The sequence below is a fragment of the Deltaproteobacteria bacterium genome, assembly GCA_016874755.1.
GTDB lineage: Bacteria > Desulfobacterota > Binatia > UBA9968 > UBA9968 > DP-20.
This window is the reverse complement of record VGTH01000032.1, coordinates 1-57,671: the sequence shown is the minus strand read 5'-3', so window position 1 is coordinate 57,671 and position 57,671 is coordinate 1. Positions and strand designations below refer to the sequence as shown.

General features: G+C 57.8%; 51 protein-coding genes and 2 tRNA genes (1 of these 53 running past the window's edge). 30 read left to right on the top strand and 23 right to left on the bottom strand.

Going from position 1 to position 57,671, the window contains the following annotated elements; genetic code table 11:
* A protein-coding gene (locus FJ145_18415; protein ID MBM4263391.1) for an amidohydrolase crosses the window boundary here: on the bottom strand, positions 1–1,015 show its 5' portion. 239 nt of this gene lie to the left of the window's left edge; only the first 1,015 of its 1,254 coding nucleotides appear in the window; its start codon is at positions 1,013–1,015; its stop codon lies off the left edge, out of view.
* A gap of 145 nt (positions 1,016–1,160) precedes the next feature.
* On the opposite strand from FJ145_18415, the gene FJ145_18410 reads away from it, so the two are divergent.
* The 5 genes from FJ145_18410 to FJ145_18390 all read left to right on the top strand — a co-directional run bounded on the left by FJ145_18410 (position 1,161) and on the right by FJ145_18390 (position 5,069).
* The gene (locus tag FJ145_18410; protein MBM4263390.1) at positions 1,161–2,399 is read left to right on the top strand and encodes a M20/M25/M40 family metallo-hydrolase; all 1,239 of its coding nucleotides are present in this window, start codon (positions 1,161–1,163) and stop codon (positions 2,397–2,399) included.
* 783 nt (positions 2,400–3,182) lie between these two features.
* A complete protein-coding gene (locus FJ145_18405) occupies positions 3,183–3,617 on the top strand; it encodes a (deoxy)nucleoside triphosphate pyrophosphohydrolase (GenBank protein ID MBM4263389.1) in 435 nt (144 codons plus the stop codon).
* A 105-nt stretch (positions 3,618–3,722) separates the two neighbouring features.
* Complete coding sequence (locus FJ145_18400) at positions 3,723–4,346, top strand: lytic transglycosylase domain-containing protein (protein MBM4263388.1); 624 nt, start codon at positions 3,723–3,725, stop codon at positions 4,344–4,346.
* A 34-nt stretch (positions 4,347–4,380) separates the two neighbouring features.
* Positions 4,381–4,947 (top strand): CDP-diacylglycerol--glycerol-3-phosphate 3-phosphatidyltransferase, encoded by a 567-nt coding sequence (pgsA, locus tag FJ145_18395; protein ID MBM4263387.1) that lies wholly within the window; start codon positions 4,381–4,383, stop codon positions 4,945–4,947.
* 45 nt (positions 4,948–4,992) lie between these two features.
* Positions 4,993–5,069, top strand: a tRNA-Gly gene (locus FJ145_18390).
* A gap of 111 nt (positions 5,070–5,180) precedes the next feature.
* On the opposite strand, the gene FJ145_18385 is transcribed toward FJ145_18390, so the two are convergent.
* From FJ145_18385 to FJ145_18365, 5 genes are all read right to left on the bottom strand, one after another.
* Positions 5,181–6,050, bottom strand: coding sequence for a phosphoribosylaminoimidazolesuccinocarboxamide synthase (locus FJ145_18385; protein MBM4263386.1), 870 nt, complete (start codon positions 6,048–6,050; stop codon positions 5,181–5,183).
* 38 nt (positions 6,051–6,088) lie between these two features.
* Positions 6,089–6,370 (bottom strand): hypothetical protein, encoded by a 282-nt coding sequence (locus FJ145_18380; protein ID MBM4263385.1) that lies wholly within the window; start codon positions 6,368–6,370, stop codon positions 6,089–6,091.
* Positions 6,371–6,544: 174 nt separating this feature from the next.
* The gene (locus FJ145_18375) at positions 6,545–7,927 is read right to left on the bottom strand and encodes a UbiD family decarboxylase (GenBank protein MBM4263384.1); all 1,383 of its coding nucleotides are present in this window, start codon (positions 7,925–7,927) and stop codon (positions 6,545–6,547) included.
* Positions 7,928–8,026: 99 nt separating this feature from the next.
* Entirely contained in the window at positions 8,027–9,544 is a 1,518-nt protein-coding gene (locus tag FJ145_18370) for an aldehyde dehydrogenase family protein (GenBank protein ID MBM4263383.1), read from the bottom strand.
* Positions 9,545–9,563: 19 nt separating this feature from the next.
* A complete protein-coding gene (locus FJ145_18365; GenBank protein MBM4263382.1) occupies positions 9,564–10,334 on the bottom strand; it encodes an SDR family oxidoreductase in 771 nt (256 codons plus the stop codon).
* 139 nt (positions 10,335–10,473) lie between these two features.
* Between FJ145_18365 and FJ145_18360 the strand changes: the two genes are divergently transcribed.
* The gene (locus FJ145_18360; GenBank protein MBM4263381.1) at positions 10,474–11,550 is read left to right on the top strand and encodes a type IV pilus twitching motility protein PilT; all 1,077 of its coding nucleotides are present in this window, start codon (positions 10,474–10,476) and stop codon (positions 11,548–11,550) included.
* A gap of 34 nt (positions 11,551–11,584) precedes the next feature.
* Entirely contained in the window at positions 11,585–12,727 is a 1,143-nt protein-coding gene (locus tag FJ145_18355) for a PilT/PilU family type 4a pilus ATPase (protein ID MBM4263380.1), read from the top strand.
* A gap of 117 nt (positions 12,728–12,844) precedes the next feature.
* Here the strand turns inward: FJ145_18355 and FJ145_18350 are convergent, their stop codons facing one another.
* Genes FJ145_18350 through FJ145_18340 form a run of 3 tightly spaced genes read right to left on the bottom strand, consistent with a single transcriptional unit; the run spans position 12,845 to position 16,175 of the window.
* Positions 12,845–13,600: a succinate dehydrogenase/fumarate reductase iron-sulfur subunit gene (locus FJ145_18350; GenBank protein MBM4263379.1), complete on the bottom strand. Its 756-nt coding sequence runs from the start codon at positions 13,598–13,600 to the stop codon at positions 12,845–12,847.
* On the bottom strand, positions 13,600–15,396 hold the full coding sequence (locus FJ145_18345; GenBank protein ID MBM4263378.1) for a fumarate reductase/succinate dehydrogenase flavoprotein subunit: 1,797 nt from the start codon (positions 15,394–15,396) through the stop codon (positions 13,600–13,602). Before FJ145_18345 ends, FJ145_18350 begins: the two co-directional genes overlap by 1 nt.
* Entirely contained in the window at positions 15,396–16,175 is a 780-nt protein-coding gene (locus FJ145_18340; GenBank protein ID MBM4263377.1) for a hypothetical protein, read from the bottom strand. Before FJ145_18340 ends, FJ145_18345 begins: the two co-directional genes overlap by 1 nt.
* A 628-nt stretch (positions 16,176–16,803) precedes the next feature.
* Here FJ145_18340 and FJ145_18335 point away from each other — a divergent pair.
* The 3 genes from FJ145_18335 to FJ145_18325 all read left to right on the top strand — a co-directional run bounded on the left by FJ145_18335 (position 16,804) and on the right by FJ145_18325 (position 21,291).
* A complete protein-coding gene (locus FJ145_18335) occupies positions 16,804–17,490 on the top strand; it encodes a uracil-DNA glycosylase (GenBank protein MBM4263376.1) in 687 nt (228 codons plus the stop codon).
* A gap of 4 nt (positions 17,491–17,494) precedes the next feature.
* On the top strand, positions 17,495–18,370 hold the full coding sequence (locus FJ145_18330) for a DMT family transporter (protein ID MBM4263375.1): 876 nt from the start codon (positions 17,495–17,497) through the stop codon (positions 18,368–18,370).
* A 62-nt stretch (positions 18,371–18,432) separates the two neighbouring features.
* Positions 18,433–21,291, top strand: a complete 2,859-nt coding sequence (locus FJ145_18325; GenBank protein ID MBM4263374.1) for an FAD-binding protein — start codon at positions 18,433–18,435, stop codon at positions 21,289–21,291.
* Positions 21,292–21,372: 81 nt separating this feature from the next.
* Here the strand turns inward: FJ145_18325 and FJ145_18320 are convergent, their stop codons facing one another.
* The 10 genes from FJ145_18320 to FJ145_18275 form a co-directional block, all read right to left on the bottom strand.
* The gene (locus tag FJ145_18320) at positions 21,373–22,086 is read right to left on the bottom strand and encodes an ABC transporter ATP-binding protein (protein MBM4263373.1); all 714 of its coding nucleotides are present in this window, start codon (positions 22,084–22,086) and stop codon (positions 21,373–21,375) included.
* Between the two features lie 3 nt (positions 22,087–22,089).
* A complete protein-coding gene (locus FJ145_18315) occupies positions 22,090–23,304 on the bottom strand; it encodes an ABC transporter permease (GenBank protein ID MBM4263372.1) in 1,215 nt (404 codons plus the stop codon).
* A gap of 218 nt (positions 23,305–23,522) precedes the next feature.
* Complete coding sequence (locus FJ145_18310) at positions 23,523–24,182, bottom strand: efflux RND transporter periplasmic adaptor subunit (GenBank protein ID MBM4263371.1); 660 nt, start codon at positions 24,180–24,182, stop codon at positions 23,523–23,525.
* Positions 24,183–24,305: 123 nt separating this feature from the next.
* On the bottom strand, positions 24,306–24,770 hold the full coding sequence (locus FJ145_18305; protein MBM4263370.1) for a biotin/lipoyl-binding protein: 465 nt from the start codon (positions 24,768–24,770) through the stop codon (positions 24,306–24,308).
* An 8-nt stretch (positions 24,771–24,778) separates the two neighbouring features.
* Complete coding sequence (locus FJ145_18300) at positions 24,779–25,414, bottom strand: TetR/AcrR family transcriptional regulator (protein MBM4263369.1); 636 nt, start codon at positions 25,412–25,414, stop codon at positions 24,779–24,781.
* Between the two features lie 78 nt (positions 25,415–25,492).
* The gene (locus FJ145_18295; GenBank protein ID MBM4263368.1) at positions 25,493–27,772 is read right to left on the bottom strand and encodes a tetratricopeptide repeat protein; all 2,280 of its coding nucleotides are present in this window, start codon (positions 27,770–27,772) and stop codon (positions 25,493–25,495) included.
* Between the two features lie 7 nt (positions 27,773–27,779).
* Entirely contained in the window at positions 27,780–29,039 is a 1,260-nt protein-coding gene (locus FJ145_18290) for a TIR domain-containing protein (GenBank protein MBM4263367.1), read from the bottom strand.
* A gap of 129 nt (positions 29,040–29,168) precedes the next feature.
* Entirely contained in the window at positions 29,169–29,750 is a 582-nt protein-coding gene (locus FJ145_18285; protein ID MBM4263366.1) for a hypothetical protein, read from the bottom strand.
* A gap of 103 nt (positions 29,751–29,853) precedes the next feature.
* Positions 29,854–31,149 (bottom strand): 7,8-didemethyl-8-hydroxy-5-deazariboflavin synthase subunit CofH, encoded by a 1,296-nt coding sequence (cofH, locus tag FJ145_18280; protein ID MBM4263365.1) that lies wholly within the window; start codon positions 31,147–31,149, stop codon positions 29,854–29,856.
* A gap of 41 nt (positions 31,150–31,190) precedes the next feature.
* Complete coding sequence (locus FJ145_18275; GenBank protein ID MBM4263364.1) at positions 31,191–31,721, bottom strand: peptide deformylase; 531 nt, start codon at positions 31,719–31,721, stop codon at positions 31,191–31,193.
* 119 nt (positions 31,722–31,840) lie between these two features.
* Here FJ145_18275 and FJ145_18270 point away from each other — a divergent pair, with 119 nt between their 5' ends.
* Entirely contained in the window at positions 31,841–33,880 is a 2,040-nt protein-coding gene (locus FJ145_18270; protein MBM4263363.1) for a hypothetical protein, read from the top strand.
* A 168-nt stretch (positions 33,881–34,048) separates the two neighbouring features.
* Complete coding sequence (locus FJ145_18265; GenBank protein ID MBM4263362.1) at positions 34,049–35,140, top strand: HAMP domain-containing protein; 1,092 nt, start codon at positions 34,049–34,051, stop codon at positions 35,138–35,140.
* A gap of 4 nt (positions 35,141–35,144) precedes the next feature.
* On the opposite strand, the gene FJ145_18260 is transcribed toward FJ145_18265, so the two are convergent.
* Complete coding sequence (locus tag FJ145_18260; protein ID MBM4263361.1) at positions 35,145–35,699, bottom strand: hypothetical protein; 555 nt, start codon at positions 35,697–35,699, stop codon at positions 35,145–35,147.
* Positions 35,700–35,840: 141 nt separating this feature from the next.
* On the opposite strand from FJ145_18260, the gene FJ145_18255 reads away from it, so the two are divergent.
* From FJ145_18255 to FJ145_18245, 3 genes are all read left to right on the top strand, one after another.
* Positions 35,841–37,082 carry a mechanosensitive ion channel gene (locus FJ145_18255; GenBank protein ID MBM4263360.1) on the top strand — a complete coding sequence of 414 codons (1,242 nt, stop codon included), beginning with the start codon at positions 35,841–35,843 and terminating at the stop codon, positions 37,080–37,082.
* A 75-nt stretch (positions 37,083–37,157) separates the two neighbouring features.
* A complete protein-coding gene (locus tag FJ145_18250) occupies positions 37,158–38,231 on the top strand; it encodes a hypothetical protein (GenBank protein MBM4263359.1) in 1,074 nt (357 codons plus the stop codon).
* Between the two features lie 260 nt (positions 38,232–38,491).
* On the top strand, positions 38,492–39,160 hold the full coding sequence (locus FJ145_18245; protein ID MBM4263358.1) for a tetratricopeptide repeat protein: 669 nt from the start codon (positions 38,492–38,494) through the stop codon (positions 39,158–39,160).
* A 259-nt stretch (positions 39,161–39,419) separates the two neighbouring features.
* On the opposite strand, the gene FJ145_18240 is transcribed toward FJ145_18245, so the two are convergent.
* A tRNA-Leu gene (locus FJ145_18240) sits at positions 39,420–39,506 on the bottom strand.
* A gap of 86 nt (positions 39,507–39,592) precedes the next feature.
* Between FJ145_18240 and FJ145_18235 the strand changes: the two genes are divergently transcribed.
* From FJ145_18235 to FJ145_18175, 13 genes are all read left to right on the top strand, one after another.
* Positions 39,593–40,090 (top strand): hypothetical protein, encoded by a 498-nt coding sequence (locus FJ145_18235; GenBank protein MBM4263357.1) that lies wholly within the window; start codon positions 39,593–39,595, stop codon positions 40,088–40,090.
* Between the two features lie 30 nt (positions 40,091–40,120).
* The gene (locus tag FJ145_18230) at positions 40,121–42,868 is read left to right on the top strand and encodes a valine--tRNA ligase (GenBank protein MBM4263356.1); all 2,748 of its coding nucleotides are present in this window, start codon (positions 40,121–40,123) and stop codon (positions 42,866–42,868) included.
* Between the two features lie 5 nt (positions 42,869–42,873).
* Positions 42,874–43,722: a carboxylating nicotinate-nucleotide diphosphorylase gene (nadC, locus tag FJ145_18225; GenBank protein MBM4263355.1), complete on the top strand. Its 849-nt coding sequence runs from the start codon at positions 42,874–42,876 to the stop codon at positions 43,720–43,722.
* Positions 43,723–43,822: 100 nt separating this feature from the next.
* Positions 43,823–44,623: a biotin--[acetyl-CoA-carboxylase] ligase gene (locus FJ145_18220; GenBank protein MBM4263354.1), complete on the top strand. Its 801-nt coding sequence runs from the start codon at positions 43,823–43,825 to the stop codon at positions 44,621–44,623.
* A 5-nt stretch (positions 44,624–44,628) separates the two neighbouring features.
* Entirely contained in the window at positions 44,629–45,423 is a 795-nt protein-coding gene (locus tag FJ145_18215; protein MBM4263353.1) for a type III pantothenate kinase, read from the top strand.
* A gap of 29 nt (positions 45,424–45,452) precedes the next feature.
* On the top strand, positions 45,453–47,540 hold the full coding sequence (gene fusA, locus FJ145_18210) for an elongation factor G (GenBank protein ID MBM4263352.1): 2,088 nt from the start codon (positions 45,453–45,455) through the stop codon (positions 47,538–47,540).
* A gap of 320 nt (positions 47,541–47,860) precedes the next feature.
* A complete protein-coding gene (locus tag FJ145_18205) occupies positions 47,861–48,892 on the top strand; it encodes an amidohydrolase (protein MBM4263351.1) in 1,032 nt (343 codons plus the stop codon).
* 127 nt (positions 48,893–49,019) lie between these two features.
* On the top strand, positions 49,020–50,045 hold the full coding sequence (locus FJ145_18200) for an amidohydrolase (protein MBM4263350.1): 1,026 nt from the start codon (positions 49,020–49,022) through the stop codon (positions 50,043–50,045).
* Entirely contained in the window at positions 50,042–51,646 is a 1,605-nt protein-coding gene (gene ggt / locus FJ145_18195) for a gamma-glutamyltransferase (protein MBM4263349.1), read from the top strand. Before FJ145_18200 ends, ggt begins: the two co-directional genes overlap by 4 nt.
* Before the next feature lie 76 nt (positions 51,647–51,722).
* Entirely contained in the window at positions 51,723–52,247 is a 525-nt protein-coding gene (locus FJ145_18190) for a hypothetical protein (GenBank protein MBM4263348.1), read from the top strand.
* A gap of 5 nt (positions 52,248–52,252) precedes the next feature.
* The gene (locus FJ145_18185; protein MBM4263347.1) at positions 52,253–53,329 is read left to right on the top strand and encodes an LLM class flavin-dependent oxidoreductase; all 1,077 of its coding nucleotides are present in this window, start codon (positions 52,253–52,255) and stop codon (positions 53,327–53,329) included.
* 90 nt (positions 53,330–53,419) lie between these two features.
* Positions 53,420–53,767, top strand: coding sequence for a 4a-hydroxytetrahydrobiopterin dehydratase (locus FJ145_18180; protein ID MBM4263346.1), 348 nt, complete (start codon positions 53,420–53,422; stop codon positions 53,765–53,767).
* A gap of 430 nt (positions 53,768–54,197) precedes the next feature.
* Positions 54,198–54,665 (top strand): hypothetical protein, encoded by a 468-nt coding sequence (locus tag FJ145_18175; protein ID MBM4263345.1) that lies wholly within the window; start codon positions 54,198–54,200, stop codon positions 54,663–54,665.
* Here the strand turns inward: FJ145_18175 and FJ145_18170 are convergent.
* Complete coding sequence (locus FJ145_18170) at positions 54,662–55,417, bottom strand: ribonuclease Z (GenBank protein MBM4263344.1); 756 nt, start codon at positions 55,415–55,417, stop codon at positions 54,662–54,664. The two genes, FJ145_18175 and FJ145_18170, sit on opposite strands and share 4 nt — an antisense overlap.
* Before the next feature lie 199 nt (positions 55,418–55,616).
* Here FJ145_18170 and FJ145_18165 point away from each other — a divergent pair, with 199 nt between their 5' ends.
* Positions 55,617–55,796: a hypothetical protein gene (locus tag FJ145_18165; GenBank protein ID MBM4263343.1), complete on the top strand. Its 180-nt coding sequence runs from the start codon at positions 55,617–55,619 to the stop codon at positions 55,794–55,796.
* 39 nt (positions 55,797–55,835) lie between these two features.
* Positions 55,836–56,858 (top strand): hypothetical protein, encoded by a 1,023-nt coding sequence (locus FJ145_18160; protein MBM4263342.1) that lies wholly within the window; start codon positions 55,836–55,838, stop codon positions 56,856–56,858.
* 7 nt (positions 56,859–56,865) lie between these two features.
* On the opposite strand, the gene FJ145_18155 is transcribed toward FJ145_18160, so the two are convergent.
* A partial coding sequence (locus FJ145_18155; GenBank protein ID MBM4263341.1) for a glutathionylspermidine synthase family protein occupies positions 56,866–57,671 on the bottom strand: 806 nt, incomplete at its 5' end.

Below are 57,671 nucleotides of genomic sequence, written 5' to 3'. Positions count from 1 at the left end.
CCGGTGCCAGTTTTTGAATCGGCGCGGTGCGTGAAACAATATTCGAGAGATTTGTCCCAGAGTGTTGAAAGCGATGATGCAGCCGCTCGAGGATAAAGTGCACCCACAGACAGCCCGCTTCGAGATAGACCACCCGCAGATTTGGAAACTTGTCGAAGATGCCGCCGCTCATCATCGACACCATGCCCATCAACACGGGCATCAAGAATGGAATGACACCTGAGGGGTAGATGTGCGTGTAAAGATTGTTCAGCGATGGGCAGGCCCAACCGACATGGACAGCCAGAGGCAAGTTCTCTGCCTCGACGACTTCGTAAAAGGGCAGCAGGCCGCGATCGTCGAGCAGTCGATCGCCGGCTGTGCCAAGGATCATCATGCCGACGGCGCCGAGCTTCTTCGCCTCTTTGACTTGGTTCAGCGCAGCAGGGATATCGTCGAGGTTCGCCACACCGACCCACTTGAGGCGCTCATGGCGGCCCAGTACGTCGCCCAACCAACGGTTGTAAGCGTCGCACATGGCTGAGACATAGGCGGGGTTGCTGCTGAGCGGGTACGCCAGAAAAAGCGTCGGGTACATCACTTGTATCGCGATATTTTCCTCGTCCAATATCTGCAGGCGCTCGTCGAGGTTGGTGAGCTCCATACTGCCGAGCGTGTCCGGTTTGCGCTGCGCGTGGCGCACCGGTTTACCGTTGTAGCTGGTTGGCGTGCCTAGATTGTTACAGCCGCGGCCGACGCGGCGCGGCAAAAGCTGCTCGTCGATCATCCAATAGGCGAGGCCCTCTTCGGTGCCGGGTACTACCTGAGGCTTGAACGGACGGAACTCTGGGGCAAAATATTTGTCGCTAAAAGTAATCGGATTTTCTTCGACGTGGCCGTCAGCATCGATGACGCGCATGGTAAAGTCCCCCCCCCCCACAAAAAAAATTCTGTACCAGCAATATAACCGTTGGAGGTAACGAAATTCAACCAATCCCCGCCCCATACTATGGGCAGGGAGCAAGGAGCCAGACAAATCAAACCTCGGACTCGCCGTGCGCAAGTATTTACTTGTCAAGTCAGACTCTGCGTAGGTAAGGCGAGCCTGTTGAGGTCATCTGTAACGGCGTGATAGACATAGAAAGATAATTTTGAAAATCCGGGTATGAAAGGGGGCTTTGATGGAAGCAGAAGTGTTGGAACAGGTCGATCGTGAGCGGATTGTTGAGTTGGCGTGCAACCTCGCCAACACCGTCAGCATCACCGGCAGCGAAGAGAACGTCGCGCGTTATTTGGGCGGTGAATTCGAAAAGCTGGGCATGGATGTTGAGTATCAGTATGTCGAAGACGGGCGCCCCAACGTAATCGGCCGGCTCAAAGGCAAAGGTGGCGGCGCAACGTTGATGTTCAACGCTCATATGGATCACTTCGACGCGCCGCAGGAGACGGTAGTCGATGAGGATCGCATTTACGGCCGCGGCCTGGTCAATATGAAGGCGGCCTTTCCCTGTTACATTGAAGCCGTTTCGGCTCTACAGAAAGCCGGAGTGAGACTCAAAGGCGATCTGATTATCTCCGGCGTGGTCGGTGAAATCGAAAAGGCCCAGATCGGCCGCTTTCATGGTAAAGAGTATCGCGGCGCCGGCGTGGGCGCGCGCTACTTGATGGACCACGGCGTCATGGCCGACATGTGCATCATCGGCGAGCCGACCGGCCTGCAGCTGCAAATCGGCAACTCGGGCCTGCTCTGGGCGCGCGTCAGCGTCGATGGCAAAGCAACCAAGTTCGTCCTCGCCGCGTGCAAAGTCGCGCAGGCGATTCAGGAATGGGAGAAGGAGTATCAACGCAAGAACCCGCACAAGTTCATGCTGCCCACCGTGCAAATAGGGGCTATTGACGGCGGCAACGCATTTAAACCAGGCACGCGGCCAACCACCGACATTTTCGTGATTGTGAAAATGCTGCCAGGCGCGGTGCCGCTGGCGATCAAGCGCGATATCGAAGCCGTGGTCGAGAAAGTCGCCAAGCGTGAAAGCGATATTCTAGGCTATCGCGTCGAGCTTTATCTGACGACCCCCGGTTACGAGATTTCCAAGAGCGAGCCCTTGGTCAAAATTATGGAGAGTTCGCACAAAAAAGTCTTTGGCGCCCCGGTGCCCTACGCCAAGCCGATCCGCTACGGTATCACCAGCGATGGCTCGCGCATCGCGCAATACGGTGTTCCGGCGATCACCTACGGCCCCGGTTTCGGTACCCACCTGGTCGATCCGACGGAAACCAAGGCGGGCGCAGAGTGGGATTCGCCGACCGGCGTGCGCCGCGGTGTCGGCATCACCAACATGGTCAACTGCACCAAGGTCTACGCCATGGCGGCGTTAAATGTTTGCAATCGCAGGAAAGAAGAAGTGGCGAAAAGATGAGAATGAATAGCCCTGCGTCGAGCTGAGGAGTATCGAATCCAACGGCTTTGGCAAATTCCAAGCGCAGCGCCGTATCGGCATTGTAAATGAACTTTTCTATGCGCGGAGCTTTATCGCGGGACCCGGCTAGAGGCCAATCCCTTATCTGCTCGATGAGAACATCCACCGTCGCGCGGTTGGCCCGAACCTGAGAACGCTTGGGATGCGCGCGAACGGTTCTTTGGAGCGCCGCTCGGCAGGAATCCGAGCGAGCGGTGCCGTCGATCCCGAAGTCGGCAGCATCCGGCTCTTGAGTTACCTATCAGCCGCCGACGTCGGTCGTGCCATGCATCCGCTTAGATGTTACGGGCCGGATTAAGGCTCGGTTGTGTTCGGCATCGGCAACTGGTGCCCGCCATTGCCGCAGCCTTACGCCAAGCTTGGGTGCTGTAGCGCAGGCGTTGCCAATGATCCCGGAACGCGTCTTTCGGCTGATGAAATAGAGAGCCTCGATTCCAGATTGGCACTTGAAAACTAATGCTTTGCAAAAGATGCTTGACGCGGTACGGCCCTTGCGTAGTTTTGCTTGTGTACCGGAGGCGGTGAGAAGTATCAGATTTGGCGCCTTAGATTTGTTTCCATTCATGTTTCCAAAATAGCCGAAAACAGCAGCAAACCAGATGGAAATAGCGTTGGATTATTGACGTAAGTCGTTGAATAATTTACACCTTGGTTGCTGCCGCTCGGGGGCGACGTGAACTTCGGATCTGAGGGCTGGGGGTTCGAATCCCTCCGGGCGCGCTCATGCAATCAATGGAAATGAGCCCGCTGAAAAAAATTCACGTCGTCGCGGGGTTGATCTCTAAGGATGATTGCGTGCTGGTCTGCCAGCGCAGCGCCAAGGGGCGGTTTCCGCTCAAGTGGGAGTTCCCGGGTGGCAAGGTGGAGCTAGCCGAAGAACCCTACGCGGCACTGTCGCGGGAGCTCAAAGAAGAGCTCGGTATTGAGATCGACGGTGCCAATGAAATGTACAGTTATAATCACGTCTACGCGGAGATCGTCGAAGTGCAGTTGCGTTTTTTTGCAGTCAGCGGATTTAGGGGTGAGATCGCAAATCTCGCCTTTGAACAGATTACATGGGCGAAGTTTAGCGAGCTGAATAGCTATGATTTTCTCGACGGTGACTTGGCATTAGTAAGCAAGCTCGCCAGCGCTAATGGGCTGGTCTATCAGCGTTAGTAGAGGCCTGAAAAGGCCGTAAAGCAGGGGCTTCCGAACGCCGATTTGTTGATTGACAGAGGAAACTTGGGCGTTTATCCTGAGCGAGATTTTTGAGTGGTTCCGATGAAAACGCGCACGTCAATTTTGGTAGCATTCCTGGCTTTTGCGGTCCTTCTGGCGCCAACAAGGGCTCGGGCGGATGTGTACATGTACCAGGACAAAGATGGCATTGTTCATTTTACCAACGCGCCGACCCATGCCGGCTTTCGTCGCGTCATCCGCGAAACCAGCACGACTTATGGGCCGAGTTCTGCCATCGTCAATTCGGGCAGCAACTATGAAGATCTCATTCAAAACGCCTCCGGCCGGCACAGCTTGGATGCCGACTTGATTCGCGCGGTGATCAGAGCGGAATCGGGCTTCAATTCCAACGCTCGGTCGCACAAAGGCGCAATGGGGCTCATGCAGCTCATGCCCGACACGGCGCGGTTGTTGAATGTTTTCGAGCCCTACGATCCTTACCACAACGTGGATGGCGGCGTGCGCTATCTCAAAATGTTACTGGCCCGCCACCAAGGCCATGTATCGCTGTCACTGGCGGCGTACAATGCCGGTAGCGGCGCGGTCGATAAGCATGGCGGCATTCCACCTTACGCCGAGACGCGCGAATATGTCCGCCGCGTCCTACAATATTGGGATCAATACCGGACTCGCGGCTGGCAACTGCTCCAAAAAGCACAGCGGTAGCGCGGTTTCTCGCCAAGATAATTGCAGCAAGTCCATGGTCTGGACGCTCCCCAATTTTCTTAGCCTGGTTAGAATTCTGATTATCCCGGTCCTGGTTTATCTGCTGACCTTCAGCGATCGGACGTCAGGTCTACTTGCTGCCGTGCTCTTTATCCTGGGGTCGATCACCGATTACCTAGATGGCTATCTGGCGCGGCGCAACCGCAGCGTTTCAGACGTTGGCAAGATCCTTGATCCCTTGGCAGACAAATTGATGGTGGCCTCCGCGCTGGTCATGCTTGCCGCGATGGATCGCCCCAATGAGCCCAGCGTGCCAGCGTGGCTTGTGGTGATAATTCTAGCCCGAGAAACCGCCGTGACTGTGGTCCGCGGCATTGCACTGACGGAAGGAATTGTCATGCAAGCGGAGACTCTCGGCAAATACAAATTCATCTTGCAAGCATTCGCTGTCGTCGGATTCTTGGTTCACTATGAATATTGGGGTTTTGATTTTTTCGTCGCGGGACTCTACTTCTGCATCTTGTCCGCCATCTTGGCCGTCTGGTCCGGCATCGGCTATCATGTGCAATTTTTTCGTCTGCGCCTGGCGCGGGCACGCTGAACTAAATTGACAAAACGCTCCGCTTCAGGTACCTCTTATTGACATGCGGGTGTAGCTCAGTTGGCTAGAGCGTATGCTTGCCAAGCATAAGGTCGTCGGTTCGACCCCGATCACCCGCTCCACTTAAAACCCCTTGAGAAATCAAGGGGTTTTCGCTTTCTGGGGACTTTGATTCGCTTCCGCCGTTGTGAAAATTCTTGAGAGTCAGCGGGTTTACGGAAGCTAGTAGCTAGTCAAGTCGTCAGCCGGCGCAGCGCTTCGGCGTATTTGTCTTGGGTCTTCTTGACGACTTCCGGCGGCAACGCCGGCGGGGGGGATTTCATGTCCCAGGGAAGCTTTAAGAGATAATCGCGCACGTATTGTTTGTCGAAGCTGTCGGGGGTTTGGCCGGGTTTGTAGCCATCCATGGGCCAGAAGCGCGACGAGTCGGGGGTGAGGACCTCGTCGATTAGCATGATGTCATCGCCCTCCATGCCGAACTCGAATTTGGTGTCGGCGATGACGATGCCTTTTTTTTCGGCCATTGCTCGCGCGCGGCTATAGATCGCGATCGTGGCGTCGCGCAACTTGGTGGCTAGTTTGTTGCCGATCTTCGCTGCCATTTCATCAAAGCTGATGTTGATGTCGTGCTCACCGATCGGGGCTTTGGTCGATGGCGTGAAGATAGGTTGGTCCAAGCGCGCGGCTTCGACCAGCCCCTTGGGCAATTCGATGCCACACACCGCACCGGTTTTCTGGTAGTCCTTCCAGCCCGAGCCGACTAGATAGCCGCGCACGACGCATTCCACCGGCGCCGGGTGGCTTTTCTTGACCAGCATGGTGCGGCCTTCGAGTTTGGCGCGGTGCGGCTGGCAGGCGGCGGGGAAATCGTCGACGTTGGCGCTGATCAGATGATGCGGCACGATGTCTTGCATCACGCCGAACCAATAGAGCGAAAGCTGCGTGAGAATTTTGCCTTTGTCCGGAATCAGCGTCGGCAGAATCACGTCGAAGGCCGAGATGCGATCGCTGGCGACGAGCAGTAATTTGTCGCCGAGATCGTAAATGTCGCGGACTTTGCCGCGGTTGAATAATTTCAGCCCTGAAAGTGTTTCTTCTGCCATCGAAAACTGTTTCTCACAAATCCGCTGGACCCAAGCGTCTATAGCAATTCTTTCACTTCAGCTTCGTTGAAGCCGGTCAGTTTTCTCTTGCCTTTGATAATCACCGGCCGTTTGAGCAGGTTCGGATCCTTCAGCATGAGCTTGATCGCTTCGTCTTTTGACGGCGGCTTCAGCTTCATGTTCTTTTCTTTGTAGAGCGGCGTGCGCGTGCTGAGAAACGGCCCAATGGGATCGTCGCCGATGATTTCGCGCAGCTCTTTTTCAGTGAATGGATTTTTGCCGTATTCTCTTTCTTCAAAATCCACTTTTTTCGCTTGCAAGAAACTTCTTGCTTTTCGGCAAGTGGTTCAAGTGGCTTTGTAGATGAAGCGGATCTTTTCGGCCATGGCACCTCCGGAATTGGGGCATTGGAGTGGTGGAGCAATGGAGCGATGGGTCCGGAGGCTTAGCCAGCACCCCAGTATTCCAATACCCCCATCACTCCAATCCTTTTTCTATTTGAAGAACTTTGCCATCCGCTCGAACGCCGCAGGTTCGACTTCATTGCGGATCGGCCACTCTTTTTTCATACGCAGTGGGATCGTCGCGTCGATGATCGCCACCGTGTCGCCCAACCAGCCGCGGAAGCTTTGCACTTCGCGGATGATCTCGATGTCCTTGTCCCAGTGGACACGGGTTGCCACCGCCCACATCACTTCGCGCTCGTTGAACACGTCAATATCTTCGTCGACGACGACAGCCAGTTTCAAATTGGGCATTTCGACAAAGGCCTGCATGCCGGCTTTGTTGGGCTCGTTCTCGAATTCCTTCTTGATCGAGATGTAGCAGATGCAGCGGCCGCAGCCCGAGGCAGCGAGATGGATGCCGGTGATGCCCGGGACGTTTTTCTTGATCACATTGTAGGTGCTGCCTTCTTTCGGCACGCTGCCCAAATTCCAATGATCCATGTGGCCGGGCCAGAAGTCTTCAACGATGCCGCCGCGGCGATGCGTGATTGCCGTGACTTCGATGACCGGCACGTCCATTTTGGGTTGAGCGTAGCCCAGGATCTCGCCAAAGGGGTTCTGCTCCTTGCGCACGCCGGGGAGAATCTCGCCTTCGATGATAACCTCGGCGTCGGCCGGCACCATGAACTTCTCGCCCCACGTAGTCGACGGCGTCAGGCGCAGCGGTTCTTTTAAGAATGCCGAGGCCGTCATGTAGTCGTTGTTGCCCATGGCGGTCATGGCGCAGGACGACAGATAAAACGCTGGGTGGTGGCCCAAGATGACGATCACCGGAGCGCGCAGATTTTTCTCTTCATATTCGCAGGCCATCGCTTCCAGGTGATGGTGCTTGTGCGCCGAGAAGCTCATGTGTTTTGGGTCATGGTATTTGTTCTTGGTGAAGGTGATGTCGTAGAAGTCGGCGTTCAGTCCCTTCATCGCACAGGTCATTGTATGGTAGGGCCCGGAGTCGCCTTTCTGATGCATCGGCATGGGCAGGACGCGCAGGTCGGCTTTGTCGCCGGTCAGGACCACCTGCTTCACCGGCGCTTTGTCGGCGGGGATGATTTCCAGCTTGCCCTGCTGCTGCTCGAGCTTGGCGACTTCAAGGCTTACTTCCATGGGCGATTTGATGTCGCCCATGTCGAGGGAGTCGGCGATGTACTGGCGCGAAACCCACGGGTTGTAGAACATCGGAAAATCCGACTTCTGGCCGTTGAGCGCGGGCAGGTTCTCGAACAGCACCATCTTGGGTTCGTTGCGCACGTCGAGATGCTTTAAGTAAGCGACGGTCTCGTAATTGTTCGCGTCGATGAAATTCTTCTCGCGAATGACCGAACCTTCGCGGTTAGCGCCTTCCTTCGCGATAAAACTGGGTAAGTCTTTAGCCATGCCGATTCACCTCTGCGTAAATTGAGTTATTAATAAACAAATTACTTAGTTGAATCCCACTGCGACTGCAAGCGGACGGTTTCAACGCGAAACCAAACCCTAGTTGCCCTTCGGCAGCTTGAACTTGTTGCGCCAGCCGGAGCGCCAGAAAATGCTGATCATGCGGCGCAGCTGCTCGGTTTTTTTGTGGCTTGCGGGAAACCAGGGGAACTCGGCTTTCAGGCCAACGCGGTCGATGACCAAGGACTGCTGCCGGCAATATTTGCGGATGCCTTCGGCGCCGTGGCGGCGGCTAAAACCGCTCTCTTTGACCCCGCCCATGGGCGTGTCGGGGATGATATAATTGACCAGTGCATCGTTGATACAGACCGTGCCGGTGTTGAGCCGTTTGGCCAATTGCTGCGCGCGGTTCTTATCGCCGGAAAAAATGCAGACATCTAAACCGTAGGGTGAATCATTGGCGAGCCGCACCGCTTCTTCGGCATCGCGGACTTGCATTATCGGAATGACCGGTCCAAAGGTCTCGTCGCGGACTACGCTCATGCTGTGGTTTACATCCACCAGCACCGTGGGCTCGTAATAGAGGCCGCCGAGCTTCGTATTGGCCTGCCCGCCGGTGAGCGCTCTCGCGCCGGCGGCCATGGCATCCGCGACTTGCGCCGAGACTTTTTGGAACTGCTCGGCGGAAGACATGCTGCCGATCTCGACCTCGTCGGCGCTCGGGCCTTGGCGCACGGCGCGCACTTTGGCGACGACTCTTTCGACAAAGCTCTGATAGACCGGTTCTTCGACGTAGACCCGCTCGATCGAAGTGCAAACTTGGCCGCCATTCATTAGGGCGCCCCACACGGTGGCGTTGGCGGCGCGTTCGAGGTCAGCATCTTTGAGCACAATCAAGGGGTCTTTGCCGCCTAGTTCAAGCGATACTGGAATCAAGCGATCGGCCGCCCGGCGCATCACGGCCTTGCCGACTTCGACGCTACCGGTAAAGGCAATCATGTCGACGCTGTCGATCAATGCCTGGCCCGTTTCGGCGGCGCCAGCCACGACTTGCAGGATGTTTTCCGGCAGGCCTGCTTTGACGGCGAGTTCGGCGACGAACAAAGCCGTTAGCGGTGTCAGTTCCGAAGGTTTAATGATAACCGCGTTGCCGGCCATCAAGGCAGGCGCAGCATCGCCGGCGGTTAGCACCAGGGGGAAGTTCCACGGGCTGATGATGCCGACGACCCCGAGCGGGAGATAGGCTGAATAGACCTTCTTCGAGCGAAACATCATTAAATGCGGCGTCAGCCGCTCGGTGCGCAGCAATTGTTCGGCATGATGGGCCCAAAAACCGAGGGCATCACAGACGTAGAAAAGTTCGTTGCCGTAAACGTCGCCGCGCGGCTTGCCGGTTTCCGAGGTGACGATGTCAGCGAGCCGTTCCTGCTCGTCGATCAAAACATCGCGCAGCCGGAGCATGATTTTGGCCCGCGCCGAAAAGCTCGTTTCTTGCCAATGGAGTTGCGCGGCCCGCGCGCGCTCCACGGCGGCTGTAACAGATTCCCGTGACGCAACCGGCAGCTCGGCGAGTTTTTCGCCGGTGGCGGGACTACGAACGGTGAGTGTGGAACTCATTGCGGATGGAGAAGTAGGTTTAAACCATGGTCTGACCGCCGCACACGTTCACGGCTTGTCCGGTGATGCCCTTGGCCATGTCCGAGGCGAGGTAGGCGACCATCTCAGCGATCTCCTCGGCTTCGAGAAAGCGTTTGATCGGCACATTGGCGACGGCCTGGGCTTTGAATTGTTCCGCTGTGATGCCCTGCAGGGCAGCCGTTTCGTTGATGCCGAGGGTCGCCATTTCAGTGTCGACCCACCCAGGACAAACCGTGTTGACGGTGATGCCGCGGCCGACCACTTCCAGGGCAAGCGCCCGGGTAAAACCGATCATGCCATGCTTCGTGGTGCAGTAGGCCGTGTAGCCGGGCACGCCGAATTTGCCCAGCACCGACGAAATATTAATCACGCGGCCGCCTTGATGGTCCGGCATGTGGCGCAGCGCTGCCTTGGTGATTAGATACATGCCGTTCAAATTGGTGTCGACAATGTCGAGCCAACGGCTGTCGTCGGCATCGTCGATGAGGCTCAATCCTGAGATGCCGGCGTTGTTGACGAGGATGTGAATCGCCCCCCATTGGCTGACGATGTGTGCGACCGCGCGCTCCACGTCGGCTTTCTTGCGCACGTCCATTTGCACCGGGACGACCGTCAAGTTTTTCGCGGCGAGCTCCGCCGTGGCGCTGTCCAGATGTTTAACGTTGCGCGAGGTGATGGCTACTTTGGCGCGGCTGCGCGCCAGCGAGGCGGCGATGGCTTTGCCGATACCTGTACCGCCGCCGGTCACGATGGCAACTCGGTTTGTCATTTGTAGCCCTAGTTAACGGCTTTCACCCGAAAAGGCAAGAAACTTCCCGCGATGACGAGATTTTTGCAGCTTAGCTTTTAGTTTGCGCTACCTGTGCCGATGCATTGCTTTGAGAAGAACTCATACTGAGGGGCAAAGCGTGGATATAACCCAACTATTGGCGTTTGCCGTCGAACAGAACGCTTCCGACTGTCATCTGAGCTCTGGCGAGCCGCCGATGATCCGCATCCACGGCGATCTGAAAAAGCTCGACCACCCACCCATGGAGCGCGAAGCGGTGCACGCTTTGGTCTACGACATCATGAGCGACGGTCAGCGCAAAATCTTCGAAGAAACCCATGAATGCGACTTCTCATTCGAGCTCGGACCCGTCGCCCGTTTTCGTGTCAACGTCTTTCTGCAGCGCAAAGGCGAGGGCGCCGTCTTTCGAACCATTCCCACCAAGATTCAAACCCTCGATGAGTTGGGCATGCCGCCAATACTCCGGCAACTGTGCGACAAAGAAAAGGGACTCATCCTCGTGACCGGCCCAACCGGCTCCGGTAAATCGACGACGCTGGCGGGCATGGTGGACCATCTCAACAACGACTTCGAAGGACATATTCTAACGATCGAAGATCCCGTCGAATTTGTCCATCAGTCGAAAAAGTGTCTGGTCAACCAGCGCGAGTTGGGGCCGCACACTTTCAGTTTCGCCAATGCGTTGCGCGCGGCGTTGCGCGAAGACCCGGACATCATTCTGGTCGGCGAAATGCGCGATCTCGAAACTATTCAATTGGCGCTCACCGCCGCCGAGACCGGCCACCTGGTGTTTGGCACGCTGCATACATCGAGCGCGCCCAAAACCGTCGACCGTATCATCGACGTTTTCCCATCGGGCCAGCAGGCGCAGATACGCGCGCAGTTCGCCGAGTCGGTGGAGGCAGTTATTACCCAGACACTTTGTAAAAAGAAAGGCGGCGGGCGTGTGGCCGCCTTGGAAATCATGACCGGCACGACCGCCATTCGTAACTTGGTCCGCGAAGGTAAAATTCACCAGACACCTGGCACCATGCAGGTCAGTCAAAAAGACGGCATGCAGACCATGGACATGGCGCTCATGGCACTCGCCGGCCGCGGCATCATTAGCCGCGAAGAGGCCCAGTTGAAAAGCATGACGCCGAACCTGTTCGGCGCGGCGCCAGCGGGGGCGGTGGCGGGCCGCATCGGAGGCTAACGTGAGCGTCGACGTCTACGATCTCTGCACGGAAATGCTCGGGCGCAACGCCTCGGACCTTTATCTTACGGTCGCGCGGCCGCCGATGTTCCGTGTTAATGGCTCTCTTGAAGAGGGAGCCGGAGAAGGTCTTAAGCCCAAGGACTTGGAAGAGCTCGTCAAGACGTTCGTCAGTGACGAGCAATTGAAAGAGTTTAATAGCCATAACGAACTGAACCTCGCCATCGCGTTGCCCAACGTCAGCCGTTTTCGCGTCAATGTTTTTCGCCAGCGCGGCTCCATCGGCCTGGTGATTCGCCGCATTACGGTCGAGATCCCCGATTTGGAATCCCTGGGCGTGCCGCAGGTGCTGAAAGATATTTCGCTGCTCAAACGGGGCTTGATCCTGGTGGTGGGCGGCACCGGTTCCGGTAAATCGACCTCGTTAGCCGCAATGATCGATCATCGTAATACCAATCAATCCGGCCATATCCTGACCATCGAAGACCCGATCGAGTATGTCCATCGTCACAAGAAATCGATCGTGACCCAGCGCGAGGTGGGCTTTGATACCCAATCCTTCGAGAGCGCCCTGACCAACGCGTTGCGCCAAGCGCCGGATGTCATTCTGATCGGTGAAATTCGCCACGCGGAGAATATGGAAGCGGCGATTACCTTTGCCGATACCGGCCACCTGTGTTTGGGCACGCTCCATTCGACCAACGCTAACCAATCCTTCGAGCGTATCTTGAACTTTTTTCCGCCCCTCAAACATGCGCAGGTGCTCCTGCAGCTATCGCTCAACTTGCGTGCGATCATCGCCCAGCGGCTGATGCCCAGCGTCAACGGCGGCCGCGTGCCTGCGGTTGAAGTCTTGGTCGACACGCCATTTGTCAAAGATTTGATTAAAAAGGGTGAAGTGGATGAGCTTAAGGGAGCGATGGAGCAGGGTATTCACGAAGGTTGTCAAACCTTCGACCAAGCGCTCTTTACACTGTACCGGGACGGGAAAATTGGCTTGGAAGAAGCCCTCGCCAACGCCGACAGCGCCAACAACCTGCGCTTGAAGATCAAGCTTGCCGGATTGACTCTGGAAGAAGATGCGCCTGCCAACGGCGCGGACACGGAGTTGCCGAAGAATGCGTTAAACGGCGCCGATGCGTCGAAGGGGTCGGCGTTCAGGATTCGCACTTATTAAGCTTCTCGCTTTGCGAGAAGCTTAAATTCCAGATTGCAGATTCAAAATTCCAGATTGCGCACAACGCACATGTCAGGTGTTGAACAATCTGGAATGTGTAATTTTGAATCTGGAATCCTATTTGTTTTTGCTCGAAAATAGCCCCATCAACTTGGCGATCGGATCGTAAAAACGATCCACCACGCGCTCTTTCAGCGGAATAATCGCATTGTCGGTGATGTGAATGTGCTCGGGGCAGACCTCGGTGCAGCACTTGGTAATATTACAATAGCCGAGACCCGCCTTGGCCTTGATCAACTCCATGCGATCGTTGCTGTCGAGGGGGTGCATCTCCAGCGATGCCAAGCGCACGAAGAAGCGCGGCCCGGAGAAAGCCGGCTTGTTGTCTTCATGGTCGCGGATGACGTGGCAGACGTTCTGGCAGAGAAAGCACTCAATGCATTTGTGAAATTCTTGAACCCGGTCGATGTCTTCCTGAAACATTCGACGTGTGCCATCGGATTCTTTCGCTTTGGGCTTGAAGGCCGGAATCTCTTTGGCCTTTTGAAAGTTGTAGGAAACGTCGGTGACCAGATCGCGAATGATCGGAAAGGTTCGCATCGGCGAGACGGTGATGGTTGCCCCCGGCTCGAAGGTGTTCATGCGCGTCATGCACATAAGCCGCGGCTTGCCATTGACTTCGGCGCTGCATGAGCCGCATTTGCCGGCTTTGCAGTTCCAGCGCACCGCCAGGTCGCCGGCTTGCTGCGCCTGGATGGCATGGATGACGTCAAGCACGACTTGGCCTTCGCCGACGGCCAGATGGTAGTCCTTAAACTCGCCGCCGCTCGCGTCGCCGCGCCACACCCGCATATGGACTTGTTGTTCAGCCATTACTTCTTCTCCTCAAGCAGTGCTTTTAGTTCGTCCGGCATTTCTGGAAGAGGCTCTTGAAACAGCTCCATCTTGCCGCCTTTTAGCCGTTGGACAATGTTGACCTTGGCGTATTTAGCATCGGTGTTGGGGTAGTCGTCGCGAGTGTGGCCGCCGCGGCTTTCCTTGCGCTCGATGGCCGCCGTGGTGGCCGCCTCGGCGAAGGTTAGCAGCGAATGGAGATCAAGGGCCAAATGCCAGCCCGGGTTGTAATGTCGATTACCTTCGATGTGAACGTTGTGGGCGCGTGCTTTCAATCGTTGAATCGTGTCCAAGGCTTGCTTCAATTCCGCTTCGACCCGAATGATGCCAACTAGGTCCTGGCAGCATTGCTGCAAATCGGCATGGATGCTGTAGGGGTTTTCGTTGCCCTTGGACTCAAACGGCGCGAGCATGGTCTTGGCATGATTTTCCACCATCGCATCGTCGACCTTCACCGCGCCCGCTTTCTTGGCGTACTCGGCGGCATGAAGGCCCGCGCGCCGGCCGAAAACCAGCAGGTCGGAGAGCGAGTTGCCGCCCAACCGATTGGCGCCGTGCAGTCCGGCGGCCACTTCGCCGGCGGCGAATAGTCCCGGGAACGTCGTCGCCGTGGTGTCGGCATTGACGCGCACACCGCCCATCGCATAGTGACAAGTCGGGCCGACTTCCATCGGCTCTTTGGTGATGTCGACGTCAGCCAGCTCTTTGAACTGGTGATACATCGACGGCAAGCGTTTTTGGATGTAATCGGCGGGGCGGCGCGACGCGATGTCGAGGAAGACCCCGCCATGGGGTGTGCCGCGGCCGGCTTTGACTTCTGAGTTGATCGCGCGCGCCACTTCGTCGCGCGGCAGCAAATCCGGCGTGCGCCGGTTGTTGCGCTTGTCGTCGTACCAACGTTCGGCTTCTTCGATGGTTTCAGCAGTTTCCGCTTTGAAGAAGTCCGGAATGTAGTTGAACATGAAGCGCTCGCCGGCGGTGTTCTTTAAGGTGCCGCCGTCGCCGCGCACGCCTTCGGTGACCAGAATGCCGCGCACACTGGGCGGCCATACCATGCCAGTGGGGTGGAACTGCATGAACTCCATGTCCATCAAATCGGCGCCGACGTCGGCCGCCATGGTGACGCCATCGCCGGTGTATTCCCAGGAATTTGAAGTGACTTTCCAAGCTTTGCCGCCGCCGCCGGTGGCGAGCACCACGGCCTTGCATTTGAATAGAATGAACTTGCCGCTCTCGCGCCAGTAGCCGAAGGCGCCGCTGACGCGGCCGCCATCGGTCAGCAAACGCTGCAGGTTGCACTCCATATACACGTCGATGCCGCGATGGACGGCATGCTGCTGTAGCGTGCGAATCATTTCCAAGCCGGTGCGGTCGCCAACGTGGGCCAGGCGCGCGTAGCGATGGCCGCCGAAGTCACGCTGTAGGATCAAGCCTTCTTTGGTACGGTCGAACAGCGCGCCCCATTCTTCCAATTCCAAAACCCGGTCGGGCGCCTCCTGGGCGTGGATCTGCGCCATGCGCCAGTTGTTCAACAGCTTGCCGCCGCGCATGGTGTCGCGGAAGTGAACTTTCCAGTTGTCTTCCGGATAGACGTTGCCCATGGCGGCCGCAATGCCGCCCTCAGCCATGACGGTGTGGGCTTTACCGAGCAGCGATTTACAAACCAGCGCCGTCTTGACGCCCTGGGCCGACGCTTCGATGGCCGCCCGCAAACCGGCGCCGCCGGCGCCGATGACAACGACATCGTAATCGTGAGTTTCGTATTTATCCGCCATTAGAAAAACCTCAAATCGGAAATCACGCCGGCCGACAGGAGTCGCACGTAAACATCGCTCAGTGCCACCCAGACCAGGCTGACCCAGGCATATTCCATGTGCTTCTCGTTTAGGCGCGAAATGAAAGTCCAGCGTTTAAACTTGCCGGGATTCTTATGGAATTGGTTCAAGTAACCACCGCACACATGGCGGCAGGAGTTACACGAAAGCGAAAACAGGGTAAGCAGGAAAGCGTTGACGCCCAAAACGATGGTTCCTAGTCCCATGCCAAAGCTGCGCCCGCCGGCGGCGTTCGGGAACGAGAAGGCGAGCAGAAAATCCCACCAGAGAAACGCCAGGATGACGATCGATAGATAAAAGAAGTAGCGATGAATGTTCTGCAGAATAAATGGAAACCCGGTCTCACCTTTATATCCCTTGGCGGCGTCGCGCACCGCGCAAGCCGGCGGCGATTGGAAGAACGAGCGATAATAAGCTTTGCGGTAGTAATAACAGGTGGCGCGGAAGCCGCCGGGAATCCAGAGAATCAAAAACGCCGGCGAGAGATTCCACCAGGAGCCTATCAACGGCAGCGTGACGTGTTGGCAATTGGCCGACACACAAGGCGAGTAGAACGGCGAGAGATAAGGATCGGCGTAGTAATAGGCGTTTTGAAACGCCGCCCAGGTGGCGTAGATGCCGAAGGCACCTAAAACAAGGACCACGATCAACGGCTCGGTCCACCAGTTATCTTTTCGCAGGGTGCGAAATTGATCAAGCGTTAGCGATTTATCTGCCACGGTTTTACTTCCTTCTAATTTTCTAGATCAATTCTGTTCCAGTATCCGGCTCTTGGTTTTCTGTCAAGCGAATCGCCACAATCTGAGGCGCACAATTGCGTTTCCCGTGAGGGTTCGAAAAGCCTCGGCCATGGCGGTTTTTCTACCGAAGGCGAGTAACGCTGCGAGGAACAATTTCAATAACCTGGCTAGCTTTGCATGCAATTGCCTGATGCAGGGGCGCCAACTTATGGCCACCCAATCCCCTGGCAATTCATCGATTGATTATATGATAGCAGAAAAAAATTTGTTTGCACGCTAACACGCCCGACGCTAGACCCCCCTGGAGGATTTGCTTACTGCGAGTGACCATTCGGTCTTGTTCGGCGCCGATGATGCCGAGAATCGTATTGGCGTCGCGGGTGGCGCGCTGAATATCTTCCTGGCGATTGTTCAACCAAGTGTAGATAAAAATCCCGAACTCGCTTCACCTTCCTGGTGCTGGGACGAAGCCTAGACGCCGTCGGAACAAGTTGCCGTGTCAGGCATAGACATAACGGAGTAGCGGATATCCGATCAAGGCCAACCCCTGCCGCGCCGTAGACAATGGCGCCGACACTTGTTAGCCTCGAAAACTTCTCAGAAACACATGAATAGTCTCGCCGAACTTAACGATCGAGTTGTCCGCTGCCGTAAATGCCCCCGCCTGGTACGCTGGCGCGAGGCCTGCGCGAAAAAGCCGCCACGGCGGTATCAGGGACAGGTTTATTGGGCCAAGCCTCTAGCGGCTTTTGGCGACGACAAAGCACGCCTTTTGATTGTCGGGCTCGCGCCGGCGGCCCACGGCGGAAATCGCACCGGCAGAATGTTCACCGGCGATCGCAGCGGCGATTGGCTTTATGGTGCGCTGCATGCGGCGGGTTTTGCCAATCAGCCCAATTCGGACCATCGCGGCGATGGCCTCAAACTTAGCGATTGTTACGTCACGGCCGCGGTTCATTGCGTGCCTCCGGATAACAAGCCAAGTCTCACGGAGTTTCAACGTTGCCGGTCTTATTTGGTCGATGAGCTGATACTGTTGAAGCGCCAGGTTCGAGTTGTGATCGTGCTCGGCAAGATCGCTTTCGATGCCTACTTGAGCGCGTTCCAAGAGGCGGGTGGCGTGGTGCCAAAGCCCAAACCCAAGTTCGGCCACGGCGTAGCCGTCGAATTGCCGCACGGTCCGAGGTTGATCTGCTCCTATCACCCGAGTCAGCAAAACACGTTCACCGGCAAACTGACCCAACCGATGTTTCACGCGATATTCAAGCAGGCGCGCGTGATGCTGTCGGCGTGAATCGATGCAGACCGGTGTCATTTACGCTGTCATCGCCGGTCTTTTCTGGGGCACCAGCCCGGTGTTGGTCAAGCGCGGCTTGGTAAATTCCAATGTCAGCGCCGCCACCTTGGTGCAGCAGGCAACGATTCTAGTGACTTTGATCGTTGCCTCTCTGATCGAAGGCGATTTCTTCGCCAAGAATGTTCCCACGCAGGCTCTGCTCATCTTCGCCGGCACGGGAGTTATCGGTGCCTATCTCGGCCGTACCTTGTTCGTCAAAAGTGTCGACCAAATCGGCGCCTCCCGGGCGCAGTCGCTAAATAATTCATCGCCACTGATTACGGTAATGTTGGCGGCTGCCGTCTTACATGAACGGTTATCTTGGGCCGTGCTCGTGGGGGTGGTTCTGATCGTCTCAGGAGTTTTCTTCGTCACCGATCCTGAAGCCAAGGAAAACGGCAGGGCGCAACGCAAGCTCACCGCGACTTCGGTGCTGGCGACGCTGTGCTACGGTGTGGTGCCCGTGCTCAAGAAATTCGGCACCGACTATGGCGGTCCGCCGGTTCTCGGCGCGCTGATCATGCATGCCACCGGATTGGTTCTGTTGTTGACGCTAGGCAGTCTGCTCAAGATCGAGCTCAAGCGGCAAACAATTCCAACCCAAAGTTTGCTTTGTTTCATCAGCGCCGGTGTGCTTTATGCTATTGGCTCGACGTTTACGTTCAGAGCCCTGATCCATGCACCGGCATCGATCGCCGCGCCAATCTGGAGCGCCCAGCCCATCGTCAGTTTTTTTCTCGTAAAGCTGTTCCTGCGGGGCATCGAAAAAGTAACATTCTGGGATGGTATCGCGGCGGGCCTAGTTGTTGCTGGCGTGTTGGTGCTAAGAATGATCTAACGCATCCGAATCTTGTAGGGGCGAATGGCCGGTCGCCCACTCTCGCGACAACGACAATTATCATGAGCCGAGACTACTTCGAAATCGAATCTGAACTAAAAAACCGCATTGAAGGCGATATCCGCTTCGATCAGTATTCCAGACTGCTCTATTCCACCGACGCGTCGATTTATCAGATCGAACCGATCGGCGTGGTTGTCCCCAAGCACAAAGGCGACGTGCAGGCGGTGATCGAGCTGGCGAGCAAGCTCGGTGTCTCGGTGTTGTCACGCGGCGGCGGCACGTCGCTCGCCGGCCAATGCGTCGGCCATTCGATTGTGCTCGATTTTTCCAAGTACATGCAGAACGTGCTCGAAGTGAACAAAGAAGAGCTCTGGTGCCGCGTCCAGCCGGGCGTCGTGCAAGATGAATTGAACGCCCACGTCCGCGGTCAAGGGCTGCAATTCGGCCCTGATACGTCGACATCGAATCGCGCCACCATCGGCGGCATGGTGGGCAACAATTCCTCCGGTGCCCATTCGTTAACCTACGGCAAAACCCTCGATCACGTGATCGAGCTGACTTGCTTGCTCGCCGACGGCACTGAAGTCGTTTTGAAAGACTTTTCGCCGGACATGGTCGAGCAGAAGAGCAAACAGGACAGTATCGAAGGCCGTGCCTACCGCGAAGTATTTCGGCTGGCGGCGCAGTATAAGAACGAAATCTTGGCGCGCTATCCCAAAATCATGCGGCGGGTGTCGGGCTATAATCTCGATGAATTCATCAAACCGCAGCCGTTCAACTTATCGCGCATGGTCACCGGCTCCGAGGGCACCCTGGCGACCATTGTCGAGGCCAAGATGCGGCTGGTGCCGAAGCCCAAATTCACGGCGATGAACGTGATTCATTTCAACGACGGCATCGAAGCTCTCGAATGCGCCCAGATCGTCTTGAAGACGGCGCCCTACGCGATGGAATCGACTGACAAGATGATTCTCAATCTCGCGCGCGGCAACATTGAGCAATCGCGCAAGCTGGGTTTTGTGCAGGGCACGCCCGATTCGTTGCTGATGGTCGAATACGCCGGCGAGAGCGAAGCCGAAGTGCGCCATCAAGTCATGAAGCTCGAAGAAGTCCGCCAGCGAGAAAAAATCGGCTACGCCGCAACGCTGGCGTTCAAGGCAGAGGAAGTCAAAGCGATATGGGGAGTGCGCAAAGCGGGGTTGGGGTTGTTGCTTGGCACAAAAGGAGACAAGAAGCCGATCGCCTTCGTCGAAGACACCGCCGTCGAACCGGCCAAGCTGCCGGAGTTCATTCGTCGTTTTCGCGAAGTCGTCGCCAAGCACGATACCGTCGCCGGCTACTACGGCCATTGTTCGGTCGGCTGCATGCACATTCGCCCGCTGATAAATCTCAAAGAGGAGAGCGAGCGCGACAAAATGGTCTCCATTTCCAACGCCATCTCTGATTTGGTGCTCGAATTCAACGGCTCCATGTCCGGCGAGCATGGCGACGGTCTGGCGCGCAGCCACTTCAACGCCAAGCTCTTTGGCCCGGCCTTGTACGACGCGTTTCGCCAAGTGAAGCGCGCCTTCGACCCGAAGAATACTCTAAACCCCGGTAAGATCGTCGATGCGCCGGCGATGACCGAGTCGCTCAAAATCAGCCCGCAATACAAAACTTGGCAGCCGCAAACGACGCTGGATTTCGGCGAGCAGGGCGGCTTCGCCCGTGCGGTCGAGATGTGCACCGGCATGGGCGAGTGCCGCAAAAAGCTCGACGGCACCATGTGCCCGTCCTACATGGGCACGTTGGACGAAGAGCATTCGACGCGCGGCCGCGCCAACGCGCTACGGACGGTGTTATCCGGCAAAGTGCCGAAGGAAGAGTTCACCGGCAAGCGCTTATACGAAGTGATGGATCTCTGCTTGGAATGCAAAGCCTGCAAAGCCGAGTGTCCATCAAACGTTGACATGGCCAAGCTCAAGTATGAGTTCCTCGATCATTACCATCGGGTCAACGGTCTGCCGCTGCGCAACAAGTTGTTTGGTCACATCGAGACGCTCAATCGGATTGGCTCAAAGCTCGCACCGATTGCAAACTTAGTAGCGAATTCCTCACTCAATCGCTGGCTGATGGAGCTATTTGCTGGCATCGACCGTCGCAGACCCTTGCCAGCATTTGCCAACGAGTCCTTTGACGATTGGTTTCGTGCGCACAAAGCCGTAGGGGACGGCAGTCAAGGCGAGGTGGTTTTGTTCCATGACACGTTCAACAACTTTAACACGCCCGATGTCGCGATCGCCGCAACGCGATTCTTAGAGAGATCTAACTACCGTGTGGTTTTGGTCGACAAGAAATGCTGCGGCCGGCCAATGATCTCCAAAGGCATGCTCAGTCAGGCCAAAGAAAACTCGGCGTGGAACATCGATAAGCTTGCGCCCTACGCAGAGAAGGGGATAGCGATCGTCGGCCTCGAACCGTCGTGCTTGTTGACGCTGCGCGACGAGTATCCTGAATTTATTCGAACCGCTGCGGCAAAGAAAGTCGCTGAGAATAGCTTTTTGCTCGAAGAATTCGTCGAGCGCGAAATGACAGCTGGAAAACTAAAGCTCGATCCGGTCGGCAAAGGTAAAAAGGTCTTGCTGCACGGCCACTGCCATCAAAAAGCGCTGGTTGGCACCGCGCCGACGGTGGCGATGCTCAAAGCTGCCGGCTACGAAGTCAGTGAAGTCGACTCCGGCTGCTGCGGCATGGCCGGTTCCTTCGGGTTTGAAAAAGAGCACTACCAGCTGTCGACTAAGATTGGCAACCGGCGCCTAGCGCCAGCGGTCAAAGCGGCGGACAGGGACATTGAAGTCGCCGCGCCGGGGATTTCCTGCCGCCAACAGATCGATCATCTGGCCGGTAGGAAGGCGAAGCATCCGGTGGAGCTGCTCTAGAATTCTCTCTAGAGCGGATTCGCTTGACTCCGTTGGTTGTATTCAAGCTACGCTAGGTTTTCTCTTTCGGCTTCGCGGCGTTCACGCCAGAGGCTCGCCGGCTTCATGCTTGGCATCGGCCGCGATCTTGCCGTCGACCAATCGGATTACGCGATCACAGCGCGCGGCCAAGTCGGGATCATGCGTCACCACCAGGAACGCCGTGCCGCGCTCGACATTGAAGCGGCGCAGCAACACGAAGATATCGTCGGCGGTTTTGGTGTCCAAATTGCCGGTCGGCTCATCGGCCAGCACCAGTTTGGGCGACAGCGCCAGCGCGCGCGCAATCGCTACGCGCTGCTGCATGCCGCCGGAGAGCTGACCGGGCTTCTTGGCTTCGGCGCCTTTCAAGCCTACGGCCTCGAGCAGGGTCAGCGCTTCCTTTCGACGCGGCGCGGTGAAATCGCTCTCTAATACCAAACCGGGCATTTGCACGTTTTCCAAGGCGGTGAAGGCCGGCAACAGATTATGAAACTGGAACACGAAGCCAAGCGTGGTCAGACGGGCTCGCGTCAATTCATCTTCGCTCGCTTGTGTCATCTCCACGCCACTCAACTTGAGCGAGCCCGCGCTAGCGCGCTCGAGTAAACCGATGATGTTAAGCAACGTGCTCTTGCCCGACCCTGAAGGTCCGATCAGCGCGGCAAATTCACCCGGCTGCAGGGTCAAGTGGATGCCGTGCGACACCTCTGTCTCCACCGCTGTCCCAGTGCCATAGGATTTGCGGATGTTGTCGAGCTCCAGCAGCGCGGCCATTGACTAGCCTCGAATCGCCTGCGCCGGATCGAGCTTGGCGGCCCTGCGCGCCGGCGCGATCGCGGCAATGACGCCGGCGGCAATCGCCAGCAAACACGTCGACAGCGCGGTCTCCGGTAAAAAGATGATGGGGAAGATCGGATTACCGTCCGTGCCTTTGACAAAGGTAATGAACGCTTCGATCAACAAGTACGCCAGCACCGAACCCAGGATGAAGCCGATCACGCCGACGATGGCACCTTGCATCAGGAACACGCGCGTCATCTGGCCGCGCGAGGCACCCATGGCACGCAGAATGCCGATTTCCTTTTGCTTTTGCACTACGCTGACGATCAGCACGCTGGCGATACCGAGCACTACAATCAGAGCGACGAAGGCGCGGATGAAAATCGTGGTCACATCTTGACCGCGCAAGGTCGACAGTAGTTGCCCGTTGGTGGTCATCCAGCTCTCTACCTTGAGACCTGTGCCGGCTTGCAGTTCTTGGGCAATGGTTTCGGCTTTGTAGATGTCGCCTACGCGCAACTCTAAACTGGTGATGCCTCCGGGCAGCTTCAGCAAGTTCTGCCCGGCGTGCAGGTTGATGTAAACGTTGGTGCGATTGGCTTGGCGGTTGCCCAGATCGAGAATTCCGCTGACCAGAAACGGCTCGCTGACCGCCTCGGTCGTGATGTTGAAGCGATCCCCCATGCGCAGCGCGAAATCTTTTGCCAGTTCGACGCCGATCAGGGCTTCGCCGGCGCCGAGGCGAAACTCGCCCTCTTGAAGTTTGTCGCGCAGCGCGACGATGCGCGCGTAGCGCTCCAGCTCCACGCCGAACAAGGTGATGCCGCGCGTGGCCTCGCCGCGCACCGCCAGCGCCGAGCCGCTCGCCAGGGGCGAGGTGATGATAATGCTGGGCACGCGCTCGATGTAGCGCAAATACGTCTGCCAATTGTCGATCGACAACACGCGCTGTGCGCGCGGCTGTATCGCCCGCGCCGTGTCCGCGCTGGGGAGCTGCGGCCGCACGATTTCATCTGGGGGACGCACCACGATGTGCGCTTGCGTGTCGAGCAGATTGCGGATCATGTTGCCCTGTAAGCCAGCGAGCATGGAGGTGATGTAGACGATCACCGCCACGCCCAGCGTCACGCCGGCGATGATCAGCGTCGACTGAAATCGCCCTTCGCCCAAAAAGCGCAGCGCGAGCTTCCATTCAAAACCAAGCTTCATCATGAATATCTAGTGCAATGTCTCACGCTGATTGTACCTTATGCCAAATTTGTGGCTGGAGCCCGAAGAGGGATTTTCACCACGAAGGGCACGAAGTACACGAAGGTAAGAGAAGAAAACAGTAAATTCTTTTCCGAACTTCGTGTCCCTTCGTGATCTTCGTGGTGCAAAACATGAGAGCGTGTCACAACAATAAGCACGTTTATTAGTGAGACACTACACTAGCGCATGCCCGGCGGCGCTTCGGACGCGGTCTTTGGTCGCGCCCGCGCCGGACGCACGCGGGTGCCCGCTGCAACATTGCCTGCGGTGATCACTTGATCCGCCGCGCTCAGGCCCGAGAGGATTTCCACGGTCCCCGGCGCGCTCAGACCGGTTTTGACTTCGCGCAGGGTGGCAACATGACCGTTGATCACCAGCACAAAGCGCTGGCCGTCTTTTTCACGCAGCGCCGCGCTGGGAATGGTGAGCGCGTTGTCGCGCCTGCCCATGACGATTTCAATCGACACCGTCATATCGTCGCGCAGAAATTCCGGCGCCCGATCGACGCGGAAACGCCCCTCCACAGTGCCGCGGTCGGCTTGGACCCCGGGCGCGAGATAGAAAAGCGTGGCTTCAAAACGTTGTTCCGGGAAGGCATCGGCCGAGGCGGCGGCGACTTCGCCCAGCGCCAAGCCGGCGAGATTTTTCTCGTCGATCTGCGCGATGAGCCGCGTCTCTCCAGCGATGGCCAAACTCAGTAGCGGCAGGGCGCGGTTGGGTTGCACCACCACACCTGGCTCAACGTCGCGGCGAATCGCACGGCCAGCCGCCGGCGCGCGCAGCGTCGCCTGCGCCAGGCGCGCTTCGGCAAGCTCGCGCGCAGCAGTGGCTTGGCTCAACTGGGTCAACGCCTGGTCGCGTTCGGCGCCACCCGCCTCATTGGCGGCGGCTTGGGCGCGCGCGGATTCGTAGGCCGCTTGGGCGACTTCATAGTCGCGCGTCGAGTCATCGAGTTTGGCCTGTTAGATGAAACCCCTGTCGAACAGTTCGCGCTGGCGCTTGAGGTCGCGCTCGGCGGCACGTAGACGGGCTTCGGCCTGGGCGAGGGCTTGCTTGGCCATGGGCGCGCTCATCTGCTGCTGGGTGCGCAAGCGCGCGCTAGCGTTGGCCTCGGCGGTTTTGGCTTGCGCCAGCGCAGCGCGTAACTCGGCGCTATCCAACTCGACCAACGCTTGGCCGGCGCGGACTCCATCGCCCTCGCGCACCAGGACGGTTTCCACGCGACCGGTGATGGTCGCTGAGATGTCCACTTTGGCGATGCTGGATACCCGGCCGGAGACAACCAACGACTGCACGATGGTTTGCGTGCGCGGCTGCGTCAGCGCGACTTCGGTGCCGCGCGCACGCCATAGCGAGACTGCCGCGAGCATCAGCGCGAGCACCGCGGCGATCCAGATCCCGCGCTTCAACCATCGTGACCCACTCATAATTTTTTCTATGCCTGTCGCGATGAGGGGCGTAAACCCGCGAGCGCCATATCGACGCGCTGGCCGATTGCGGTGTCGCTCAAGACGTCTTGCTCAAGGTTGTCCACAATCGACGGCGCGAAGCGCCCCTCTAACATGGCGGTGGCCATCATAATCGGCATGCCCACCGCGCCGGCGAGAAACGCCATGGCTTGAAACAACGGCAGTCGGCGGAGTTCGCCGGCGCGCTGTGCGTCGCCGATCAGACCCGTCATGACACCAAGGTGTCGCGGAAAATTGCGGCGCAAGAAATCCTGCGCGACCGTATCGCCCGCCATTGCATCGGGCAGGAGCCGGCGAAACAGCAAGCGGTTGTCGCGCAGGAAGCGCCCAAGCACGTTCGCGGCGGCGCGGAGATTTTCCACGGGGGCACGTTCGGCGTGAGCCTGAAAGCTCAAACGCGAGAACATTTCCTCATACACGCCTTGCAGCACAATAGAGAGAAAGTTGTCGCGGGTTTTGAAGTGGTAATGAAACATGCCCAAATTGACGCCCGCCCGCTCGGTAAGCTGGCGAATCGAGAAGCCGCGACAGCCCATGTGGGGCAACAGCTCGCGCGCGGTGTCGATGAGCAACCGGTCGATGTTCCGGCTAGGGCGAGTCATGATGTTACTATATAAATGTATAATTATACAGTCAAGTAATTTTGCCTTTGTTGGGTTGCTCGGCGCGTAAACGAACGGTTATCTCTTTGGAATCAAAAACTGTTGCGGCGCTCTCTGCTCGGGATCAAACGAAGGCAGGCTTGCGACCGGGCGTTCGTTGACCGTCTTCAAGTCCGGCAGCCAAACTTCGATGAGTCCGGGGCGAGCGTTTAGTTTGAGCCCGTCAAACGGCCGAATCGGTAACGACACCAGGCTGCGCCGTTTTGCCAACTCTCTTTCGACGATGCCCTTCACCTTGGCCGCACTCGTCAAGTCATCGGCATGGAAATAGCGAATTTCGCCTCGCCGCGGTCCGGTCTTGATTTGAATCGTCGGCACCTTGATGCCCTGACTCTGAACGACGTCGCGCAGGGATTGCGCGAGCGTTTCATCGGCGGCGTCCATGTATTGGATGAAAACAACAGGCGCCACGGCAACTTTCGCTGGTGTTGGCGATGGTGTCACCCCGAGATCTTTGAGCTGGGTTACTGCGTAGTCGGCAGTCGGCGTGTTGGCGAACTCTTTGGCAATCCGACGAAAGTCATCGATGGCCTTGGCTTTGTCACCCGCTTTCTTATGCAGATCGGCACGGCTGACGAGGTAGCGCTGTCGGGCTTCCAGGTCGGTGGTTTTCTCGAGGAGTTGAGAGTAGAGGGGAATCGCCTCGGCAAATTGGCCGTCTCGCTCATGGGCGCGCGCCAGAAGCTCGACAACGGTAAGATTCTCGGGTTCGCGCTGGAGCAGTTCTTTTAAGTCGGCAACTGCGCCTTTGCTGTCACCGGTGGCGAGGCGCGTTTGCGCCCGAGCCTGGAGGATCTTGCCATCGCCCGGCGCTAAGGTTACGGCTTTGTCCCAATCGCGCAGCGCGTCTACCGTTCGCCCCACCTTTGCTAGGGCGGTGGCCCGTTTGGCGTAGACGATGGCGCTTGCTTGTCCGTCGGCTATGGCCTGAGTGTAGGCTTTGATCGCTTCCTCGCCGCGGTTTAGATTTAGGGCTTCATCGCCGGCGCGGACGGCCGCCTCCGCAGCTTCGGTCTGCTGGCGTCTGCGGTAGTCGGTGATGGCGAACAAACTCACGACTGCAATCAACACGGCTGCCGCAAGAGCAGCCCACTGCCAGCTCTTGCGGCGCACCGCGGCGTTCAGCTCGACCGCCGCTTCTTGCTTTGCTTGGGCCCGGGCTTGTTCGACCGCCGCGCTGCGTTGTTGTTGTTCGGCGAGACGAGTTTCGTCCTGCGCTTGACGAACCGCGCGCGCAAACTCCTCCTGCTCTTTCTGTTTCTTCTCGTCGGCATATTTACGCGCCTCTTCCGGCGATAAGGCCGCGGCGCGGCCGGCGAAATGATCGAGGACATTGCTGCGCACCTCGTCGTCGATGACTTCGGGGGTTACTTGGACGCCGAACGTCGCGGCCACCAATCGGCACGAGTGTGTCAGCAGGTTAAGGTTTGCCGGATCGTCAAACCTATTGGCGAAGGGGGCTAACATCTCCTCGTAAGCAAATTTCGGCACGTAAAGATTGGCCACGTCGTCCCAGTAGGAGGCAGAGTAGCCAGTTGGCAATAGCTCAGCAAAACGCTCCTTCGCCAGTTTCCAACGATCGAGAAGCTTATCTGATTCGCTATTGTCGAGACGTGTGGGTACTGGATAGATACGAAACTCTTGACCTTTCTGTTTTTGCACCGATCGTGCAACCGCCGCTGCCCCTTCGATGCTCTGATTGTTGAGCGTGAAACACACGACTAGGGCATCGGGAAATTGCACAGTGCAGATGCCGGCCGTGTCGCTGACGCCGGTGCGGCTGTCGACCAGGATGAAATCGAAGTTCGCGCGCATCGAGGCTTTGAGTGCTTCGAAGAAAGCATGGCCGCCCAAGCGTTCGTAGAAGTTTTGCCAACTAAAAGTGTTGACCTTGGTCGCATAAGCGCCACCTTGCCGCCCGGCGGAAAGCAGGCTCAACGTGCCGCCACTTTGATATTTCCAATTGATACTGACCGCGTATTCGAGCACGTCCGCTTTACTGCGGTACCACTCGGCTGAGGCTGGTGTCTCCTTCGATTGGAGGCCGACGGCATCGGCGGCGTAAGCCACCACCAGATCGATTAAGCCATTGGAGTCGGTCATTTGTGGGTCGGTCAAAAACGGCGCCATGTAGCGATGCAGGCCCGGTGCTTCGAGGTCCCAATCCACCATGAGCACGTCGTGCCCCGCGCTTGCCAGAAGCCATGTCGTATTGGCCAGCATCATCGAACGGCCGGTACCGCCCTTGTAGGAGTAAAACGTGACGATGCGCCCGGCTCTGTTATCGGTGTTGGTCATTGTTGTGCTAACTGCCGGGGCCCTCGATCAACGGCCGGGTGCCACCGTTTGTGGGAAGATTTCCTTGGGGTGGACTTGATTTGTTAATGATCTCGGCGCGCAGGCGCACCAACACGTCCACTAGCTGTTTGCGCAACTCATCTTCATTCTTGATTAGCGGGCGATAGTAGAGATCGTTCTGATTTCGCGTGCGGTACTGGAAAGTTGCGTTGAGCGCGCCCAGCAATTGTTGGTTGTTTTGTTGATTGTCCGGATCATTCTCGTTCCATGGCACTATAACGCTGCAGTTGAGATAGTTTTGTTGATCGAAGGATTGCAGGATGGCTTGATATTGCGGCAGGCCCGCAGTCCAGCTATCGATGAACATGATGACAAGCTCTCGCTGGTTTTCCGCGTCGCGGATTTGGATGGGCAGTTGCTGAGTGATGTCCAACTGTTCCGACCATAGATTCAGCTCGTCGAGTGCGGCGGTTTGCCGCGCAATCGAGCCGATTTTCTTTGCCCCGGGAAAATAGGGCTGCCATTCCTCTCCGCCTCCAGCACCGTAGGGTTGAATATTCTTTTTGCCGGCGCCCGTAATCTCGCCCGGTTTAGCGGCACCGAAAACGAAGCGCACCCGCTTGGGGCCTTTGGCCTCGACCGCAGGAACACCAGGCGCTGCCGTCTGCGCTGTGTGGGTGAACGGCGAGGCCAGGTCGGCAAGTTTGGGCACCGTAGGCTGCTGATCGAAATTGCCAAATTGTTTGTATAGGCTGACGATTTTTGCGGCTAGCGCATCGACGAAGTTGGTCTGCTCCATCTCAAAGCGCTGCTTCAATCGATAAACATATTTTAGACCCTTCTGATTGTAGATCTCTTTGGGATCGCCGAACTTGTATTGGCGCTGGCCAATGGATTCTGGCAATGGCTCTTCGGATGGATGCCAATAGACAGGCAAAATAAGCGGCGGCGCTACGACATTTTTGGCAGTGGCATAGGCACTTAGACGGGCCTCAAACGCGGCCCACTCTTTGCCGCAATATTCGCTTTTGACGTACCCCGCGGTGACGGCTGCGATGAACACACGCGCTTGTGAAAGCGCCTGTTCGAGCTCGCTCTCCCACAACTCACCTGGCTCCAAGCCTTTCTGATCGAAGAACCCGGCGTCGTTCTTTTCGCCGACAAGTTCCTTCACGGCGGTGTTCAAATCATTGAAGAAGTCTCGCAGGAAGCTGTCGTTGTTCTGGCGAGAGTAACTGAAAAAGAAATACATGACGGCTCTCTCCATGAGCAGGAACCAGTTTAGTCTTATTAAGGAGCCTTTGCATCCACAGCGCAATGGTAACTAGCACCGCGATATACCTCATCAAGCACGAAATTTGCAACGTCGCGGATCTCGGAAAGGGGCTTGTCCAAACTAGCCAAGATGGCTCGCGATTTCGCCAAGCTTGTGGCCAACTCGCCCAACCAACGCTTCAATGCGCCGTTTGCTGGCGCGATCGAGTAGTATCGACGTGCCGTCGCGATGGATGATGCGCAGGGACGGCACCGGATAAGTCTGTGCGGCGGTGGAGCCGGCCAGCGCAAAGCCGCTTTCGACCTGGTCCATGCCTTCGGCTAGCTTAGCGATCTCATCAAAGCCAATTTCCAGGTGATGGACGCGCAGTAGGCTACGGCGGCGCAGCGTGACGCGCTTCTGCGCGCTGTCGATTTCTATGCTGCGGCGTTGGGTCACGAGATAGAGCGCGATGACGAACAGGATCACGTTCATCAAAGGAAAGTACCAGAGCGAGCCGGCCGCGCCGGTGAAACCGCGCAGCTGGATTGCTTGGACGATGGGAATGGAAATGAACAGCAGTGCGAGTGCGAGGCCAAGGCAGAGGAAAGCCGGAAAACGCGGCCCCTGCCAGGTCAATCGCAGATAGCCCGGCCGCTCCTCGGCGACCTCGAAGCCCAGTCGGCTGCCGATGGTTTCAAACTGCGCGGGATCGCCTTGCATTGAATCGTTGCGGGTTTGGGGTTCCAGGTTCCGGGTTGTTCGCTCGGTTTTGTAGCAGTGGGAGAGGTGGAAGCCCTAGACTCGAAACGGCGAGAACTCTGCGCTACTGCTTGGCTTGTTTGTTGTCGCGGTAGAAGTCTCTAAAGCGGTATCCTTTTAGGCGGATCAAATTTTGATAGGAACCGAAGCGCTCATCGTTGTCATCCACCTGGTCGAGCAGGTCGACAGTCTGTTCCTCGGTCTCGAAGACTCTCACTTTGCGATACGTAGTCGAGCGCTCGGCGGGAATTCTGCCCATCTCGCGAATCATGCCGCGGAACTGCGATGGCTTCATCAATTGGCCGTAGCCGGCTCCGGCAGCCGTCGAGATACTCTCATTGATCAACGTGCCGCCGAAATCGTTGGCGCCGGCGAGGAGGGCAATCTGCGACAGCTTGGGGCCCTCTTTGACCCAGGAAACCTGCAGGTTGGGGATATGGTTGTTGAGCATGAGGCGCGACACGGCGTACATCTTCATCACTTCCGCACCGCTGGCGCCGCGGCGCAAAGAGGTCAGCTTCTTGCGCTGCGACATCGGCGCTTCTTCGTAGACAAAGCTTAACGGCACGAACTCAGTGATGCCGCCGGTGCGCTTCTGGATATCGCGGAGAATCGCCAAATGCATCGCCTTGTGGCGCGACGATTCGATATGGCCGTACATGATCGTCGAAGTGGTGGGGATGCCGACATCGTGCGCCGTCTGGATCAGCTCGATCCACCGCTCGGCGGTGATCCGCCCCGGCGATATCTGCTGGCGCACGTCGTCGACCAACACTTCGGCCGAAGTGCCAGGCAGACTGCCGACGCCGGCGTCTTTCAAGGCCATGAGATACTCGCGGATGCTGGCGCCGGTCAACGTCGAGCCATAAAGTACTTCTTCTGGCGAAAAACCATGGATGTGTAAATCGGGAAACGCCTCTTTCAACGCGCGGCAAAGCTTGACGTAGTGCCAGCCCTCCATGCCGGGAGCGAGGCCCGCCTGGACGCACACCTCGCTGGCGCCGAGTTCGCGCGCTTCGCCGGCGCGGCGCAGGATTTCATCGATGGGTAGAAAGTAACCTTCCTCGGCCAAATGACCGCGGCTAAAGGCGCAAAAACCACAGGCTTTGACGCAGACGTTGGTGAAGTTGATATTGCGATTGATGACATAAGTAACCACATCGCCGACGGTTTGTGCGCGCAGATAATCCGCCGCGGCGGCCAAGGCTAGGAGCTCTGAGCCTTCAGCGTCGAACAGGTGGGTTGCTTCATCGATGGACAAATCGTCGCCAGAAACGGCGCGATCGATGATACCCGCCGTCGTCGGCGACAGCGTCGACAAGAGCCGCGTCAAAGAAGTCTGCAGGTGCGGAAAATCCATTGCGCGACTTTAGCTGTTCGGTTCGCTAAAGACAACATTGTTCAGCGCAGCCAGTAGCGGCCAAACTCCTGCAAAAACGTCAGCGTGGAAAAGTCATTCATGCGATCGAGGTAGACCCTGCCATTTAGATGGTCATATTCGTGCTGGATCACCCGGGCGTGAAAATCGTGGGCGACAAAGTCGACGGACTTGCCATTGCGGTCGAGGGCTTGGACGTGAATGCTCTTGTGGCGCGGTACCCGGCCGCGCAGATCGGGGATGCTCAGGCAGCCTTCCCAGTCTTCTTCGGTCTCCTCGCCAATTGGCGTGATCTTGGGGTTGATCAGGACCGTCAACGGAACTTTCGATTTGTTCGGATAGCGCGGGTTGTCGGCCACTTCGAGCACGCAAACCTGCTTTGATTCATGCACCTGATCGGCCGCCAGGCCGACGCCGTCGTACTCTTTCATGGTCTCGACCATATCGTCGATGAATTTTTGCATGGCCGGCGACTGGATCTCTTTAGCCGTAAGATTTTTCGTGACCGTGCGCAGCACCGGATGGCCCAAGCGGGTGACTTTGAGAATTGACATGGGAGTTATCTAACGGGGAAGGGCAACTGACGCAAGCCAAAAAACCTTCCTCGGAACCTTTGGACAACTCCTGTCGACTTCGTCTAAAATAGCGCAACTTAGCAATCGGCTTTTTGAGTATGTCAATATTTAGGCGGCGTTTTCCCTATGTTCTAGACCGAGCCACCGGCGAGCTGCGCGCGCCACCACGCAACTGGCGCCTGCCGGTTTTTTGCGCAGTTTTCTTAAGCGCAGCTGCCGCCGGGTTATTCTACGTCTATTCGCGGCCGGCCGAGTACCGCGCGCTGGCTAAGCTGGCGATTACACCGGCGGAAAAGCCTCTGGCCGATGCCAACGATCCGACCCTGATCAACAGCAAAGCGCCCGATTTATTTCTGACCGAAATGGAGTTTCTGACCAGCCGGCCGGCACTGGAGGAGCTCCGCGATCGCTTGGCAGCCAAGGGGCTAACGATTTCTTCCTCTGAAGCGGAAAGCATCGAAGCGCTGCGCAAAATGATCTCGCTGCGCGCAGAGGCGGGCAATCAGGTAGTCCATCTGACCGCGATAGGCGGCCGAGCGGAGCTCGTGGCGCCGGCGCTCAATAACTTGATGGCCATCTACGCGGCGCGGCGCGGTGAAGAGTTCATCAGCGCCACTAAAGAAGAGCGCGCGCGGACCAAGGAAGAGCTGGCCAAGTATGATGCCGCGGTGCTGCAAAAGCGCAAGGAGCTGGCCAGTTTTCGCGCTCGCCACGGCATCGTTTCTCAGGAGCGCGAAGAGAATCCAACCCTCGCCCGGGCCAAAGGTTTGGGCACGGCGCTGAACGCGGCGCAGGAAAAGGCCGTCAATACGCAGGCCAAGTTGCGCACCATCAAAGCGCAGATCGCTTCCGGCAAGCGGCCGACCCATGCCAAGGATAATCCCAACCTGGCGGCGCTCGAGCAGCAACTGCTGCAAGCGCGGGAAGAGTCGGGCGATCTCGAGCGGCGCTACACTAGCAACTATCTTAAGCGTGAGCCTCAGGCGGTGAAGCTGCAGAAGCTCATTCCCGCACTGGAAAAGCAACTGGCACAGGAAAAAGAGTCGAGCTGGCAGGCCAATCTCGCCGACGCCGAGCAGGAAGCGGCGCAAGCGCAAGATGCCTTGGAGAAACTCAAGGCCCAGCAGGCGAGTGAAGAGAGCGTCGCGCAGACTTTTTCGGGACGCTTCGGCGAGTACAAAGCCTTGCAAGAGGAGTTGAGCGCCTTGGAGTTGGCGCAGCGGCGCAGTGCCGAGCGGATGGTGCGCATGGAGGCGCGCGAGAGTTCGCGCAAGCCGCAGTTCAAAATCATCGAAGCCGCCGCCACGCCTTTGTCGCCCTGGCGCCCCGATTACACGCGCGACGCGGCGGTCGCGTTGGCTGCAGCGTTGGCGCTGGGCTTCCTAGCCGCGTGGTTAGCCGAGTTCCTGTTGGCGCCCAAGTCGGAGCCTTTCAATATCGTTGTCGCGCCGGGGCCGCTAGCCTATCCGCTTGGCCAACCCACAGTGGTAAACGCCGGCCTCGGCGCTGCTGCAGCAACGCCGGCGATCGATGTCAGCGCGGCGCCAGCCCAGCTCACGGCGCCGCTGCCCGTGCTGCGCGAGCTGAACGGCGCCGAGCTCAAAAAGTTATTGGCCGCCGCTGATGAGGAGTGCCGGCTCGCCATAACCGCACTGCTGCTCGGTGTGAACGCTGAAGAGTTGGCCGAGCTGTGTTGGGCCGATATCGATGTTTCGGCTCTGCGGCTGCGCGTCGGCGCAGCCGCGCCGCGGGAGATCCCGCTGTCCGCTGAGGTCTGTCAGTGGCTAACCCAGCAGCGCGCAAGCAGGCAGAGGCCAGCCGACGAGCGGTTAATTAAACTTGCGCCGGCCAATGGCACCGCAGTCAGCCCGATCGAATCGATCATCGCCTATGCGGCGCACGATGCCGCGTTGGAAAATCCCGCGGAGGTTACTGCTGCGGTGATTCGCCATACCTATATTGCTTTCCTCGTGCGCCAGGGCATCCGTTTTAGCGAGCTGGCCCGCATCGTCGGTCCCCTCTCCGCTGACACCACGGCCATGTATGGAGCGATGGCGGGCAGTGCGAGCAAGCGTGCTCTAGAGCCGGGTGAGCACATTATGCCGACGCTGCGTGACGCCGCGCGTGGGTCGGCTTGAGCCACTACATCCTCAGGGTTCACGGCGATAGGATGCCGTGGCCTCAACTCCTCAGATAACACCTTTTTAAATCCGAAGAATTTTCTGCGGCTGCTTGAATAGGCCTTAAGCCGTATCGTCTATTTTTTGACGATCGCTAATTGACCTGGAGCACGCTGCCAAACAGAAATGAACCGCAGGTTCTTACCGCCGCTGTTTCTCGCCACGCTGCTGTGCTTGGCGACCGCCAACGTATTTCTAGTGTTGTATGGGCCTGAGGCTTTGCACGGGATGACTTCGGGATTGCCCAATGGACTTCGCTGGGTCGATCAAATTTCGCGTTCGAGCGGCTGGCTATCTACCATCGACTCTAAGCCGCTTATCTTCGCTGTCGTTGCGCTGACAGGGGCCGTGCTATCGGGGCTTTTCTTCCGCAGAACGTTGCGACTTGGGTCTGGTCAAGTAGAGGCGGCTGCATCCGGCGGCACGGCGCGCGCGATTGTCACTTTGGATAGTGCCGCGATCGTGCGCCCTAACCCGCCGCTGCTGCGCCGTAAGCTAATCGTCGCTTGTGCGGCGATACTGCTGCTCTTCGCCGGCAGCGCCATCGGCTGGGTGTTCTATGCCATTCCGGGCTTGTTACAACACCAACCGGTGCGTGAGGGTCGTGCTCTGGCGGCGGTGTTGGCAGAAGCGGTTGCTCCTCATGTGGTGGCGAACGATCCCGCTCAAGCACGGGCGCTCCTATTGAAGCAATTGTCGAGAAAAGAGCTCGCCTATCTGGTTATTGCCGACAACCTGGAAAACCTCTGGGCGCATACTGGGAAACGGCCCGAGGTCGCTGCGGCATTTGCGCGTCCCAGCTTCGATGAAGACGGTCAGCGGGTGGTCACCTTCCAGGGGGCCGTGGTTTACGATTTGCGCGCACCCATACGCGAAGGCCACGCCGGTATGGTGCACATTGGCGTGCGGCAGGATCGTTTAAAAGAAGAGAGCCTGCGTCTTGTCTGGACGATCAGCCTCGCCATCATAGCCATGCTCTGTGTAGTCTTCGGCGCTGCCTATTGCCTCCTCGCGCGAATTAGCCGGCCGTTGGAGCGCCTATCGTTGCAAGTGTGGAAGGTCAGCGAGGGCTGTGTGACCCGGCCCATCGACACCGACACGCCGGGTCCCATTGGTGATGTGGCAACGAGATTCGAAGGCTTGCGCCAAGAACTGGGCAGCTCTTTACAGCGTTTATCGGAGCGAGAAAAACCGCGCGTGTCGCAAAGCCTCTTGTGAAAAACTATTTCGCGGCTGGCAATGACTTGAAAAAGCCTTCACCGGCGAGGTCGTCGACGATGCTGTTGTCGACGAATTTGTCCGTGCTGGGTTCGGTTTTGCCCGGAGTGGCGGCGCGCTGGGCGACCAACTCCATGGTACAGCGGGCGCCGTCCAACGGCACGCGCGGCGGCAGGAAGAACTGCGGCGCAAAGTAGCCGTAGGTCTCGTCGATGACTTTCTTGTCCAGTTGTTTGAGCCGCTTTTCGTAAACCGCGATACTGCGCTCGCGGTTGCTTTTAAAGACCGCCACCGCTTCGCTATAGGCTTGCAGAAAACGTTTAACCTGGTCGCGCTGTTTCTGTAGAAACTCGCGGGGCACCGCTTCGCCGCTCTCCGTCGGTGCCACGACCGCGGCGTCGACGGCCTTGGTCGCCAACGCTAAAAGCCGATTGGTGCCAGCGTCGTTGGCGAACAAGGTCACCGACTCCCGCGGAATATTCCATTCTTTCAACGCCAGGTTCACCGCCCATTCGGTGGCGCCGCCGAAACTTGAGATGCCGATCTTCTTACCGACCAACTCACTCGGGGGCCTGAGTTCTCTGGGCGCGCAGCACAGTCAATGAGAAACGCGCGTGGTGGGAACCGGCTGGCATTTATTTGCCGCCTAATGATAAAGGCTAAGCTCAATCGATTTAGCTGCAAAGAACGGAGTTAGCGCATGGAGTGGTTGTTGGCCGGCGATAGCGGCTATGCTCTGGGCCTTGTATTGGCGGTCATTGCCGCACTTTTGTTGGCTAGCAAGATCGTCGATTGGCTGCTGCGCAAGGTGCAGCGGCGCGTCACGGAGTGGCATCGAGAACATCGCCCACCGGATCAAGCGCAGAAATCAGACTCGGAGCTCTCGGATCAAGCGCAGCAGGTGTTGGGGCGGATGTCGCAGGGCGTGCGCTTGGTTTTGCTGTTGATCGCGCTCTATGTTTGCGTGCCGGCGATTCTGAGCGTGTTCCCGGCAAGTCGGCACATCGCCGCGACTCTGCTGCCCTACGCCTGGACTCCGGTCGAGCAGCTAATCGGCGGATTGATCGGGTTTGCTCCCAACCTGCTGTCGATACTGGTCATTGCTATCGTCACGCGTTATCTGGTGCGCTTTATTCGCTTTCTGCTTGGCGAGATTGACAAGGGCACGATTTACGTTCCTGGATTTCACGCCGAATGGGCACAGCCCACTCCAAAGCTATTGTGCTTTTTGATTGTGCTCTTCGCCGTGGTCCTGGCGTCGCCCTACCTGCCGGGATTTGGCAGTCCGGCGTTTCAAGGCATTTCGATTTTTCTCGGCGTACTGCTCTCCCTTGGTTCGACGGCGGTGGTGGCCAATTTAGTCGCCGGCACGGCGCTGATCTACATGCGTGCATTCAACGTCGGTGACCGCGTCAAGATCGCCGATACCTTTGGCGACGTCATTGAAAAGACGCTGTTGATTACGCGCGTGCGCACCGTGAAGAACGTCGAAGTAACGATTCCCAACGCCATGGTGCTGGGCAACCATATGATCACCTACAGCGGTATGACCGATGAGACCGGCCTGATCCTGCACACGACGGTGACCATCGGTTACGACGCGCCCTGGCGGCATGTGCACGAGCGACTGATCGCCGCCGCGAAAGCCACGGCCTGTGTCAAAGACGACCCGGCGCCGTTTATCTTGCAGACGGCGTTGAACGATTTCACCGTAGCCTATGAGTTGAATATCTTCACCACCGAAGCACGGTTATCGCTGGAGATCCTTTCCGAGCTGCACCAGAACATCCAAGACAAGTTCAACGAGGCCGGCATCGAAATCATGTCGCCGCATTTTACCTCGTTGCGCGACGGCAACAGCATTGCGGTGCCGGTCGAGTATCTATCCAAAGCAGCGCCGGCGAAAAGCTTTCGCATTGTTTCGGACACCATTGCGAAATAGGCGCATGGCCCGAGGAAAATATTTGCTTCCAGCGCCGATTTGCGCGACAGTCGCGCCAGAGAGGAGGGCTCCATCATGGCAACCATCGATTCCGATGCACACGTCGTCGAAAGTGAACGCACTTGGGACTATATGGAGAAGGCCGATCAGAAATACCGGCCGGTGATCGTCAAACCGCGCGGCGAAGGCAAGGGCGAGTTTTGGTTCATCGACGGAAAAATTCGCGGTCTTGTGCGCGTGGTCATGACCGCGCAGGAAATGGACGACGTGGCGCGCCGCACGGGTCGCGTGATGGGCACCTCGCAAGAGACCCGCGAGATGGAAAATGTCGCGGCACGGGTCAAACACATGGATGAGCTCGGCATCGACATCCAGGTGATTTACCCGACCATGTTCATCGAGCAAATCAGTGACAAACCGGCCTGGGAGATTGCCATCAGCAAGGGCTACAATCGTTGGCTCGCCGATATTTGGAAACAGGGCGCCGGGCGTCTGCGCTGGATTTGTGTCTTGCCGCTGCTCGATATGAAGGCATCTCTGGAAGAGCTCAACTTCTGCAAACAGAACGGTGCCGTCGGCGTTTTCATGCGCGGCATCGAGGGCACGCGCATGATCAGCGACCCTTATTTCTATCCGCTCTATGACGAGGTATGCCGCCTGGGCATGATGGTCGGCGTCCACGTCGGCAATGGCAGCCCGGCCAACGCCGACATGGTGTCCCAATACAACGGCGGCGGCAGCTTCTGGAAGTTTCGCATTCCGGTGATCGGCGCATTTCATTCGATCATCATGGGCGAAGTGCCGATCCAGTTCCCCAAGCTGCGTTTTCACTGGGCTGAAGCAGCGGCCAATTGGATCCCGTACGTCGTCAAAGACTTGCAGCGCCGTTGGGGAACCCAGGGCAAGGAGCTGCCCGCCAACCCGATGAAAGAATATCGCCAGTTCGTCACTTGCCAAACCGACGATGATGTCGACTACATCTTGAAATACTCCGGCGAAGACAACATCACAATCGGCACCGACTATGGTCACAATGATCAGTCGACGGAAATCTTGGCGCTGCGTAATCTCAGAACTAGCGGCATGATCACTGAAGGGCAATATCAAAAGATCGTCGACGACAACCCGAGGTGTCTGTTCGCGCTGTAGCACAAACCAACCCTTGGGAAAGTTGTCTACTGCTCTCATTCGCTGTTCAGGCAGGATTTCTTGTCAAGAAAGTTGAAAAACGACGTCAACTCCGGGGGCGCATGCCGCAACTCGGGTGCAGCTGCCCTGTCTCAGTCGGCGTTCTGAGCGATTTCCAATCCAACACCCAACCGGTTTGAGTTATTTAGTAGGGGAGAGCGCAATTTCGCATTTTAGAGTCGCTTTGGTCCCTGGTATCGGCGTTGCTCTTACCGGAGACCATGAATAACGACGAAAAGAAAAACTTACCTTCATCGACCGATACGCCGACCCAGCACACTGAGAAGATGCTGCTCGAGCGTTTGCAAAAGAGCTCGACACCGGACGAGTACTTTCGCTGGATGTTGTTTGTTGTAGGTTATTATCGCGGCATGGATCGGCTCAATGCCGCCAAAGCCTTGTTGCAACGCTTTGTCGGGACCAGTGAGAACGGCGAGCACAAAGTCCACTGCTTTCTTGCGCTCGGTCAGATCGCCACTGACGAGAAAGATCTAGAGCACGCTGTCAAACATTTTAACGCCGCGCTGGCGCTGGAACCGACGACCAGCAAGATCAAATACGTGCTGCTCAATAATATAGGTTTCTGTTTGAATTCGTTGGGTCGCTACCCAGAAGGCGAACGCCACTGCCGAAAGGCTCTGGAGCTCGATTGGTCGCGCGCCAGCGCCTACCGCAACCTGGGCATTAGTCTCATGGGACAGAGTAACCCATTGGGTGCGGCGTGGGCTTTGACCGAATCGGCCAAAGCGGAACCCACCGATGAGCGGGCGCGCGGCATTCTGAAAAAGCTGCTCGGCGAAAATCCCTGGCTCGCCATCCGCTGTCCGTGGGCGCTCGATGCCTTCGAGGCCGGCGTAGCCGCAACCTCGGTGTCCGAATCCAGCATGTAACGGCACCAGCAGGGACCGCGTTCGGGGATTGCCGGGCACGGCCCTGCTATTTTGTTCTACTCTTCTTTAGCTAACTAACCCACTCATATTCTATCTTGCTTGGCACTTGCGCCCCCGCGCCGGCTTGCGCCGGCACGTATCCGCAGGTTTGATCTCGCGTCTTGACTAGGACGGTCGTCACCAGCTTCGGCGGCTAGTTTTGAGAATCGCCCAAAGAGAATAGAGAATCTTCGACTTGTGTGCTAAAAAGCAGGTGATTTGGTGCGAAAGAGGGGAGTTGAACCCCTACGGGTGTTACCCCACAGGATCCTGAGTCCTGCGCGTCTGCCAATTCCGCCACTTTCGCTCAAACATGGGTCTCACAATTGCCGGATTCTTTGTAACTTGGGGTTCAGGGCGTTGTCAAGATAAACGCCAATTTAACGGGTGCCTATGAGCAGAATCTTGGTGATAGAACCGCAGCGCATGCTGCGGCATGCGTTGCTTGCGGCGCTGGCGCCGGAACATGACGTGAAATCGATTGCCCGGCTCGACAATAAAATTGCTGCAGCAGAGTTTGACGCGCTAGTTGTCGATCTTGCGGCGTTGCAGGAAACCGGTGCCCTAACCGAAGAAACTCTAGAAGCGCTGCGCAGTGCGTCGCTGCCCATGGTGTTGATCGATGGCGTCGAAGGGGTCCCAATGGCTGAGCGTGCTGGACTGGCGCGCTTGCAGGCGCCGATCGGTAGAGATGGCTTGAAAACGGCTCTGCGCCAATGTTTTAGCAGCGAGACTGGCGCCGCAGTGGAAGCGCCGGAAACGGAACGGCCGAAGCGCGGGGCACGCCCAGTGCCGACTAAGAAGCAGAAAGCCGAGGCGCCGCTGGCGCCGCTTGTGGAAGATCAGCCGGCAGGGGTCATCGAGCTCACCGAGATCGTCGAGGAAGATTAGTTTGATTAAAGGAAGAATATAAATTAGGCCATGCAACTCGCCAAAGCCTATTCGCACAAAGAGATCGAGAGCAAGTGGTACGCTAGCTGGACCGAGGCCGGTTTGTTCGCCCCCGCCGGCAGCGGTGCCAAGAGCTTTTCCATCGTCATTCCGCCGCCCAATGTGACCGGCTCGCTGCACATGGGCCATGCGCTGAACAATACGCTGCAGGACATTCTCTGCCGCTATCAGCGCATGGACGGCGCCTGGGTGCTTTGGGTGCCGGGCACCGATCACGCTGGCATAGCGACGCAAAACGTCGTCGAGCGACAGCTGGCGCAAAAAGGCGTGTCCCGCGCCGAATTGGGCCGCGAGCAATTCATCGAGCGGGTTTGGCAGTGGAAGCAAGAGGCCGGCAACACGATTCTCCATCAACTAAAAGCTCTCGGCGTTTCCTGTGATTGGCAGCATGAGCGGTTTACCATGGACGAAGGGCTGTCGCGCGCCGTGCGCGAGGCGTTCGTGCGGCTGTGGGATGACAAACTGCTCTACCGTGCCGAGCGGCTGATCAATTGGTGCCCGCGCTGCAAGACTGCGCTTGCCGACATTGAAGTGGTGCACGAGGACCGCGACGGCAGCCTCTGGCAGATTCGCTATCCGCTGGCCGACGATCCAAACCAAGCGCTAATCGTCGCGACCACACGGCCGGAAACCATGTTGGGCGACACGGCAGTCGCCGTCCATCCGGAAGACGAGCGCTATCGTGGATTAGCCGGTAAAAAAATTCGCTTGCCGATCACCGGCCGAGTCGTGCCGTTGCTCGCGGACGCCTACGTCGATAAAGAGTTCGGCACCGGCGCCCTCAAGATCACGCCGGGGCATGATTTCAACGACTTCGAAATCGGTGCGCGCTTTGGCCTCGACAAGATCAGCATCTTCGATGCCGATGGCAAGATCGACGCTGCGGCTTTCACCGCGCGCGGCGAACAGGGCGATTGGATCGCGCGCTACCGCGGCAAGAACCCGGTCGAAGCGCGCAAACTGATCGTCGAAGAGCTCAAAGAAAAAGGCTTTCTTGAAAAAGCCGAGCCGCATCGCCACGCGGTGGGCCATTGTTATCGCTGCAATACCGTCATCGAGCCCTATCTGACGCCGCAATGGTTCGTCGACATCAAGCCATTGGCCGAGCCGGCGCTGCAGGTGGTGCGCGACGGGCGCATTCGCATCATTCCCGAAGGTTGGGCCAATTCCTATTTCGCCTGGATGGAGAACATCAAAGACTGGTGTATTTCGCGGCAGATCTGGTGGGGCCACCAGATTCCCGCCTGGTATTGCCGGCGCTGCGACGGCGCAAACATCATCCAGGGCGCTGGCGGCGAGTACATCCTCGCGAAGGATGCCAAACCGATCGTCGCGCGCGAAGCGCCGAAGAGCTGCCCGCACTGCGGCGGCGGCGAGTTGCTGCAAGACCCCGACGTGCTCGACACCTGGTTTTCCTCGGGACTCTGGCCTTTTTCGACGCTGGGTTGGCCGGACCAGACCGACGATCTGAAAAACTTCTATCCGACCTCAACCCTGGTCACCGGTTTTGATATTCTGTTTTTCTGGGTGGCGCGCATGATCATGATGGGGCTCAAGTTCATGGACGACGTGCCGTTCCGAGATGTTTATATTCATGCTCTGGTGCGCGACGAACATGGCCAGAAAATGTCGAAGTCGAAGGGCAACGTCATCGATCCTTTGGACATCATGGCCAAGTACGGCACCGATGCGTTTCGCTTCACTCTGGCGGCGATGGCGGCCATGGGACGCGATATCAAGTTGGCCGAAGAGCGCATTTCCGGCTATCAGAATTTCGTCAACAAGCTTTGGAACGCCGCGCGCTTTGTCCAGATGAATCTCGACGAGAGTCATGGCGCCAATGGCGCCAGCGGGCTCGCAAGCGACGATCTGTCGCTGGCCGACCGCTGGATCCGTTCGCGCTTGGCGGCGACGATTCGCGAAGCGCGCGAGGCGGTGGAAAGCTATCGCTTCAACGATTTTGCCAACTTGCTCTATCAGTTCACCTGGCATGAGTTCTGTGACTGGTACATCGAGATGAGCAAGCTCTCGCTCAACGGCACCCTCGGCGGAGATCCCGATAAGAGCCGGCGTTTGTTGCTCGAGCTGCTCGATCAGATCCTGCTGCTGCTGCACCCGATCATGCCCTTTGTCACTGAGGAGATCTGGCAAACCCTGGGCGAGAAGCGCCCGAGCATCATGATCCAACGTTATCCGAGCGCGACGGCCGCCTGGAGCGACGCTGAATGCGAGAAGCAGATGGAGTCTCTGATGGGTGTCGTGCGGGCGATTCGTAACCTGCGCACCGAGATGAATTGCCCGCCGGGCAAAGAAGTCAAGGTGATCTTCTACGGCCAAGAGGCGGAGCTTGTTTTTCTGCGCGGGCAGCAGCCCTATCTGCGTTCCCTGGCTCGGGTGGGTTCGGCTGATTATCTTGCCAGCGGCGAGCGGCCCAAGGGCGCGGCCACGGCAGTCGTCGGGGCGACGGAAATTTATTTGCCGCTCGACGATCTGGTCAATTTGGACGAGGAAAAGGCGCGCCTGAGCAAAGAAGTCGGCAAAATCGAGGGCGAGCTCGTGCGGGTCGAAAAGAAACTCGCCAATAACGATTTTCTTGCCAAAGCCAAGGAAGATGTCATTCAAAAAGAGCGCGACAAGATGAACGAATATCAGGAGAAGCTGCGCGCGCTCAAAGGCAGCTTGGAAAAGATTCACGAAATCCAAGCCGGAAGGAGCTAACGGACATGGATATTCTAGTCAGCCCGCAAATCGAGCGCTTGATCCGCGACGCGTTGGACGAAGACATCGGCGCCGGCGACTTGGCGACGATGGCGACCATCGCCGCCGACGCCCAAGGCAAGGGATTGTTTCGCGCCAAGAAAGACGGGGTCGTTGCCGGTCTGGTGCTGCTCGAGCGGATTTTTTATTTCATCGACCCGAAGGTGCAGATCCACCACTTCGTCAAGGACGGCGCGTCGGTGACCGCCGCAACGGTGGCCGCAGAGGCCGTCGGCCCGGTGCGCGCGCTGCTCCTCGGCGAGCGCACGGCGCTGAATTTTTTGCAGCAGCTATCCGGCACGGCGACGCTGACGAAAAAACTTGTCGATGCAGTGAAAGACTTTCCGTGCAAGGTGCTCGACACGCGCAAGACCACACCGGGGCTGCGCACGTTGCAGAAATATGCCGTGCGCATGGGCGGCGGCACCAATCATCGCATTGGCCTCTACGATGCCGCCCTGGTCAAAGACAATCACATCGAGGCGACCGGTTCGATTGGCGAAGCGGTGAAAGCGGTGCGGCGCCATGCGCCGTTTATGGCTAAGGTCGAAGTCGAAGCCGGCAGCATGAAACAGGTGCAGGAAGCGATCGAGGCAAGCGCCGACGTGATCATGCTCGATAACATGACGTTGCCGCAAATGGCCGAGGCGGTAAATTTCGTCAACAAGCGCGCCTGGGTCGAGGCCTCCGGCGGTATCACGTTGGAATCGATCCGCCAGGTCGCCGAGACCGGCGTCGATTTTATTTCCTCCGGCGCATTGACCCACTCCGCTCCCGTGGTGGACTTCAACATGAAGATTACGATGAATGTGTAAGGATCGGACTCACCACGAAGACACGAAGGAGGCGAAGTTAAGAGGAAATCGAGAAAGTCTCATTCCGGACTTCGTGTCCTTCGTACCTTCGTGGTGAAACATGCCAGACTCATCATTACAACTCTCGCGCATTCAAGCCGGCCTCGTCACAACGCGCCTCGGCGCAAACCTCCATCATCTCTTAGAAACCGACTCTACCAACAAAGTCGCCCGTCAGCTGGCTGAAAACGGCGCAGCCGATGGTGAGATCGTCATCGCCGAGCAGCAGAGCGCCGGGCGCGGCCGGCTGGGCCGCAGCTGGGTGTCGCCGCCGTTTGTCAATCTTTACATATCTTTCATTTTGCGCCCGCGACTGGCGCCGGTGGATGCGCCGCAAGTCACCCTCGCCGCGGCGGTGGCGTTGGCCGATGCCGTTGCCGCATTCATTCCAATGCAGCCGACGATCAAGTGGCCCAACGATATTCTGGTCGGCGGCAAGAAGTTGGCGGGCATTCTCACCGAGTCTTCGTGCAGCGCCGAGCGATTGGAATTTGTCATTCTCGGCATCGGGGTGAACCTCAATTTTCCAGTGCGCGCCATGCCCGAGGAAATTCGCCAACGCGCCAGCTCTTTATTGGAATTACGCGGCCAGCCAGTTGACCGCGAATCCTTCATTTGCCGATTGATTCACGACCTCGACAGGTGTTATGGAATTCTCCAGGAGTCGGGTTTTGCCGCCGTTGCCGCGCGTTGGCAGAGCTATTTTGCTTTGCATCGGCGCCTTGTTCGGGTGGAGATGATCGACCAAACCATTGTCGGCCACGCCCAGGGCATCGACCGCGACGGCGCGTTGATCATCGAGCGCGAAAACGGCGCGCGGGAGCGGATTTTGGCCGGCGACGTGATTCCTGTGGAAGATTGAACCGCATGTTGTTAGCCATCGATATCGGTAACACCAACATCGTTCTGGGCCTCTACCAGGGCAACAAACTGGTGAACCACTGGCGGCTCTTGACGGTCGCCGAGCGCACCGCCGACGAGTACGGTGTCATCATCACGCAGCTGGTGCAAAACGCGGCGATTCGGCCCAATCAGATCACTGCCATCGTGGTCTCTTGTGTGGTGCCGCCGATGCTGACGGTCATCCAGGAGCTGGCGCAGAAATTTTTTAAACTGGAGCCGCTCATTGTCGGCCCGGGCATCAAGACCGGTATGCCGATTCTCTACGAGAGCCCCAAAGACGTCGGCGCGGATCGCATCGTCAACGGCATCGCCGCCTACGAAAAGTATCATGACACCTGCATCGTCGTTGATTTTGGCACGGCGACGACCATCGATCTGATTTCCAAAAAAGGCGAGTACGTCGGCGGCGCCATCGCGCCCGGTCTGTCGATTTCGCTCGAAGCGTTGTTTCAACGGGCGTCGAAGCTGCCGCGCATCGAAATTGTCAAGCCCAAGGAGGTTGTCGGACGCAATACCGTGACCTCGATTCAAGCGGGAATCTTTTACGGCTACGTCGGCCTGGTCGACGGCCTGGTGGAGCGCATTCAAAAAGAACATGCCATCGACGCCAAAGTGGTCGCCACCGGCGGCTTGGCGCCGTTGGTCGCGTCGGAATGTTCGACGATCCATGAAGTCGATGAATTTCTGACGCTGGAGGGGCTGAGGCTGATCTATGAAAGGAACTCACTGCAAGAAGTAAAAACGCGAGCGCAAAAATAGATTGATCCTGAAGGAGGGGAATCTCAGTTATGGCTGTAGCGGAGCTCGAAAAACTTCGTAACGTCGGCATTCTGGGTCACGGGGGCGCGGGCAAGACCTCGCTCGGCGAGGCGATGCTGTTTGCGGCGGGGGCGACTCAGCGGCTGGGAAAAGTACAGGACGGCACGTCGGTCTTGGACCACGAGCCCGAAGAGATCAAGCACCATGTTTCGATCTCGTCCGCCTTCCACTCCATCAATTGGAAAAAACATTTATTAAGCCTGGTCGACATGCCAGGCTATGCCGCGTTTCTTGCCGACGCTTTTCATTGTTTGCGTGGCGTCGATGGAGCGGTTTTTGTCCTGAATCCTTCGGTGGGGCTGCGGGTCGAAGCGGAGCGGCTTTGGAATCAAGCCAATGACGACGGCGTGAGCCGAATTATTTTCGTCAACAAAGTCGATCACGAGCAGTCCGGGGTGGTCGAGCGCGTCGATGAGGTACTTAAGAATCTCGAAGCCAAGGGCGTCCATCTGCAAATGCCCATCGGTGCCGAGGCTGAGTTCAAAGGTGTGGTGGACCTCTTGACGATGAAAGCCTTTATCTACGACGGCGACACCGGCAAATTTAGCGAAGCTGACGTTCCTGCTGATCTCAGGGCCGAAGCGGACGACATGCGCCAAAAGATGTTGGAAGCGGTGTCCGAGACCGACGACGCCCTGTTGGAAAAATATCTCGACGGTCAAGAATTGAGCGCTGAAGAAATTAAGAAAGCCATCCGCAAGGCGACCTGCGAACGCACGCTGTTTCCGATCGTTTATGGCTCGGCAGCGCGGCAAATCGGCATTGCCCAGTTGATGGACGCGGCGCTGGACTATTTGCCATCGCCGCTCGACGAAGGAGCCATCGAAGGGACCAACCCGGTCACTCGCGAAACGGAAAAACGGCCGCGTGCCGCCGATGCGCCATTCTCAGCCTACGTGTTCAAGACCATCATCGATCCCTTCGCCGGCAAGCTCTCGGTGCTGAAGATTCTTTCCGGCAAACTGGCCCAGGATGCGCCGATCTATGACTCCAACAAGCAGGTGAAGGAGCGCACTGGCCATCTCTTTCGTTTGGAAGGCAAGAAGCAGGAAGCGATCAAAGACGCGGTGGCCGGTGAGATCGTTGCAGTGGCCAAGTTCAAAGACGTCGCCACCGGCGATACGCTGTGCGATGAGAAGGCGCCGATCCAGTATGCCGCGCCGGTGCATTTTTCGCCGAATATTTCCTTTGCGTTGGAACCCAAAAGCAAAGCTGACGAAGATAAGTTGCCGCAGGGCTTGCACAAGATGATGGAGGAAGACCAAACCATCGAGCTCCATCGCGACGAGGAAACCCGCGACTTCATTCTTTCCGGCATGGGCCAACAGCATGTCGAGGTCATCGTCGAAAAGCTCAAGCGCAAGTACGGCGCCGAAGTCGTGCTCAAAGCGCCGAAGGTGCCCTATAAGGAAACCATTCGCGGTAAGTCGAGCGCCCAAGGCCGTTTGAAGAAGCAGACCGGCGGCCACGGCCAATTTGGCGACACCTGGATAAAAATCGAACCGCTCCCCTCGGGCGCTGGCTTTGAGTTCGTCGACGAGATCGTCGGCGGCGCGATTCCGCGCAACTATATACCTGCGGTGGAAAAGGGCGTGCGCGAGGCGATGACCCATGGCCACTTGGCCGGCTATCCGATGGTGGATGTCAAAGTAACGCTCTATGACGGCTCGTATCATGACGTCGATTCGTCAGATATGGCCTTCAAGATCGCCGCCTCCATGGGCTTTCGCAACGCCGTGGAAAAAGCCAAGCCGGTCTTGCTCGAACCGGTGATGAGCATGGAAGTGACGGTGCCCGACGATTGCATGGGTGACGTGATCGGCGACCTGAACAGCCGGCGCGGCAAAGTGCTCGGCATGGACACCAAGGGGCACACCCAGGTGATCAAATCGAAAGTGCCGATGGCGGAAGTGTTGAAATACGCCCCCGATCTGCGCTCGATCACCAGCGGCCGCGGCGAGTTTCACATGGAGTTTTCCCACTACGAAGAATTGCCGGCGCACTTGGCCGAGAAGGTGATTAAAGAAGCGAAGGCGAGAAAGCAGGCCGAGCACTGAGAATAGCCTCGCGCAAAGGCGCAAAGGTCGCAAAGAAATTCAGTTGGTTCCGAAACTTTGCGGCCTTGGCGTTCTTTGCGCGAAAATATCCGAGTAACCTATGGCGGAGCAGTTTGGCGAATTTAACGCGGCGTTCTCTATTGTGACAAGTGCAAGCGCGCCATGCCGGTGCGCCAGCGCTTGCTGCTGGTATTGCCCGACGGCGAGTTGTACGACTATACCTGCCAGGGGTGCAATAATTCAGTGGGATCGAAAACCGAGAAGGCCGGCAGGCAGCCGCCGGCGCGCGGCACGGGGCCGAGATTAGGAGGACTTTGATTATGGCAGTCATCGACTCAGACGCACATGTTTTGGAGACCGAGCGGACTTGGTCTTATATGTTGGAATCGGAGCGCGCCCTGCGGCCGCGCATTGTGCCGACGCCCAGTGATCCGACTTCGGGCGGGGAATCGTGGCTGATCGATGAAACCTATCTCGGCAAAGCGCGCAACGTCGGCTACGACGACACCACGCGTGAATCGCGCGAAATGGAAGATATCGCGGCGCGCTTGAAACATATGGATGAGTTAAACGTCGACGTCCAGGTGCTCTACCCGACGGTGTTCCTGCGACCGTTTACCAAACGTCCCGATGTCGAGCTTGGCGTGACGCGCAGCTACAATCGCTGGCTGATCGATATCTGGAAAAAAGCGCCCGATCGCCTGCGTTGGGTTGCAGTGCTGCCGTTGTTGTCCATGGACGAAGCTTTGAAAGAGGCGCGCCATGCCAAAGAAAACGGCGCCTGCGGTATTTTTATTCGCGGCCTCGAAGGCGAGAAGCGGCTGCACGATTCCTATTTCTTTCCGCTCTACGAAGAAGCGGGGAAACTCGATCTGCCGATTTGCGTGCATTCGGCGACCGGCAGCTTCGCGGTGCATGACTATTTTGCCGACGAATGCGGCTTCAACCGCTTCAAGCTCGCGGTCGTCGGCTCGTTTCATTCGTTGATCTTTTATAAAATCCCCGAAAAGTTTCCCAAAACGAAATGGGCGTTTATCGAAGTGAGCGCGCAGTGGGTTCCCTACGTCGTTCACGACTACGCGCGCCGCTATGAGCGCGGCGGGACCAAGGTCGACAAGAGCCAGGTGCTGCGCAAAAATAAAATTTGGGTGGCCTGCCAGACTGACGACGACCTGCCGACCGTGTTGCGATACTCCGGCGATGATATGCTGGTGATCGGCACCGACTACGGTCACAACGACACCTCGTCGGAGATTCTCGCGTTGCGCAAACTGAAAGAAGACGGCCAGGTGCCGGCGCCGGTGGTCAATAAGATCCTCGACGACAACGCGCGGGCGCTATACGGCCTGTAAGGGATTTTTCACCGCGAAGACACGAAGTCCACGAGGTGCGGAAATTGTTTTCCCTTTGGCCTAGCTTCGCGTTCTCCATGTCTTCGCGGTGAGTTTCCAGCTACGCAGAGTGACACATTAGGTTTATATGATCATCGACTTCCAAGCGCACGTGTTTCCGGCCGCCTACATCGACGAGATGAAGCGGCTCGATGGCGCCGTCGTGCTCGAAGCGCCCGATCCGCACAGCGGCATGAATTATTTTTACGACAAGCAGTTAAAGTGCCGCATCAATACCGCGACGTTTCAGGGGCAGAATATCGACAAGCGGCTGCAGTTGATGGATCAGCTTGGCATCGATCTTCATGTGCTGACGATTCCGGCGCCCGGCGCCGACCGCTATGGGCGCGACGATGCCATCAAGATGGCGCGGGTGGCCAACGATGCCATCGCGGCGATTGTGCGCCAACATCCCAAGCGCTTTATCGGTTTTTTTACTTTGCCAACGGCGTCGATCAAAGATTCCCTCGATGAATTGGAACGGTCGGTCAACGCGTTGGGACTGCGCGGCTTTGGCTGTTTTGCCAACCTGAACGGCCAGCCCCTCGATCGCGAGGAGTTGTTTCCGATTTACGAACGATTGGTGAAATACAAACTGCCGGTCTACGTGCATCCGACCGCGCCACTGGCGACTGAAGCGGTGGGCATCGACATCATGCCGACCTTGATCTTTGGCTGGGCCTTCGACAGCACGGTGGCGATGACGCGGTTGGTTTACGGCCGCGTGCTGGAGCGCTTTCCGGAAATTAACTGGGTGGTCGCCGACGTCGGCGGCGTGTTGGCGTTTTTCGCGCAACGCGCCATCAATATTTACACCGGGCGCACCGATGAGATTCGCCACAAATACGGCCTAACCGAGAATCCGCTCGATCAATTTCGCCGCTTTTACGTCGACACGGCGGACCATCCGGCATCGACACTGCGCTGCGTCAAAGATTTTTTTACCGCGGATCGCATGGTGCTTGGCACCAACTATCCCTACGGTCCGGAAGAGGGTGCGATCTTGGTCAAGAATAGCCTCAAGGCACTCGACGGCCTCGATCTGAGCGCCACTGACAAAGCGAAAATCCTCGGCGGCAATGCCGCTAAGATTCTCGGAATGGAAGCAGCATGAAATTCACCAAAGCGGCGCGGCCCATCATGATGGGCCAAAACGGCATGGTCTCAGCCGGCCACCACCTGGCCTGCCAAGCCGGCGTCAACGTGCTGCGCGAAGGCGGCAACGCCGTCGATGCCGCGCTGGCGGCGGCGTTCGTGATGGCGATCGTCAAGCCGGAGGCGAGTGGTCCGGGCGGCGATCTGTTTGCCCTGATATACATGCAGAAAAGCGGCGAAGTCGAAGCGATTAACTCCAGCGGCCCAGCGCCGGCCAAGGCGACGATTGACTACTACCGAGAGCGCGGCTTGAAGGCCGTGCCGCAGTCAGGGCCGCTCAGCGTGGCCGTGCCTGGCGCGGTGGACGGCTGGCTGGAGCTGCACAAGAAATACGGCACCAAAGAGCTGGCTTTCCTGATGCGCGATGCGGTGCGCATCGCGCGCGACGGCTTTCCGATTGCGCAGGAATTCGTCGAAGGCATCAACGAATTTGCGCCCGAGTTTCCCGCCGTCGATCGGGTGTATCGCCAGCCCTTCGGCAAACCGAAACCGGGCAATATTCTGATCCAAAAAGGTCTCGCCGATGTCCTGGAAAAAATCGCGCGCCACGGGCGCAGCGGTTTTTATTCCGGCGAAGTGGCCGACAAGATCTGTGCCGCGATCAAAGCGGAGGGTGGCATTCTCACCCAAGAGGACTTGCAGCCATTGGTGGCCCAGTGGAAGGAACCGTTGAGCTCCAGCTATCGCGATACCATGGTCTATGAGCAGCCGCCGGTGTCGCAGGGCTTTATGGTCCTGGAGATGCTCAACATCGTCGAGGCCTGGCCGTTTCACTCAGGCCAGATGTCCCAGGCGGAGATGCTGCACTTTCAAATCGCCGCCAAAAAACTCGCTTTTGAAGATCGCATTCAATACCTCGAAGATCCGGCTTTTGGCGACCCCAAAATTATTCCGCAATTGATTTCTAAGGGACATGCCGCCGAGCGGCGCAAATTAACCGAAGAAATCCTGCGGCAACGCTCCAAGCCCGTCGCCAATCAGAGCAGCGACACGACCTACCTTTGCGCTGCCGATCGTGACGGCAATGCGATCTCATTTATTCAGAGCGTCTTTGCACCCTTCGGTTCGCGCGTCATCGCCGGTGACACCGGCGTGACCATGAACAATCGTTTGTGCAGCTTCGGCCTCGATGCCAGCAAAGCCAACGCGCTCAAGCCCGGCAAGCGGCCGGCGCACACGCTCAATACCTACATGGTGCTGCGCAATGGCCGAGTGCTGATGGTGGGCGGCAGCCCGGGCGCGGACGAGCAGCCGCAAACCAATTTCCAAATCATTCACGACATCGTCGATCTGCAGATGGACCCGCAGAGCGCCGTCGAAGCGCCGCGTTGGAGCCACATGCCCGGCACGCCGCCGCGCGACCAGCTGCCGGAATCGCTGCGCTTGGAAGAAGGCTATTCGGCCACAACTGTCGATGAGCTGCGCCGCCGCGGTCACCCGGTGGCGATTGTCGACCGCTGGTCGTTCGGCAGTGCCAAAATCATCGTGCGCGACGAAGAAAATAGCTGTTGGATGGGAGGGGCGGACCCGCGTCGAGTCGCATACGCGCTGGGTTACTGACCGTATTTGCTAAGTTTGCTCTAGGGCGTGCCGCTTCTTACGACATCAACGACTCAACCGGTGCAATGCTCTGATCATGGAGAATCGGCGCGCGAGCTATTCGTACATCCTGCGTGCGATCGGGCAGTCGCTTGAAGAAAAGCGGATTGTCGATTTCGATCTGTTGGTCATCGAGCGCAATTACGAAGTGCGCAACCGTACCACCCAGAAACCGATCGCGGGCTCAGCGCTGCGCCGCTGGTGGCGCGGCATCTGGGAAGACGACATCGATGAGGCGTTGTATCTTTACACGCCCGTCGACATCGAATGGCTCAACTATCGCGGCGAGGGACAGCGCCGCGTGCCCGATCAAGCGCCGGATTTCGCCAAGCTGTCGACGCGGTTGCGGACCATTGGCGCTTATATCGATCTGCGCCGCATGCGGCTTGCAGGGATGCGCCGCCGCGGCGATCAAGTCACGCTGCGACTTGAAGAGCAGGACGGCACCGAACGCACTGAGGAACATACGATGGAGTCGTTCGAAGGTTATTCACAGTTTCTCCGCACCAAGACTCGTGCCAGCGGGCCATCCATCGATGTCGATTTTGACAAAGGTGAGTAACTGAGCTGCGGCAAGGGGAGAGCACAGTCGTGAAATGCAGTTTATTTACCGAAATCCAATGCCCGCCCGGCACTTCGCCAGCGACGCGGTTAGAAGAGTTCCTGGAGCAAGCCGAGCTTGCCGACCGCCTGGGGTTCCATACCTACTGGCTCGCTGAAATCCACTGCCAGCCGCAGTTCTCACTCTTGTCTGCGCCCTACGTCGTGCTTGGCGCGGCGGCGCAGCGCACCAAGCGGCTGCGCCTGGGCGTGGCGGTGAATACTTTACCGGTGCACCACCCGGTGCAGCTGGCCGAGCAAGCGGCGATGCTCGATTTGGTGAGCGGCGGGCGCATGGAGTTCGCCGCCGGCGGCGGCCATCCGCATAGCCGCGCCTATGAGTGTTTCGGCGGCGATCATCGCTCGACCCACGACGTCATGGTCGAAGGATTGGAAATCATTCGGCGCGGCTGGTCCGAAGAGAAAATTAGCTATGACGGCAAGTTCTTCACGGTTCCCGAAGTGATCGTCAATCCCAAGCCGGTGCAGAAACCGCTGCCGCCGTTTTGGATGGCGACCAGTTCCCTCGACGGGGTCGACGTTGGCGCGCGCCTGGGTGTCAACCTGTTTTTGCCGATTCATACCCGGGCTCCCGATCAAGTGTATGAGTTCGCCGATGCCTACTGGGCGGGCCTGAAGAAATACGGCCACGACCGTAAAGGCAAAGAGTTGGGCCTGCTGGTGCCGATGCATATAGCGAAGACGACGGCTGAAGCCGAAGCGCGCGCCCAGGCGGGCGTGATGAGCTACTTCAAGACTATTCTCGATCTGCGCTTAGACTATACCGATTGGCTGGTGCGCCGGGGCCAAGAGTTGCCAGCGCGTCTGCGCACCGCCGCCGGCAGCGTGGTCGGCTATGACGTCGTCTGCGCCAAGCACGCCGTGATTGGCGATACCGCGTCTTCTGTCGAAAAGATCAAAGAGCTCCAGCAAAGAACTGGGGCGACACAGCTTCTAACCTGGTTCAATATCGGCACCGTGCCCCACGGCCATGTGAAAGAGTCCATGCAGCTGTTTGCCGAAGCCGTGATGCCAAAATTGTAGGGAAGGAAAGCCTCGCGCAAAGCCGCAAAGCTCGCAAAGAGAGAGAATTGACCCAAGCGGTCTGCGCGAGATTTATCCTGGGAGTCGAACATGGAAGAACTGACTGAACAGAAATGTGAAGCCTGTCGGGTTGGCGCACCCTCGGTGACGCCCGGGGAGATGCAAGAGCTGCAACCGAAGATCCCCGAGTGGAAGGTGGTCACCGAAGACAACATCCCTAAGCTCGATCGCCTGTTTAAGTTCAAGAACTTCAAAGACGCCATCGCCTTCACTGACGCCGTCGGCGCGGCCGCCGAAGCAGAGGGCCATCATCCCAGGCTCACCACCGAATGGGGCAAGGTTGCCGTTACCTGGTGGACCCACAAGATCAAGAACCTGCATAAAAACGACTTCATCATGGCGGCCAAAACCGACGCGATTTACAAGCGATTCGCGTAGGTCCGAGACTATAGCTCGTCGCCGGGTGCTGGATGGAGTTTCGGCACAATCCATAGTCTATGAGTTCTTCGTCTCAGCCCTCGACTGCCGACTCGGACCTCGAGGTTGTGGGAGTCATCCCAGCTGCCGGCCGCGGGACGCGCTTGCAGCCGCTCCAATGCAGCAAAGAGATTGTGCCGGTCGGGCAGGTGATCGATTCGCGCACGGGCGTGGCGAGGCCGAAAGTCGCGGTGGAATACCTGCTGGAGAAGTTTCGGCACGCCGGAATTACCCGGACGGTAATAGTCCTTAGGGACGGCAAATGGGACATTCCCGCCTATTTGCAGGAAGGCTGCGATGTCGGCCTGTCATTGGCCTATGTCGTGATTCCGGCTCGCTCGGCCCGCCGGACACGATCGACCGCGCGTATGCCTTCCTGGCCTCCTATCGAGTGGCCTTTGGGTTCCCCGATATCCTCTTTGAGCCGCAAGACGCATTTGCCCGCTTGATCGCACAGCAAGATGCCACCGGTGCAGACGTCGTCTTAGGCTTACAGCAAATCGAACACCGCCATCTGTGGGACATGGTCGATACCGATGGAGACGGCCGCATCCGTGCCATCGTCATGAAGCCGGCGCAGACCGCTTTGTCCCATGGATGGGACTGTGCGGTCTGGACGCCGCGGTTCACCGAGTTTTTGCACCGGTTCTTACAGACCGAGGAGACGCGCCGAAACCTGTCGCGCTGGGCGAACAAAACCAACGATCCCGGCGGCGATTTGGCGGTTGGGGCGGTGTTTCAGGAGGCGCTCAAGGCGGGCCTTATGTTCCAGAGCGTCAAGTTTGCGGAAACCGCTTGCCTCGACGTCGGCACGACGGAGAATCTTGCCAAAGCCGCGCGTGAATTTAGCAAAAGCTAAAACTTGACTGCCAATCTATCTCGGGCCATCACAATCGGGCCTTTGAATATTTCTCCGGCCTGACCCTTCACGTCGTAGCGTTCGGCAATCGGATAAAAGTGTGAGAGTACGAGACGGCCGAGTCCCGCTTCGCTCGCAACGCGTCCGCAATCGCGTGCGTGGAGATGGGCGGGACCTGGTTTGTTGGCTGGCCAAGAACAATCGAGCACGCCAACGTCGGCGTCAGCACAAAGCCGCACGACGTTGTCGCAGTACTGGGTGTCACCCGAGTAGGCAACTGCCTGGCCGCGATAGTCAATACGATAGCCGACCGCATGGAGGTCGGGCACGTGGGTCATCGTTCGCGGCGTGACGGTCGTATCTCCGATGGTGAATCGGCGGTCACCGACTTCTTTGAAAGTGACGCCGAAGGGCGGCGGTGAAAAACTGGGAAAGCTCGTCATGATCGCGCGCATGAGTTTCTTGGTTTCCCGCGGACCGATGATCGTTAGGTCCGGACGAACACCGCCCTGGTGTTTCGCGTAGATCACGGCGTCGAAAAAGAACGTGATGAAGTCAGAAAAATGATCGGCGTGAAAGTGAGAGAAAAGGATGTGCGTAATGTGGTGGTGGTTGACGTCGGTTTTGAGCAAGTTGCTCAACGTGCGCGGTCCGAAGTCCAAGAGCATCAGGTTGTCGGTCTGGAGAAGGTAACCCGCCGCCGCGCGAGTCGGATGCAGGTTGGTGCCCGATCCAAGGATTGTCAATTTCATCTGGCTCCTCCCAAGCGCCTACCAGACATTCATCGCGCGCGCGCCATCGAGGTGAAAAATCGCCGGAGCGCGGGCGATAAACGGCGAAGCGACGTCAGGGTTCTGTTTATAACCGGCTTTTTTCATTGGCAAGTTCGGCAAAAGCGTTGAAAACGGCCTGGCCCGTTGATAGAGAAACGACCCGGGGCGTCTAAGCTACATGGATCGGAGCGCTAATAAAGCAATCCAGGCGGCGAGACTCTTGGCGGCGGTGTTGGTGGTGGCGTGGCTGGCGGCCCATGTCCATGCGGCGACGCCCGACGACGGTTTTTACAAAGGCAAAACCGTTCGGTTGAAGCGAATTCTTCGGCTTCGGCTCAGAATGACAGTGGCGGCATAGTCTTGTCGGTGAGTTCACCAAAAAGGGGCAAAAATCTCCATGCTGAAACGTGTTCTTTTCTTGGTTGTTGCCTTGGCAGGTCTCTTGATCGGTCTCGGCGCAGTGTCTGCCCAGGAGCAGTTCTACCGCGGCAAGATCTTGCGCATCGTCGTCGGCTTTCCGCCGGGCGGCGGCTACGACACCTACTCGCGCTTGATTGCGCGCCACATGGGCAAGCACGTGGCGGGCAACCCGACGATCGTGGTCGAGAACATGAGCGGTGCTGGCAGCATGATTTCGGCGAACCATATTTTTCGTGTTGCCAAGGCCGAGGGTTTGACCGTTGGCCATTTCATCGGCGGTCTGTTTCTGCAGCAGATTTTGGGCAAGCCGGGCATCGAGTTTGACGCCAAGAGGTTCGAATATATTGGCGCGCCGGCGCAGGACAATTTTATTCTCGGTTTGCACAAAAACACCGGCTTCACCAGCATTCAGCAATGGGTGGCGGCGAAGACGGTGGTGAAGTTCGGCGGCGCTGGTTTCGGCGCCGGCACCGACGACCTGACCGCGGTGGCGCGCGACGTCATGGGTCTGCCGATTCAGCTGGTGGCCGGCTACAAAGGCACGGCGGACATCCGCTTGGCGTTCAACAATGGCGAAGTTCTCGGTATCACCAATTCCTGGCAGTCGACGCGCTCCACTTGGCGCAACGAGATGGACAGCGGCATGCTGAATATCGTATTGCAGCTGGCGGGGAAGTCCCATCCTGAATTGACCAAGTATGCCTTGCCCGGCGATCTGATCAAAACTGAAGACGGTCGCAGGATATTCAGCGCCGTCGCGCAGGCCCACGGCGCCTCGGTGCGGCCTTACGTGTTGCCGCCTAACACGCCGAAGGACCGCGTGCAGGCCTTGCGCCGGGCGTTTACTGAGACGATGAAAGACCCGGATTTTCTCGCCGAAGCGCACAAGGGCAACATCGACATCAACCCGCTCAATGGCGAAGAGCTGGAGAAAAGCGTGTTAAATGTCTTGCAGCTCGAAAGCGGCTTGGTGGCGCGGTTGAAGCAGATTTTCAAATAAGCGCGCGTCACTCGAAGAGGTGCGGCACAAAGCAACTCAGATTGTCGGTCACCGGGGTTTTCGACTCGCGGATGCCCAGGCCGGCCGCCGTTCCATCGATGACCCAACTCCCTAAGATCGGAAAGCCGCCGTCTAGGTTCGGCACACGTGCCAGCGCTTGATAGACGAACCCCTCGGCGCCGTAGGGACCTTCCGTCATCTGCTCGTTGACACTTGTCTTGATCGTCAGGTTGGCGCCCTCGCGCGAGAATAACGGTTTCTTGACGTAGTTCGTCATCCTGCGCGGGCCGTCGAAATAGCATTCCAACAGGTTCGGATGGTTGGGAAACAGCTCCCAGAGAATGTGGAGGATGCCCTTGTTGGAAAGCAGCATCTTCCAAATTGGCTCGATCCATTGGGTGAACGGATAGTTGGCGAGCAGCTGGGCGGCAAATTCATCCTTGAGCAGCCACTCCCAAGGGTAGAGCTTAAAGATGCTGCGCAGCGGTTGGTCTTCGATACCGACGAAACAGTTTTGGTCCGGGTCCCAACCGAGGTCGTCGATGCGCATGATCCGCGGCTCGTAGCCCGCCTGGGTCGCCAAGTCCATCAGATACCCCACCGTCATCAGATCTTCGCTGTTTTGCGGATCCCCCGGCTCGAGATAGGTGAAGCAGACCTGCTTAGCTAAATAGGGCTTTAGCTCCGAGCTATGATCAAAGCGTGTGGAAATAGGAAATAGGTAGGCGTACCCTTTCGCGAATCTAAAAACGAAAGGCTGCCTGTTGGCGCAGGCAGGAAAGGATACGCCGATGAGAGAAAAGCACACTGAGG

Coding starts and splice junctions, on each gene's coding strand:
- FJ145_18410 (MBM4263390.1), top strand. CDS start 1,161: ATGGAAGCAGAAGTGTTGGAACAGGTCGATCGTGAGCGGATTGTTGAG.
- FJ145_18405 (MBM4263389.1), top strand. CDS start 3,183: ATGCAATCAATGGAAATGAGCCCGCTGAAAAAAATTCACGTCGTCGCG.
- FJ145_18400 (MBM4263388.1), top strand. CDS start 3,723: ATGAAAACGCGCACGTCAATTTTGGTAGCATTCCTGGCTTTTGCGGTC.
- pgsA (MBM4263387.1), top strand. CDS start 4,381: ATGGTCTGGACGCTCCCCAATTTTCTTAGCCTGGTTAGAATTCTGATT.
- FJ145_18385 (MBM4263386.1), bottom strand. CDS start 6,050: ATGGCAGAAGAAACACTTTCAGGGCTGAAATTATTCAACCGCGGCAAA.
- FJ145_18375 (MBM4263384.1), bottom strand. CDS start 7,927: ATGGCTAAAGACTTACCCAGTTTTATCGCGAAGGAAGGCGCTAACCGC.
- FJ145_18370 (MBM4263383.1), bottom strand. CDS start 9,544: ATGAGTTCCACACTCACCGTTCGTAGTCCCGCCACCGGCGAAAAACTC.
- FJ145_18365 (MBM4263382.1), bottom strand. CDS start 10,334: ATGACAAACCGAGTTGCCATCGTGACCGGCGGCGGTACAGGTATCGGC.
- FJ145_18355 (MBM4263380.1), top strand. CDS start 11,585: ATGCTCGGGCGCAACGCCTCGGACCTTTATCTTACGGTCGCGCGGCCG.
- FJ145_18350 (MBM4263379.1), bottom strand. CDS start 13,600: ATGGCTGAACAACAAGTCCATATGCGGGTGTGGCGCGGCGACGCGAGC.
- FJ145_18345 (MBM4263378.1), bottom strand. CDS start 15,396: ATGGCGGATAAATACGAAACTCACGATTACGATGTCGTTGTCATCGGC.
- FJ145_18335 (MBM4263376.1), top strand. CDS start 16,804: ATGAATAGTCTCGCCGAACTTAACGATCGAGTTGTCCGCTGCCGTAAA.
- FJ145_18330 (MBM4263375.1), top strand. CDS start 17,495: ATGCAGACCGGTGTCATTTACGCTGTCATCGCCGGTCTTTTCTGGGGC.
- FJ145_18325 (MBM4263374.1), top strand. CDS start 18,433: ATGAGCCGAGACTACTTCGAAATCGAATCTGAACTAAAAAACCGCATT.
- FJ145_18320 (MBM4263373.1), bottom strand. CDS start 22,086: ATGGCCGCGCTGCTGGAGCTCGACAACATCCGCAAATCCTATGGCACT.
- FJ145_18315 (MBM4263372.1), bottom strand. CDS start 23,304: ATGATGAAGCTTGGTTTTGAATGGAAGCTCGCGCTGCGCTTTTTGGGC.
- FJ145_18305 (MBM4263370.1), bottom strand. CDS start 24,770: ATGAGTGGGTCACGATGGTTGAAGCGCGGGATCTGGATCGCCGCGGTG.
- FJ145_18300 (MBM4263369.1), bottom strand. CDS start 25,414: ATGACTCGCCCTAGCCGGAACATCGACCGGTTGCTCATCGACACCGCG.
- FJ145_18295 (MBM4263368.1), bottom strand. CDS start 27,772: ATGACCAACACCGATAACAGAGCCGGGCGCATCGTCACGTTTTACTCC.
- FJ145_18290 (MBM4263367.1), bottom strand. CDS start 29,039: ATGGAGAGAGCCGTCATGTATTTCTTTTTCAGTTACTCTCGCCAGAAC.
- FJ145_18285 (MBM4263366.1), bottom strand. CDS start 29,750: ATGCAAGGCGATCCCGCGCAGTTTGAAACCATCGGCAGCCGACTGGGC.
- cofH (MBM4263365.1), bottom strand. CDS start 31,149: ATGGATTTTCCGCACCTGCAGACTTCTTTGACGCGGCTCTTGTCGACG.
- FJ145_18275 (MBM4263364.1), bottom strand. CDS start 31,721: ATGTCAATTCTCAAAGTCACCCGCTTGGGCCATCCGGTGCTGCGCACG.
- FJ145_18270 (MBM4263363.1), top strand. CDS start 31,841: ATGTCAATATTTAGGCGGCGTTTTCCCTATGTTCTAGACCGAGCCACC.
- FJ145_18265 (MBM4263362.1), top strand. CDS start 34,049: ATGAACCGCAGGTTCTTACCGCCGCTGTTTCTCGCCACGCTGCTGTGC.
- FJ145_18255 (MBM4263360.1), top strand. CDS start 35,841: ATGGAGTGGTTGTTGGCCGGCGATAGCGGCTATGCTCTGGGCCTTGTA.
- FJ145_18250 (MBM4263359.1), top strand. CDS start 37,158: ATGGCAACCATCGATTCCGATGCACACGTCGTCGAAAGTGAACGCACT.
- FJ145_18245 (MBM4263358.1), top strand. CDS start 38,492: ATGAATAACGACGAAAAGAAAAACTTACCTTCATCGACCGATACGCCG.
- FJ145_18235 (MBM4263357.1), top strand. CDS start 39,593: ATGAGCAGAATCTTGGTGATAGAACCGCAGCGCATGCTGCGGCATGCG.
- FJ145_18230 (MBM4263356.1), top strand. CDS start 40,121: ATGCAACTCGCCAAAGCCTATTCGCACAAAGAGATCGAGAGCAAGTGG.
- nadC (MBM4263355.1), top strand. CDS start 42,874: ATGGATATTCTAGTCAGCCCGCAAATCGAGCGCTTGATCCGCGACGCG.
- FJ145_18220 (MBM4263354.1), top strand. CDS start 43,823: ATGCCAGACTCATCATTACAACTCTCGCGCATTCAAGCCGGCCTCGTC.
- FJ145_18215 (MBM4263353.1), top strand. CDS start 44,629: ATGTTGTTAGCCATCGATATCGGTAACACCAACATCGTTCTGGGCCTC.
- fusA (MBM4263352.1), top strand. CDS start 45,453: ATGGCTGTAGCGGAGCTCGAAAAACTTCGTAACGTCGGCATTCTGGGT.
- FJ145_18205 (MBM4263351.1), top strand. CDS start 47,861: ATGGCAGTCATCGACTCAGACGCACATGTTTTGGAGACCGAGCGGACT.
- FJ145_18200 (MBM4263350.1), top strand. CDS start 49,020: ATGATCATCGACTTCCAAGCGCACGTGTTTCCGGCCGCCTACATCGAC.
- ggt (MBM4263349.1), top strand. CDS start 50,042: ATGAAATTCACCAAAGCGGCGCGGCCCATCATGATGGGCCAAAACGGC.
- FJ145_18190 (MBM4263348.1), top strand. CDS start 51,723: ATGGAGAATCGGCGCGCGAGCTATTCGTACATCCTGCGTGCGATCGGG.
- FJ145_18180 (MBM4263346.1), top strand. CDS start 53,420: ATGGAAGAACTGACTGAACAGAAATGTGAAGCCTGTCGGGTTGGCGCA.
- FJ145_18170 (MBM4263344.1), bottom strand. CDS start 55,417: ATGAAATTGACAATCCTTGGATCGGGCACCAACCTGCATCCGACTCGC.
- FJ145_18165 (MBM4263343.1), top strand. CDS start 55,617: ATGGATCGGAGCGCTAATAAAGCAATCCAGGCGGCGAGACTCTTGGCG.
- FJ145_18160 (MBM4263342.1), top strand. CDS start 55,836: ATGCTGAAACGTGTTCTTTTCTTGGTTGTTGCCTTGGCAGGTCTCTTG.